The sequence below is a fragment of the Caproiciproducens sp. NJN-50 genome (genome assembly GCF_004103755.1).
Lineage (GTDB): Bacteria > Bacillota > Clostridia > Oscillospirales > Acutalibacteraceae > Caproicibacter.
Window position 1 is genome coordinate 1140471 of sequence record NZ_CP035283.1, and the last position, 57671, is coordinate 1198141.

General features: G+C 50.2%; 57 protein-coding genes and 2 tRNA genes (2 of these 59 cut by a window edge). 43 read left to right on the plus strand and 16 right to left on the minus strand.

Translation table 11 applies throughout. The features are described 5' to 3' along the window. The 4 genes from feoB to EQM14_RS05450 form a co-directional block, all read left to right on the plus strand. On the plus strand, positions 1–737 hold the 3' end of the coding sequence (feoB, locus tag EQM14_RS05435; protein WP_128742001.1) for a ferrous iron transport protein B. Its footprint begins 1396 nt before the window's first position; the window shows 737 of its 2133 coding nt (coding positions 1397–2133); its start codon lies beyond the left edge, outside the window; its stop codon occupies positions 735–737. Positions 738–777: 40 nt separating this feature from the next. Continuing rightward, positions 778–960, plus strand: coding sequence for a FeoB-associated Cys-rich membrane protein (locus EQM14_RS05440; RefSeq protein WP_128742002.1), 183 nt, complete (start codon positions 778–780; stop codon positions 958–960). A 49-nt stretch (positions 961–1009) separates the two neighbouring features. Beyond that, on the plus strand, positions 1010–1420 hold the full coding sequence (locus tag EQM14_RS05445) for a metal-dependent transcriptional regulator (RefSeq protein ID WP_128742003.1): 411 nt from the start codon (positions 1010–1012) through the stop codon (positions 1418–1420). An 89-nt stretch (positions 1421–1509) separates the two neighbouring features. After that, a complete protein-coding gene (locus EQM14_RS05450) occupies positions 1510–2439 on the plus strand; it encodes a LysR family transcriptional regulator (protein WP_128742004.1) in 930 nt (309 codons plus the stop codon). A gap of 145 nt (positions 2440–2584) precedes the next feature. Here EQM14_RS05450 and EQM14_RS05455 read toward each other — a convergent pair whose 3' ends face one another. After that, positions 2585–3481, minus strand: coding sequence for a LysR family transcriptional regulator (locus tag EQM14_RS05455; protein WP_128742005.1), 897 nt, complete (start codon positions 3479–3481; stop codon positions 2585–2587). Positions 3482–3853: 372 nt separating this feature from the next. Between EQM14_RS05455 and EQM14_RS05460 the strand changes: the two genes are divergently transcribed. Next, complete coding sequence (locus EQM14_RS05460; protein ID WP_128742006.1) at positions 3854–5395, plus strand: L-lactate permease; 1542 nt, start codon at positions 3854–3856, stop codon at positions 5393–5395. A gap of 75 nt (positions 5396–5470) precedes the next feature. On the opposite strand, the gene EQM14_RS05465 is transcribed toward EQM14_RS05460, so the two are convergent. After that, positions 5471–7144, minus strand: a complete 1674-nt coding sequence (locus EQM14_RS05465; RefSeq protein ID WP_128742007.1) for an L-lactate permease — start codon at positions 7142–7144, stop codon at positions 5471–5473. Positions 7145–9064: 1920 nt separating this feature from the next. Between EQM14_RS05465 and EQM14_RS05470 the strand changes: the two genes are divergently transcribed. Next, entirely contained in the window at positions 9065–9601 is a 537-nt protein-coding gene (locus EQM14_RS05470) for a chromate transporter (RefSeq protein WP_128742008.1), read from the plus strand. Next, positions 9598–10167, plus strand: a complete 570-nt coding sequence (locus EQM14_RS05475; RefSeq protein WP_128742009.1) for a chromate transporter — start codon at positions 9598–9600, stop codon at positions 10165–10167. The genes EQM14_RS05470 and EQM14_RS05475 overlap by 4 nt, the downstream gene beginning before the upstream one ends. A gap of 91 nt (positions 10168–10258) precedes the next feature. On the opposite strand, the gene EQM14_RS05480 is transcribed toward EQM14_RS05475, so the two are convergent. Next, positions 10259–11416, minus strand: a complete 1158-nt coding sequence (locus tag EQM14_RS05480) for an NAD(P)-dependent malic enzyme (RefSeq protein WP_128742010.1) — start codon at positions 11414–11416, stop codon at positions 10259–10261. A gap of 14 nt (positions 11417–11430) precedes the next feature. Then, the gene (gene fumC / locus EQM14_RS05485) at positions 11431–12795 is read right to left on the minus strand and encodes a class II fumarate hydratase (RefSeq protein WP_128742011.1); all 1365 of its coding nucleotides are present in this window, start codon (positions 12793–12795) and stop codon (positions 11431–11433) included. Positions 12796–13278: 483 nt separating this feature from the next. On the opposite strand from fumC, the gene EQM14_RS05490 reads away from it, so the two are divergent. The 3 genes from EQM14_RS05490 to EQM14_RS05500 all read left to right on the plus strand — a co-directional run bounded on the left by EQM14_RS05490 (position 13279) and on the right by EQM14_RS05500 (position 14469). Continuing rightward, positions 13279–13668: a NusG domain II-containing protein gene (locus EQM14_RS05490; protein ID WP_128742012.1), complete on the plus strand. Its 390-nt coding sequence runs from the start codon at positions 13279–13281 to the stop codon at positions 13666–13668. Positions 13669–13725: 57 nt separating this feature from the next. Further along, the gene (locus EQM14_RS05495; protein ID WP_128742013.1) at positions 13726–14235 is read left to right on the plus strand and encodes a Gx transporter family protein; all 510 of its coding nucleotides are present in this window, start codon (positions 13726–13728) and stop codon (positions 14233–14235) included. 147 nt (positions 14236–14382) lie between these two features. Then, a tRNA-Ser gene (locus tag EQM14_RS05500) sits at positions 14383–14469 on the plus strand. A gap of 343 nt (positions 14470–14812) precedes the next feature. On the opposite strand, the gene EQM14_RS05505 is transcribed toward EQM14_RS05500, so the two are convergent. The 5 genes from EQM14_RS05505 to EQM14_RS05525 all read right to left on the minus strand — a co-directional run bounded on the left by EQM14_RS05505 (position 14813) and on the right by EQM14_RS05525 (position 20045). After that, entirely contained in the window at positions 14813–15652 is an 840-nt protein-coding gene (locus EQM14_RS05505; RefSeq protein ID WP_128742014.1) for a hypothetical protein, read from the minus strand. Between the two features lie 227 nt (positions 15653–15879). Continuing rightward, on the minus strand, positions 15880–17157 hold the full coding sequence (locus tag EQM14_RS05510) for an aminotransferase class I/II-fold pyridoxal phosphate-dependent enzyme (protein WP_442861489.1): 1278 nt from the start codon (positions 17155–17157) through the stop codon (positions 15880–15882). Between the two features lie 141 nt (positions 17158–17298). Further along, positions 17299–17691 (minus strand): bacteriohemerythrin, encoded by a 393-nt coding sequence (locus EQM14_RS05515; protein WP_128742015.1) that lies wholly within the window; start codon positions 17689–17691, stop codon positions 17299–17301. A gap of 35 nt (positions 17692–17726) precedes the next feature. After that, positions 17727–19121: an asparagine--tRNA ligase gene (asnS, locus tag EQM14_RS05520; RefSeq protein WP_128742016.1), complete on the minus strand. Its 1395-nt coding sequence runs from the start codon at positions 19119–19121 to the stop codon at positions 17727–17729. Positions 19122–19214: 93 nt separating this feature from the next. Beyond that, positions 19215–20045, minus strand: a complete 831-nt coding sequence (locus EQM14_RS05525; RefSeq protein ID WP_164918976.1) for a C39 family peptidase — start codon at positions 20043–20045, stop codon at positions 19215–19217. A 368-nt stretch (positions 20046–20413) separates the two neighbouring features. On the opposite strand from EQM14_RS05525, the gene EQM14_RS05530 reads away from it, so the two are divergent. From EQM14_RS05530 to pfkA, 9 genes are all read left to right on the plus strand, one after another. Further along, on the plus strand, positions 20414–21829 hold the full coding sequence (locus tag EQM14_RS05530) for a preprotein translocase subunit SecD (protein WP_128742018.1): 1416 nt from the start codon (positions 20414–20416) through the stop codon (positions 21827–21829). Then, positions 21826–22944 (plus strand): protein translocase subunit SecF, encoded by a 1119-nt coding sequence (secF, locus tag EQM14_RS05535; RefSeq protein ID WP_128742019.1) that lies wholly within the window; start codon positions 21826–21828, stop codon positions 22942–22944. Before EQM14_RS05530 ends, secF begins: the two co-directional genes overlap by 4 nt. A 115-nt stretch (positions 22945–23059) precedes the next feature. Then, complete coding sequence (gene hprK, locus EQM14_RS05540) at positions 23060–24025, plus strand: HPr(Ser) kinase/phosphatase (protein ID WP_128742020.1); 966 nt, start codon at positions 23060–23062, stop codon at positions 24023–24025. A 14-nt stretch (positions 24026–24039) separates the two neighbouring features. Then, entirely contained in the window at positions 24040–24774 is a 735-nt protein-coding gene (locus EQM14_RS05545; protein WP_128742021.1) for a phosphatase, read from the plus strand. 20 nt (positions 24775–24794) lie between these two features. Further along, on the plus strand, positions 24795–25703 hold the full coding sequence (gene murB / locus EQM14_RS05550) for a UDP-N-acetylmuramate dehydrogenase (protein ID WP_128742022.1): 909 nt from the start codon (positions 24795–24797) through the stop codon (positions 25701–25703). A gap of 16 nt (positions 25704–25719) precedes the next feature. Continuing rightward, positions 25720–26580 (plus strand): RNase adapter RapZ, encoded by an 861-nt coding sequence (gene rapZ / locus EQM14_RS05555; protein ID WP_128742023.1) that lies wholly within the window; start codon positions 25720–25722, stop codon positions 26578–26580. A gap of 15 nt (positions 26581–26595) precedes the next feature. Beyond that, positions 26596–27564, plus strand: a complete 969-nt coding sequence (gene whiA, locus EQM14_RS05560; RefSeq protein ID WP_128742024.1) for a DNA-binding protein WhiA — start codon at positions 26596–26598, stop codon at positions 27562–27564. Positions 27565–27614: 50 nt separating this feature from the next. After that, on the plus strand, positions 27615–31106 hold the full coding sequence (locus EQM14_RS05565; RefSeq protein WP_128742025.1) for a DNA polymerase III subunit alpha: 3492 nt from the start codon (positions 27615–27617) through the stop codon (positions 31104–31106). Positions 31107–31226: 120 nt separating this feature from the next. Then, positions 31227–32195 (plus strand): 6-phosphofructokinase, encoded by a 969-nt coding sequence (gene pfkA, locus EQM14_RS05570; protein WP_128742026.1) that lies wholly within the window; start codon positions 31227–31229, stop codon positions 32193–32195. A 66-nt stretch (positions 32196–32261) separates the two neighbouring features. Here pfkA and EQM14_RS05575 read toward each other — a convergent pair whose 3' ends face one another. Next, entirely contained in the window at positions 32262–32648 is a 387-nt protein-coding gene (locus EQM14_RS05575) for a hypothetical protein (protein WP_128742027.1), read from the minus strand. 95 nt (positions 32649–32743) lie between these two features. Between EQM14_RS05575 and EQM14_RS05580 the strand changes: the two genes are divergently transcribed. The 9 genes from EQM14_RS05580 to EQM14_RS05620 all read left to right on the plus strand — a co-directional run bounded on the left by EQM14_RS05580 (position 32744) and on the right by EQM14_RS05620 (position 41665). Continuing rightward, positions 32744–35071 (plus strand): transglycosylase domain-containing protein, encoded by a 2328-nt coding sequence (locus tag EQM14_RS05580; RefSeq protein ID WP_128742028.1) that lies wholly within the window; start codon positions 32744–32746, stop codon positions 35069–35071. A 169-nt stretch (positions 35072–35240) separates the two neighbouring features. Continuing rightward, positions 35241–36485 carry a homoserine dehydrogenase gene (locus EQM14_RS05585; protein WP_128742029.1) on the plus strand — a complete coding sequence of 415 codons (1245 nt, stop codon included), beginning with the start codon at positions 35241–35243 and terminating at the stop codon, positions 36483–36485. A gap of 21 nt (positions 36486–36506) precedes the next feature. Beyond that, positions 36507–37403 carry a homoserine kinase gene (thrB, locus tag EQM14_RS05590; protein WP_128742030.1) on the plus strand — a complete coding sequence of 299 codons (897 nt, stop codon included), beginning with the start codon at positions 36507–36509 and terminating at the stop codon, positions 37401–37403. Positions 37404–37429: 26 nt separating this feature from the next. Continuing rightward, positions 37430–38653 carry an aspartate kinase gene (locus EQM14_RS05595; protein WP_128742031.1) on the plus strand — a complete coding sequence of 408 codons (1224 nt, stop codon included), beginning with the start codon at positions 37430–37432 and terminating at the stop codon, positions 38651–38653. Positions 38654–38783: 130 nt separating this feature from the next. Continuing rightward, a tRNA-Pro gene (locus EQM14_RS05600) sits at positions 38784–38859 on the plus strand. Positions 38860–39025: 166 nt separating this feature from the next. After that, positions 39026–39496, plus strand: coding sequence for an IS200/IS605 family transposase (gene tnpA / locus EQM14_RS05605; protein ID WP_128742032.1), 471 nt, complete (start codon positions 39026–39028; stop codon positions 39494–39496). 313 nt (positions 39497–39809) lie between these two features. Continuing rightward, positions 39810–40271 carry a DUF4417 domain-containing protein gene (locus EQM14_RS05610; RefSeq protein ID WP_164918977.1) on the plus strand — a complete coding sequence of 154 codons (462 nt, stop codon included), beginning with the start codon at positions 39810–39812 and terminating at the stop codon, positions 40269–40271. A 14-nt stretch (positions 40272–40285) separates the two neighbouring features. Beyond that, positions 40286–41212: a hypothetical protein gene (locus tag EQM14_RS05615; RefSeq protein WP_128742034.1), complete on the plus strand. Its 927-nt coding sequence runs from the start codon at positions 40286–40288 to the stop codon at positions 41210–41212. Between the two features lie 42 nt (positions 41213–41254). Next, the gene (locus tag EQM14_RS05620; protein WP_128742035.1) at positions 41255–41665 is read left to right on the plus strand and encodes a hypothetical protein; all 411 of its coding nucleotides are present in this window, start codon (positions 41255–41257) and stop codon (positions 41663–41665) included. A 329-nt stretch (positions 41666–41994) separates the two neighbouring features. Here EQM14_RS05620 and EQM14_RS16960 read toward each other — a convergent pair whose 3' ends face one another. Next, complete coding sequence (locus EQM14_RS16960; protein ID WP_128744242.1) at positions 41995–42162, minus strand: tyrosine-type recombinase/integrase; 168 nt, start codon at positions 42160–42162, stop codon at positions 41995–41997. On the opposite strand from EQM14_RS16960, the gene EQM14_RS05630 reads away from it, so the two are divergent. From EQM14_RS05630 to EQM14_RS05645, 4 genes are all read left to right on the plus strand, one after another. Continuing rightward, entirely contained in the window at positions 42155–42454 is a 300-nt protein-coding gene (locus tag EQM14_RS05630; protein ID WP_164918978.1) for a RusA family crossover junction endodeoxyribonuclease, read from the plus strand. The genes EQM14_RS16960 and EQM14_RS05630 overlap by 8 nt on opposite strands. Positions 42455–42461: 7 nt before the next feature. After that, positions 42462–42761 (plus strand): hypothetical protein, encoded by a 300-nt coding sequence (locus EQM14_RS05635; protein ID WP_128742037.1) that lies wholly within the window; start codon positions 42462–42464, stop codon positions 42759–42761. Between the two features lie 536 nt (positions 42762–43297). Further along, positions 43298–43804 carry an ASCH domain-containing protein gene (locus EQM14_RS05640; RefSeq protein WP_128742038.1) on the plus strand — a complete coding sequence of 169 codons (507 nt, stop codon included), beginning with the start codon at positions 43298–43300 and terminating at the stop codon, positions 43802–43804. Between the two features lie 270 nt (positions 43805–44074). Further along, entirely contained in the window at positions 44075–44569 is a 495-nt protein-coding gene (locus EQM14_RS05645; RefSeq protein WP_128742039.1) for a hypothetical protein, read from the plus strand. Positions 44570–45183: 614 nt separating this feature from the next. Here EQM14_RS05645 and EQM14_RS05650 read toward each other — a convergent pair. Continuing rightward, entirely contained in the window at positions 45184–45474 is a 291-nt protein-coding gene (locus EQM14_RS05650) for a hypothetical protein (RefSeq protein WP_128742040.1), read from the minus strand. Positions 45475–45962: 488 nt separating this feature from the next. Here EQM14_RS05650 and EQM14_RS05660 point away from each other — a divergent pair, with 488 nt between their 5' ends. The 5 genes from EQM14_RS05660 to EQM14_RS05675 all read left to right on the plus strand — a co-directional run bounded on the left by EQM14_RS05660 (position 45963) and on the right by EQM14_RS05675 (position 48668). Continuing rightward, positions 45963–46187 (plus strand): hypothetical protein, encoded by a 225-nt coding sequence (locus EQM14_RS05660; RefSeq protein ID WP_128742041.1) that lies wholly within the window; start codon positions 45963–45965, stop codon positions 46185–46187. A 125-nt stretch (positions 46188–46312) separates the two neighbouring features. Further along, on the plus strand, positions 46313–46588 hold the full coding sequence (locus tag EQM14_RS05665) for a hypothetical protein (protein WP_128742042.1): 276 nt from the start codon (positions 46313–46315) through the stop codon (positions 46586–46588). 102 nt (positions 46589–46690) lie between these two features. Continuing rightward, positions 46691–46867: a hypothetical protein gene (locus tag EQM14_RS16305; protein WP_164918979.1), complete on the plus strand. Its 177-nt coding sequence runs from the start codon at positions 46691–46693 to the stop codon at positions 46865–46867. A 41-nt stretch (positions 46868–46908) separates the two neighbouring features. Beyond that, on the plus strand, positions 46909–48111 hold the full coding sequence (locus EQM14_RS05670) for a hypothetical protein (protein WP_442861477.1): 1203 nt from the start codon (positions 46909–46911) through the stop codon (positions 48109–48111). Between the two features lie 2 nt (positions 48112–48113). Further along, entirely contained in the window at positions 48114–48668 is a 555-nt protein-coding gene (locus EQM14_RS05675) for a Pycsar system effector family protein (RefSeq protein ID WP_128742044.1), read from the plus strand. A gap of 565 nt (positions 48669–49233) precedes the next feature. On the opposite strand, the gene EQM14_RS05680 is transcribed toward EQM14_RS05675, so the two are convergent. Continuing rightward, complete coding sequence (locus tag EQM14_RS05680; protein ID WP_128742045.1) at positions 49234–50064, minus strand: hypothetical protein; 831 nt, start codon at positions 50062–50064, stop codon at positions 49234–49236. A 318-nt stretch (positions 50065–50382) separates the two neighbouring features. Here EQM14_RS05680 and EQM14_RS16965 point away from each other — a divergent pair, with 318 nt between their 5' ends. The 4 genes from EQM14_RS16965 (at position 50383) to EQM14_RS05695 (ending at position 53591) form a co-directional block, all read left to right on the plus strand. Next, positions 50383–50637 (plus strand): toll/interleukin-1 receptor domain-containing protein, encoded by a 255-nt coding sequence (locus EQM14_RS16965; RefSeq protein ID WP_164918980.1) that lies wholly within the window; start codon positions 50383–50385, stop codon positions 50635–50637. Beyond that, positions 50619–51347 carry a hypothetical protein gene (locus EQM14_RS05685; RefSeq protein ID WP_128742046.1) on the plus strand — a complete coding sequence of 243 codons (729 nt, stop codon included), beginning with the start codon at positions 50619–50621 and terminating at the stop codon, positions 51345–51347. The genes EQM14_RS16965 and EQM14_RS05685 overlap by 19 nt, the downstream gene beginning before the upstream one ends. A gap of 36 nt (positions 51348–51383) precedes the next feature. Beyond that, entirely contained in the window at positions 51384–51977 is a 594-nt protein-coding gene (locus EQM14_RS05690; protein ID WP_128742047.1) for a hypothetical protein, read from the plus strand. 243 nt (positions 51978–52220) lie between these two features. Next, positions 52221–53591, plus strand: a complete 1371-nt coding sequence (locus EQM14_RS05695; protein WP_128742048.1) for a DUF4417 domain-containing protein — start codon at positions 52221–52223, stop codon at positions 53589–53591. A gap of 146 nt (positions 53592–53737) precedes the next feature. On the opposite strand, the gene EQM14_RS05700 is transcribed toward EQM14_RS05695, so the two are convergent. The 3 genes from EQM14_RS05700 to EQM14_RS05710 all read right to left on the minus strand — a co-directional run bounded on the left by EQM14_RS05700 (position 53738) and on the right by EQM14_RS05710 (position 56634). Beyond that, positions 53738–54925 (minus strand): Acg family FMN-binding oxidoreductase, encoded by a 1188-nt coding sequence (locus tag EQM14_RS05700; protein ID WP_243112646.1) that lies wholly within the window; start codon positions 54923–54925, stop codon positions 53738–53740. Positions 54926–54933: 8 nt separating this feature from the next. Further along, on the minus strand, positions 54934–55599 hold the full coding sequence (locus EQM14_RS05705; protein WP_128742050.1) for a TetR/AcrR family transcriptional regulator: 666 nt from the start codon (positions 55597–55599) through the stop codon (positions 54934–54936). 291 nt (positions 55600–55890) lie between these two features. Then, entirely contained in the window at positions 55891–56634 is a 744-nt protein-coding gene (locus EQM14_RS05710) for a hypothetical protein (RefSeq protein WP_128742051.1), read from the minus strand. Between the two features lie 328 nt (positions 56635–56962). On the opposite strand from EQM14_RS05710, the gene EQM14_RS05715 reads away from it, so the two are divergent. Next, the gene (locus EQM14_RS05715; RefSeq protein WP_128742052.1) at positions 56963–57409 is read left to right on the plus strand and encodes a cell wall hydrolase; all 447 of its coding nucleotides are present in this window, start codon (positions 56963–56965) and stop codon (positions 57407–57409) included. A 15-nt stretch (positions 57410–57424) separates the two neighbouring features. Then, positions 57425–57671: the 5' portion of a hypothetical protein gene (locus EQM14_RS16520; RefSeq protein ID WP_205703206.1), read on the plus strand. Its footprint extends 305 nt past the window's final position; 247 of the gene's 552 nt are visible here — the first part of the coding sequence; its start codon is at positions 57425–57427; its stop codon lies beyond the right edge, outside the window.

Consider the following 57671-nt stretch of genomic DNA (forward strand, 5'->3'; position numbering starts at 1 on the left):
TTGTGCTCTCGGGCATCGCGCTGAAAAAGACGAGCTATTTCGGAGGGGACCCGGCTCCGTTCGTCATGGAGCTTCCCGCCTACCATATCCCGTCGTTCAAGGGCGTGCTCATTCACATGTGGGAACGTTCCCGCGCCTTCATCATTAAGGCGGGCACCATTATTTTCACCGCCTGTGTGATCATTTGGTTCCTTTCCAATTTCAGCTGGAGCATGCGGATGGTCGATATTGAGCAGAGCATTCTGGCCAACATCGGCAACGCGATCGCGTGGTTCTTCGCGCCGCTCGGCTTCGGCAGCTGGAAAGGCGCGGTGGCGACGATCAGCGCGGAGATGGCGAAGGAACAGGCGATCAGCACGCTGGCGGTCCTGAACGGGGTCGCGGACGCGGAAAACGACGCGCTGGTTTCGCAGGGGATCGCTTCCATGTTCACAACGATGGGCGCGTTCTCGTTCATGCTCCTCAATATTTTCGATCCTCCCTGCATTGTCGCGATGTCGACGACCATGCGTGAGATGGGCAGTAAAAAATGGGGCTGGATCGCCATCGGCTATCAGGCGCTGGTCGGCTATCTTCTCGCTTTCGTCAGCTACCAGCTTGGAAGCCTGTTCTTCGGCGCATCGTTTGGATTCGGCCAGATTGTCGCCGTTCTCGTCGCGGCAGCGGTGATTTACCTGATCGCCCGTCCGGCCCGCAAGGACAGCACGCAATACCTGGAGACCAAGGTGCATGCATAAGCGGATTGGAAGCAGTCATTTGTAGAAGGAGGCGGATTTTATGAGTCTCGGTACGATTTTAGTAACGGCAGTCATCGCCGTGCTGCTTGGGCTGGCAGTTCGTTATCTTGCGAGGAACGGCGCCTGCTCTGCGTGCAGTGACGCGAAAAGCTGCCGCGGGAACTCCTGCGGCGGGGAGTGCGGCGGCTGTCCGCACTGCGGAGCAGAAAGCCGTTCAAAATAAAAGCTGGGCACAGACTCCGTCTGTGCCCAATACTTAAGGAGAATCCGAAGTGGAGCTGTCGAGCACACATCTGCGGTATCTGTATACCATTTATGAAATTTCACTGGCGGCTTCAGATGTCAGGTCCGCCAGCGTTGCCGAACGGATGCAGGTAACCCGCCCCTCCGTCGCCAGAATGCTCGGTGTCCTGATTCAAAAAAAACTGGTGACAAAAGAACTGTATGGAAAAATTCATCTGACGGACAGCGGCCTTTTCATTGCCGGGAACTTTTACAGGAAGGTGCAATTCCTAAAAAGCCGTATCCCGCTGATGAGCCTTTCTTTGACGGAAGAGGAAGCATTTGAAGCGGCCTGTGCGATGGCATTCGTATTTTTGGACAAGGAGTTGGGAATAGGACCGCGCTTGCGGGGGGAAACCTTTCCTGACCCTCGGACGCCGATCAATCCGCCGCAAACCTGAAATCAGCCGTTGGAAGCTCTGGCTCCGGCTCTTTGCTATTTTTTTGAAATCATTGTATAATCATGGCATGGGTTTGGAGGCGGATGGATATGACTCTTCAACAGTTGAAATATGTCATAAAAGCTGTGGAGTACGGTTCTATTACGGAGGCGGCCAAACAGCTTTATATTACACAGCCCAGCCTCTCGAATGCGGTGAGAGAGCTTGAAAGTGAGCTTGGCTTTGAAATATTCAGCCGTTCGGCAAAAGGGATCGCTCTCACGATTGACGGCGCGGAATTTTTGTCTTATGCCCGGCAGGTTGTGGAACAAACGGAGCTTCTTGAACAGCGGTACATGGGGAAAAAACCTTCCCGCCAGCTATGTTCTGTATCAACGCAGCATTACGCGTTTTCAGTGAATGCCTTTGTGGAACTTGTTAAAGAGAGCAATGCGGATGAATATGAGTTCATCCTCCGCGAGACCCGAACTTATGATATTATCCAGGATGTTATCAACATGCGGAGCGAGATCGGGATTTTGTATCTCAGCGATTTCAATGAAAAGGTGATCTCCAAACTGCTGAAGGAAAATCGGCTTGAATTTCACCTCCTGTTCGAGGCGGCTCCCCATGTGTTTGTCAGCGCGTCAAATCCTTTGTCGGCAAGAAAGTTTGTTACTTTAGAGGACCTGGAAGATCTGCCCTGCCTCTCTTTTGAACAGGGGGAGTACAATTCCTTTTATTTTTCAGAGGAGATTTTAAGCACGATTTATCATAAGAAAAGGATCCACGTCAGCGACCGCGCGACGCTTTTCAATCTGTTGATCGGGCTCAACGGCTACACGATCTGCACGGGGGTTCTCAGCTCCGATCTGAATGGGGAGAATATCGTGTCCGTTCCGCTTGTAACAGCTTCTGAAGAAAAAATGAAAATCGGCTGGATTGTAAACTCAAAAGCGGTTTTAAGCAGTGCGGCGGAAAGTTATATCTTCCATTTAAAAAAGCTGATACGGGACTATGGATTTGAAATTCTGGAATAGCGGACGCCCGTTTCGGAATTTGACCGGAACGAGCGCTTTTAGATTGGTATAACATTGGCCCGGCAGACAAAACAAAGACGGCTTTCCCGAAGATCCGGTGAAAGCCGTCTTTGTTTTTAAAAAATTCTCATGCATCGTTACAATTTTACAAGTCCGTGGAAGAGCCGGCTCCATGAAGAGAATCATGCGCATGTTTGAGAAAGAAATCGATGAAATATTTACTGGCAATGGGAAGAATGTTCCGGTTCTTCATGACAAAACCGACTTTTCTGGTAATGGGCGGAACGGTGGGAAGGCTGACGATGTTGAAGTTCATCTTCTTGAGTGCCAGATCGGGCAGGATGCTGACGCCCACATTGGCTTCCACCATGGAGCAAACGGAAAAGTTGTCATGCATCCGCAGCTTCACATGCGGTTCCAGACCCAGTTTGTGGAAAGCCTCCAGCGGCTCGCTCAGACAGCCCATTTCCAGCAGAATAAACGGTTCCTTTGCAAGCTGCTCCAGCGTAACCTCCTTTTGAGCGGCCAGAGGGTGACTGGGGTGAACAATGGCTTTATGGCCGCCGGTGGTTATGGAAATGGTCTCTAGGTCGCTGACGGCGTCCGGATTGATAAAGCCGAAATCGATTTCCCCCGCATGCACCCACTGCGGAATCGTTGTATAGTCGCCCTGATGGAGCAGAAAACGCACATTGGGATAGAGAGTCAGAAATTGTTTGATGACGGCAGGCAGCCACTGGCTGGAATAGCTGGAAAACGTACCCATCCGAATAAGGCCGCTCTCCAGGCCTTTCATTTCTTTTGTCTTTTCTATCATAGCACAGTAATGATTCACCGCGCTTTGAATGTAGGGGTATAGTTCCTTTCCCTCCGGGGTCAGCTTGACACCGGATCGGGAGCGGTGCAGCAGCTGGAGGGAAAGCTCCGATTCCAGGGACTGAATCATTTGGCTGACTGCGGACTGTGTATACCCCAGATCGTTGGCGGCGCTGGTAAAGCTTCCGGTTTCCACAATTTTCATCAGCGCCAGATATCGTTCCATCGTTTTCCCACCCTCTCGAATAAGCATTTCTAATTCAAATATAAGAAAGATTCGTTTTAATTATTCTTAGGATTAGTATATACTTGTAATGAAAATAAATCAAGGCAATTCGTTCCTTCAGCAGCGGGGGAGAGGAGGGAAGCAGATATCCGGCACACGAAAGGAAAGAGTACCGATCGTGCCCGGCATTCCCGCGATGAATCCATATTTATTTCTTTCCATCTGGTTTAACTGTTACTGGTTAAACAGTGCCGGGTGAGGCGCAGCGCCGATTTTCCGGACCGCGGCCGGAAAATCTTTCGCTCTGTATGCCGCAAAAGCATACTTTGTCCCAGTCCGGCACTGTTTAAATCAATAAAAAGGGGAGAGAGTATGACATTCGATTTTCTGATTGCGCTTATTACCCTTGTCTGGCTTATCATAGGCTTTATCGTTCTGAAGTTACCCGGCCATATCTGTTGTCCCATCGGTCTTGCAATTTCCGCAATCCTCGCAATGGCTTGTTGGCATACGTCCCTGCTGAATACCTTTACCGCCGCGCTGGAAGGCGTGGCTATGGCCGTTTGGCCCATTGGCATTATTGTCATTGCGGCTATCTTTGTATATAACCTGTCTGTCAGGACAGGGGGCATGGAAGTCATAAAAACGACTCTGTCCTCTATTTCCGCCGACCGGCGCATCCAGGTCCTTATCGTTGCCTGGGGCTTCGGCGGCTTTCTGGAGGGCGTGGCCGGCTTCGGTACTTCCGTAGCGATCCCAGCCGCCATTCTGGTCGGATTGGGCTTCCATCCGATTGAATCCTGCCTGATCTGCCTGATCTCCAACGCGCCCGTGGCAGTGTTCGGCTGTATTGGAATCCCGGTGCTCACTGCCGCCTCCCTCACAAACGCCCCCGCTACCCAGCTTGCCGCTTACATCGCTCTGCAGCTTGCGGTGCTGACCGTTGTCTGCCCCCTCTTTATGGTGCGGGTATCCGGCAAAATCAAGGGCGTGCTTCTCATCACGCTTGTATCCGGCATCGCCTTTGCCATTCCTTCTTACATCATCGGTGCCTCCGTGGGCCCGGAACTGCCTACATTGTTTGGTGCCGTCTGCTCCTTGATCGTCACTGTTCTGATGGCCAAGTTTATGTATAAGGATACCAATCCAGAGTATTTCCTTGACGGAGTTTCAGATGCCCGGGCCAAGATGAAGGAACTTTCCAGGAAAAAGATATTTCGGGCCTGGTTCCCTTTCCTGCTGATTTTCCTGCTTCTGATTGTCACTTCTAATCTGTTTCCGCCCATTAATAAGGCAATTGCTGCCATCAAAACGCCCGTACATATTTACACCGGTCAGGCAGACAGCTTATACACCTTTACTTGGATCGGCACCCCCGGAGTCATCATCATTATCGCGGGCATCATCGGCGGATTTGTCCAAGGTGCAAAGCTTTCCGATATTGGGAGCGTGTTTGTTGCTTCCATTAAACAGATGTACAAAGCCGTTATCACCATCGTATCGATTATCGCCATTGCCAAGGTCATGGGCTACAGCGGTATGATCAGCGCGATCGCACTGGGATTGGTTGCCATCACCGGCCCCATGTACCCGTTCTTCGCACCCATCATCGGGGGAATCGGCACTTTTATTACGGGCAGTGTTACCTCCGCGTGCGTTCTGTTCAGCAGCCTTCAGGCCCAGACCGGCTCTGCCCTTGGCATCAGCCAAAGCTGGCTCATCGCGGCAAACGGAGCAGGTGCCACCGTGGGCAAGATTATTTCCCCTCAGTCCATTGCCATGGCTGCCGCAGCTACCGGCTGTGTCGGAGAGGATGCCACCATTATCCGCAAGGCCATTGTATATTGCATTATATTTTTGCTTTTCCTTTCCGTAGTCAGCTATGCCGGCGTCTACCTGTTTCACATTGTCTGAAGAAAAGAGAAAAGCCTGGCTTTCCGCTTCAGCGGAAAGCCAGGCTCCCTGAAAATTCATTTCCGTCCTGCGGGGTTATTTTGCCGCAGCGAGCGGATAAGGATTGAATCCGGAGGCAATCATGGCACCGACAATGATAACGACGATGGCGCAGTAAATCAGGCAGGGCCAGATATTGGTGCGGATGATTCTTCCTTCGTTGCCGTTGGTTCCGGTGGTGGCGCAGGCAGCGACCACGTTATTCACGCAGATCATGTTGCCGATGGCGCCGCCCATGTTCTGCAGGGCCACAATCAGCACTTCGGGCATCAGCAGAATGGAGGCCGTCTCAAACTGCAGACCAGCAAACAGGGTGTTGGAAACGGTATTGGAACCGGACATGAACGCACCGAGAACGCCGATCAGAGGAGAAACAACCACAAACGCTTTGCCGGCGATGTCCGCAAGACCCTTCGCCATGAGGAAGAGCATGGAATCCAAACCGCTTGCGTTGACGTTGGAATAGCGGAACACATAGACCATCGCTACGCCGAAGAAGAGGGCGATCGCCGCGCCTTTGCACTGGGTGAAGGATTCAGACCAGGCTTTCTTGACCTCGTCGCCCTTCATGCCGTGGAGAGCAATGGTGAGCAGTGCCACGATAATAAAGGGGGCGATGCCCGGGTTGTATAAATATTTGAAATCCCAGTTGAGGTCTTTGACGCCGAGGATGTTCTTGATGGAAAGAATAAATGGCGCGTTGTTCAGGACGGCCTTCAGGCCGATTGCGGGGATGCGGGTGAGCACCAGCCAGAGGGCGATGATAAGGTAAGGGGTCCAGGCTTTGAGCAGCGGCATGTCGCTGACTTTCGTCTCAGGAATCTCGACGGTGGAGAGCCAGCTCTTATCCCATTCGCTCTGGTCGGCGAACCTCCAGACTTTTTTCGGCTGCAGGAAGCCCTTTCTGGTGATGGCCAGAATTGTAAACAGGGTGATGATAGCAGCCACGAGGGAAGTCAGCTCCGGGCCGATAAAGGTGGCAATGATCACATAGATGATACAGAACTCAGCCCCGGTGAAGAGGCAGAACGGGAGAACCGGCAAAGCTTCCTTGAAGGATTTGTTCTTGCCAAACAGCTTTACCAGAATACACACGCCGATGAAGATGATGAACATACCGCCGATGGCGTGAGGAATCGCGGTCCATTTGGAAAGAGCCATCTTCCAGGCCTCCGGGTCCCCGCCCCTTGAAGCGACAACGTCTTTCACACAGCTGAAAGCAGTGTTTGTCGGGGTTCCAACAGCGCCGTAGCTGACAGGCGTGCTGTTATAGATCAGGGCCGTAATGGCGGCCGCCAGCGGGGGGAAGCCGACGCTGATCAGCAGCGGGCCGGCCAGGGCGGCCGGGGTGCCGAATCCGGCGGCGCCCTCGATGAACGCGCCGAAGACGAAGCCGATGATGACGGCCTGAACGCGGGCGTCGGGAGTCAGCCCGTTGAACATGCGGTTGATGGCCGACATGGCTCCGGAGTGCTTCAGGGTGTTCATGATCAGAATGGCGCCGAAGATGATGAACAGGACTTCAAGAGCGCTCAGGAAGCCGGCAACCGTATAGGCGGCGACACCCTGAAAGCTCATCTTCCAGATGGCCAGGGCAAAGATGCAGGCCAGAATCCACGCGAGAGGAAGCGCGCGCTTTGCGGGCCAGTTCATTGCCACCATGAGAATAATCACTACCACGATAGGAATACACGCTATCAGTGCATACATAGACATTCTCCTCCCAATACTTTTTTCATTTTTATCAGTGCGAACCTTGATTCACGATGACCGCAATGCCGCTGGGATGACCGTTTTGGACGCGACGATGCCCTTGTCCCTTGCGATTCTTCGCCATTGCAATTGTTTGGGAAGCGCGTATTTCATCTTTCTGTTTTCCGCAGTCCGCTTTTTTCAGAGTGCGCAATCAGACGGCACATCAGATTTCAAGATGTGCGCCGGATTCCAAGAACCAGCCCCCTGAATGGGTTTGTCCCCGAGCGTACGCGTAAAACTCGCTGAAAAGCGCCTTGGACACTTTCGCAGCCTTTTTGAATGATGGTTGCTAGAGAATGAATTATAATGTATCAGAGAAAAAAGAAGGTCGTCTCAGCCGGTCCATTTCAGTGTTCTACCTCGTGAATCTGACGTGCCAGAATTTCCACGGCATTCCCATCGCCGTCATGTTTTTGACACGCTGATGCGGGTCTCAACCGAACGGTACGCCGATATAAAAACACAATGAATATCAGTGCGAACCGGTTCAGCCATGCAGAACCCAACATAAAGTTGCAGCCGGCGCGGTGCGCGGTCTTAAAAATTGCATTCGTTAAGACGGCCACCGACATTTGGTTTTCATTAATGAATCGCATTCGCTATGTAAGCGGCGCAGACGATATGCAAGGAAACACTTGCGCCCGTCCAGGAATTCTGCCTCAGACCCTAAGCATCGTTGGCGGTGTGTTCCGGCTTGGGCACAGATCTGAATATGGTCGACTGTAATAGCCGCGTTTTTGCCGTCAGCCAGTTTATAATCGTCCTGCCGAGGGGATCAGCTGCCGCGTATTGCGCTGTTTTTCCCCTTTGGAACAATTTTCAGCCAGCCGGCGTGGTTAAAATGATGGAATCTCTGCCTCAACCTTTCACTGCCCTTTACCGTTTAAGGAAAATGCGCTAAATCTCCTTTCCAAGTGTGTATCAGGTAATAAACAGCAGAGATTTGCCATGAATGTTGCGGATGTTTCGTCCGGCATGATTCTTTCACTGCTTTTGCCGCCTGCCGGGCTGCTTCCGCCTCCGCGCATCACAACGGGGATGATGCGCCGTTGCACATCCTGTAACAGCGGACGATTCCTTGAAGAAAGGAATGTGTGACCATGAATTGAATCATTTTTACGTCTTGGGATTTATGATTCTCGTCCTCGGTGATGTTTTCTCTTTCTTGCACGGATCCGGGATTCACAGCATTTTTTGAGACCAGGTATGTCTTCAATTTTCTTACTTGGCATTCCACTCCCCCTCTTTTAGTGTAGGTATGAATTTCTCCCGTCCAGAAATCCAAATCTATTATATGGCGAAAGTGTCCAAAGGTCAAACAATTTTTTTCAAAACAATATGGATTTTTTATAAAAACTGGTTTTGTTTGTTTTTTATTAAACGGAAAGGTTACTTTATTCCGTGGTTTTTTCATCCCATACGGTTTTCTATCCGCCTGGGTCTGTTTTGAGATTCGCTTTTTTCAATAAGTAAATTATTATTTGCTGTGATTGTGAAAGATAATTTATCAAAAATTCAAAAACGGTAAAATATGACAAGGATCGGAGATCATAGGGCAGTCTCTCCCCTTGTATTTTTAAACTTTTTTCATGTATTAAGGCTTTTGAGTGAGGATATTTTTCGATATCCTCATTTTTTGTCCAATGCGGTTGCCTTTCGTCGCTGCGCGGTGAATTTAAGAATTCTCCCCCGATGATAATCTCTGGAAAAATTGCCAGACGTAGATATTGCCACACTTCTATGATATAATGATGAAAAATATGGAAAAAATACGATACCGCCATATTGTCATTAAAAAGAGACTGAAAAATGCCGGTTTCTCGGAGACTTGGGATGAAATTCCAGCAGTCTCATGTCATGGAAAGGATTTTGCCGATGACTGAATTTATTGACCTTTTCTTTACTTTTTCTAAAGTTGGAGCTCTCACGTTCGGAGGCGGATATGCGATGCTTCCAATCCTGCAGAGGGAAATTGTGGAGAATAAAAAGTGGGCTGAGGACAACGAGCTGGCGGACTACTACGCAATCGGGCAGTGCACGCCGGGGATTATTGCAATCAATACTGCTACCTTTATCGGCTACAAAAGGAAAGGGGTGGCCGGCGGTATTGTCGCAACGCTGGGGTTCGTTTTTCCGGCTCTGATCATTATTACAGTGATCGCGGCTTTTCTGCAGAATTTCGCGGATCTGCAGGTGGTGAATGATGCTTTTGCCGCCGTGCGTGTCTGCGTTTGTGTCCTGATCCTGAATGCTGTGATCAAGCTGGGCAAGAGCTCTATAAAGGATAAATTTACCTTCGGCATCTTTTTCTGCATTGCCCTGCTCGCCTTTTTTACAGACCTTTCGCCGGTTCTGTGGGTGGTGCTTGCCGCAGCGGCGGGTATTCTGATGAAAGGCGGAAGGCGCGCATGATTTACCTCAGATTATTTTTTGAATTCGCAAAGGTCGGCCTTTTTGCCATCGGAGGCGGCCTTGCGACGCTGCCGTTTCTGACGGATCTCGGCAACGCTACGGGGTGGTTTACCCAGGCTGACCTTGCCAACATGCTTGCAATTTCGGAATCCACCCCAGGAGCGATCGGCATCAACATGGCGACCTATGTGGGTTTCCGAGTCGCTTCGATTCCCGGGGCGGTTCTCGCAACGCTGGGATTGATCACGCCGTCTATCGTCATCATCATTATCATTGCGCGTATGTTAAAACGCTTTCAGCAGAATCATTACGTTCAGGATGCCTTTTACGGGCTGCGTCCGGCATCCACCGGTCTGATCGCCGCGGCTGGCATGGGTGTTGTCGTCATTGCCATTCTGACGGTGGATCGGTTTTCGCAGACCGGGAATCCGCTTTATCTGGTAAATTGGAGGGCTCTTGCACTTGCTGTCGCTCTGTTCTTTGCAATGAAGAAAATCAAATGGCATCCGGTGGTATTTATCGGCATTTCCGCCGTCATCGGGGTGCTGTTTCATTTCGGGAGCTGAGTGTTTCTTCCTTCCGATGAAAAGCCCTGCCGCAGATTATCCGCGACGGGGCTTTTGGATGATTCGGGCCCAAGCGGCAATTCATCTTTTTTTACCGCCGGGCTGACCACTCCCGCACGACGGCATCCGCAACGGCATCCGCGACGGTTTTGTCAAAGGCGGAAGGGATAATGTATTCCGGACCGAGCTTGTCCTCGGGGATCAGGCCCGCAATCGCCTTCGCGGCGCAGTGTTTCATGGACTCCGTGATTTCCGCCGCGCGGGCTTCCAGCGCGCCCTTGAAGATGCCGGGGAAAACGAGGACGTTGTTGATCTGATTCGGGAAGTCGGAACGGCCGGTGCCGATGACGAGGGCACCGCCCTTTTTGGCTTCGTCCGGCATGATCTCCGGCGTGGGGTTCGCCAGGGCGAAGACGATCGGTTTGTTCATGGTTGAAACCATCTCCGCCGTGACCAGATCGGGGCGGGAGACCCCGATGAAGACGTCCGCGCCGCGCAGAACGTCGGAAAGTGACCCGTGCTCTTTGCCGACGTTGCTTCTCAGGGAAATTCTCTCCTGCGCGGGGGTCAGTTCTCCGTCCCCTTTGCAGATGGCCCCGTGAAGGTCGCACAGAATGACATTGCCGAATCCCATGTCCAGCAGAAGGCTGCCGATCGCGATGCCGGCGGCACCGGCGCCGTTGATGACGATCTTTGCTTCACCCATTTTCTTGCCGGTCACCTTGAAGGCGTTGATCAGGGCGGCGGCGACGACAATGGCGGTGCCGTGCTGGTCGTCGTGGAAGACCGGAATATCGCAGAGCTGTTTCAGCCTTTTTTCCACCTCAAAGCACCGGGGAGCGGCGATATCCTCCAGATTGATCCCGCCGAAGCTCTTGGAGATCAGGTGAATGGTATCGACCAGCTTGTCCGTGTCCTGCGTGTCGACGCAGATCGGGAAGGCGTCCACGTCCCCGAACTCCTTGAACAGGGCGCATTTTCCCTCCATGACCGGCATCGCCGCGGCTGGGCCGATGTTTCCCAGCCCGAGCACCGCCGAGCCGTCCGTAACGACGGCGATCAGGTTTCCCCTGCGCGTCAGATCCCACGATCTGCCGTAGTCCTTCGCAATTTCCCGGCACGGCTCCGCCACTCCCGGCGTATAGGCGAGGGAGAGGTCCTCCCGCGTCCGGATCGGGCAGCGGGACATCACCTCGATCTTTCCATTCCATTTTTCGTGCGCTTTTAAGGATTCGTCGTATATGTTCATTGTTTTAATTCCTTTCAGGTCATATCTTCGGGATGAAAGACTTCGTCAAACTTTTCTGCGGTGATGAATCCCAGCGAGACGGCCGCTTCCTTTAGCGACAGATTTTCCTGGAATGCTTTCTTCACCGTTTTCGCCGCGTTGTCGTAGCCGATATAGGGGTTCAGCGCGGTCGCCAGCATGAGAGAATGAGTGAGATTGTACCTCATTTTTTCTTTGTTCGCAGCGATGCCGCAGACGCAGTTTTTGCGGAAGGAGCGGATGCAGTCGCCGAGCAGGCGCACCGACTGCAGAAAATTGTAGATGCACACCGGCATGAACACGTTGAGCTGGAAATTGCCCTGGGAGGCTGCCATGGCGACCGCCGCGTCGTTGGCCATGACCTGGACCGCGACCATCGTCACCGCCTCGCACTGCGTCGGGTTGACCTTGCCGGGCATGATGGAGCTTCCCGGCTCATTCGCGGGAATCGAGATTTCGCCGAGCCCGCAGCGGGGCCCGCTCGCCAGCCAGCGCACGTCATTGGCGATTTTCATCAGGTCGGCCGCGAGCGCCTTCAATGCCCCGTGAGCAAAGACGAGCTCGTCTTTGGCCGTCAGCGAGTGGAACTTGTTTTCCGCCGTGACGAATTCTTTTCCGGTCAGGCCGCTGACCTGCCGGGCAACCTCTTCGGCGAAGCCCTCGGGCGCGTTCAGGCCGGTCCCGACCGCCGTGCCGCCCAGGGCCAGCTCCTTCACCTGCGGGAGGGCGGCTTCGATCATCGAGAGAGATTTTTCCATCATGCCGCGCCATCCGCTGATTTCCTGCGAGAACCGGATCGGCGTCGCGTCCTGCAGGTGGGTTCTCCCCGTCGTGGCGACCCCCTCGTTTTCCCGCTCCAGCCGCCGGAATTCCGCGGTCAGCGCATGGATCTCCGGAATCAGCCGGTCCTCTATGGCGAGCGCCGCCGCGATGTGCATGGCGGTCGGGAAGGTGTCGTTGGAGCTCTGCGACATGTTTACATGGTCGTTGGGGTGAAGCAGCCTTTTGCCCGCCATTTGATTTCCGCAGTTTGCAATGACTTCGTTGACATTCATGTTCGACTGCGTGCCGCTGCCGGTCTGCCAGACGACCAGCGGGAATTCTTCGCTCAGCTCTCCCGCGGCGATCCGGTCGCAGACCCGGCAGATCAAATCGCACCGCTCGCCGTCCAGCTTGCCAAGCTGGCGGTTGGCAAGCGCCGCCGCTTTTTTCAGGATCCCGAACGCGCGGATGATCTCGTCCGGCATCCGCTCCGTCCCGATCCGGAAGTTCTGGAAGCTCCGCTGCGTCTGGGCTCCCCACAGACGGTCCGCGGGAACCTGTATTTCTCCCATCGAATCGTGTTCCGTCCTGTATTCCATAACCAAAGTCTCTCCTTTTCACATTGAACCCGGCGGCTGTCCGGCCTCTGGCAGTGCGTGCTCTAACGATGGCGCATCGTCCTGCTTCATTCAGCCGCCGGATTTTTCCTGCCGCTTTTTCCAAATGATCCGCTGCAGGGTCAAAAATTTTCGCAGACTGCTTCTATTCTACCATTTCACGGCAAAAAAGCCAGCGTTTCACGGACATTTATTGCGATATTTCCACCGGATTTCACGTCCGGCGCATATACATTCGCAATGCGCCCTTTCTTGAAAAGCGCATTGACCATCCTTGACTTTTGTTTTCACAAATCCTATAATAATTATCTGTTTGGTGAATATGGTATGGGCATTTCTTGACTGTTGTCATATATTTGCCGTACTCTTACCGGGAGCCTTTCAGGCCGACGATTGAGAATTCCTGTGTGGCGGCCTTTGAAAACGCATCGGGGAAGGGCTTTCTGTAATCTGTGTGGAGACATTATGAAGTTTATAAAAAAGACGGACTTTATCATTCTTTTGGTTCTATTGGTCGTCTGTTCGTCGGGATGGCTGTTTTACCAGAAAGAGTATGGCTCGAAGGCTGCGGTTGCCGAGATTTATTATGAATCGGAGCTGGTTGAAACCGTTGACCTGACAAAGGGGATTGACCGGAGATTTTCGATTCCACAAAACAAGCATGTGATATTCCACCAGTATGGCGACGGGAGCATTTGCTTTGAGGAATCCAACTGTCCGGATAAAATCTGCATTAAATCCGGCAGGCTGAAAACTGTCGGTCAGAGCGCAGCCTGCCTGCCGAACCGGATCGTGCTGAAGATCGTGGCGAGGGACGGCGGAAAGACGGATGGCCCGGATATGGTCATCGGTTAGGGTGTGGATATGCTGCATCAGGGAAAACGGCGGACCAGCCCCCGAAAAGATCGCTGGATGAGTTCTGTTGAAATCAGAAGAATGGTTATTACGGCACTGCTGTTCGCGGCGGCGCTGGTTTTGACCGTAGTCGAGTACCAGGTCCCGATTCCCATGCCGGCTCCCGGGATCAAGTTCGGACTTTCAAATATCGTTGTGATGTACTCTCTCTTTTTTCTGAAGAAAAAAGACGCTTTCACTTTGGCAATTTTGAAATCCCTGTTTGTTTTTTTGACCCGGGGAGCGGTTGCCGCGTTTTTAAGTTTGTGCGGCGGGGTTCTGTCCATTGCTGCGATGATTCTATGCATGCTGATTTTCAGGGAAAAGATTTCTTATCTGATGGTCAGCATTGTCGGGGCAGTTTTCCATAACACCGGACAGATTGCCGCGATATCCCTGTTATACACCAATCTTCTGCTCTGGACGTATTTCCCCGTTCTGCTTTTTTCGGCTGTAATCGCCGGATCGGCAACGTCCGCGCTTTTAAAAATCACGCTGCCCGCCCTGAAACATCTGGATTTGCAGTGAGAAAGGTGTTTTCGGCAAAGATACGGCGGATGTCTTTGGAGTCGGTGACAAAAATCCGAATTTTATATGGAAAAGGCTTGATTTTTCAGATAAGGTCCGATATAATAGTTAAGTCGGTCGGGAATGGATCCGTCCGATGCGCCAGTTGGAGAGGTATTCTAATTGGTAAGGAGCCACATTGGAAATGTGGTGCACCGCAAGGTGTTGCGTGTTCGAGTCACGTCCTCTCCGCCATCAAAAAAGGCACCCTCGCGAGAGGGTGCCTTTTTTGATGGCGGGACGCGGCCCAGTGCCGCACGGTCCAAGTTGCGACCTCTTCGCGGAAGAAGCTGAGGAATAATAAAATCCCGAAAGTCAGCAGTAATGCGGCTTCCGGGATTTTTATTTTATCGGGAATTCGTATTTGGGTTCTTATGCCCGCTTTCCGGCGCCGACGCGCCGGCAACCGGCAAAAATACGCGGGATATGGATTATTCCGGGCTGAAACGGTAATTGCGTGTTCAACGTACTGTCAGCCCTGCTGATGGTGAGCCGCTTTTCCCGGATACCCAGCCGGGGAGGGGCGGGTATTTTATTTTCAGCTTAGACTAATTTCTGCATTTTGGATTTTAATATACTGCCCGTTTTCCACCGAGATATATTTATCTCCTGAAAAATTATCGTTGGAAATTATGGATGTTAACAAATGAGAACTATCGCTTGAAACTTCAACATAAGCGGAGCTGTCAGTCGCATGGACTTTATATTCGCCCGCTTTCAGGTCTTTCCCAACTTTATACATTCCGGAAGATATTTTTCCCGCCGTTTGACTGATTGCCGGTGCATCATTGATCGCGTATATGTCTGCATATTGTACTGTAATGTATTCTCCATCGCTGACAGTTATAATACTCCGATTTTCAAAATTGTCATTTGCAACGATAGAGTCCAATGTTCCTGACGAATCCTTCGCAACTTGGAAATATCCAAAATCAATAGATTTACTATTTGAAATCATAACATATTCACCGGCAGGAATGTCGGATCCTACTTTGTACATCCCTTCTGGATATTTTTTTACAACAGTAATAACAAAATGTCGTGTTGCAGACTGCCCCGGCAGCGTTGTGTAAATTGCGGATGTAGTTCCAACATTGCCGATCGCTTTTACTTTGAAATAGTAAACATCGTTTCCGTTGGAATCTTTCGATTTAACTGTGTTCAGCGTTTGCAGGACGGTTCCGTCCCCGGCCACAATATTCGGGTTTGCGTGGGTGCCGTGAACGGTAAACTTCACCTGATAGGTTTCTCCCTGCGTGCGGGTAAAAGACGTTGTAGTATCACTTTCTACGTAGGGAGCAGAAGCGGCAAACACCGGAACCCCTGTAAAAGCGACTGCCAAAGTGATCGCTAATGACAGAATTCTCATTTTTCTCATTTTTCTTCCTCCATTTTGTTGACATATTGGCCTGATATGCTACAATGCTTTTGGAGGATTCCTACCGGGAATTTTCGCTTTTCCCGCTCTTTCCTACGGCGGGTAGGGGAGAGCGGCTTTTTATTCGCCATGCCCGCGCTATTGGAGTATGTGAAAAGCCCTGTTTGCCGCCCTATCCTGCCGCTATTCCATTCCGGCGGAATGATTCGGCTCCATGGGACAGGTTTTCAGGTTTTGAGCAGCTTTTCCGCCGCGGCCAACTGAACGCAGATGCAGAATAGATCGATCGCCTGTCTCAGCTCCTCAACGGGGGGAAAGGTGGGCGCGACGCGGATATTGCTGTCCCTTGGATCCCTGCCGTACGGATAGGTTGCCCCCGCGCCGGTCAGCTTTACTCCGGCCTCGGCGCAGAGCGCAACGACCCGCTTTGCGCAGCCTTCCAGAACGTCCACACTGATGAAATATCCGCCGTTTGGCTCCGTCCAGGACGCCACGCCTTTTCCTGCGAGCTCTGTTTCCAGCTTATTCAGCACCGTCTTGAACTTGGGCGCCAGCAGTGCGCGGTGGCGGGCCATATGGGCGCGGACCCCGTCAAGGTCTTTCAAAAACCGTGCGTGGCGGAGCTGGTTCAATTTATCCGCGCTGATCGTCTGGTAGGAATAGCGCTTTTTCAACGCTTCAAAATCGGAACTGCCGGCCGCCATGGCGGCAATGCCGGCGCCGGGATAAGTGATTTTGCTCGTGGAAGAGAAGAAGAACGCGAGGTTGGGATTTCCGCGCCGTTCGCATTCCTTCCAGAGATTCAGCAGGCTGTCTGGCGTTTCCGTCAGGTCGTGGACGCAGTAGGCGTTATCCCAGAAAATCCGGAAGTCCTTTGCCGCCGGCTTCAGCCCCGCGAAACGGCGCACGGTTTCGTCCGAAAAAGTGATGCCGGTCGGATTCTGGTACTTCGGCACGCACCAGATCCCTTTCACGGAAGGGTCCTGGACCAGTTTTTCCACGGCATCCATATCGGGGCCATCCGGCGTCATCGGAACGATGATAAGATCAAAGCCAAAGTATTCCGTTATCGCGAAGTGTCTGTCGTACCCGGGCGACGGACACAGGAATTTCACATTCTTCTGACGGCCCCAAGGCGCACAGCCGGAAAAACCGTGCGTCATTCCGCAGGCGACCGCATCAAACATCATGTTGAGGCTGGAATTCCCGCCGATGATGACATGATCCGCCGGCACTTCCATCAGATCGGCCATCAGACGGCGCATTTCGGTCAGGCCGAGCGGAACGCCGTAGTTTCGGCAGTCTTCCCCGCTTTCAGAGTACAATGCCGAGGAAGAACTGACAAGATCGAGCATTTCCGAGGACAATTCCAACTGGTCCCCGCTGGGTTTGCCGCGGGCCATATTCAGATTGAGCTTTTGTTCCTGAAAGCGTCGGTAGCGTTCCAACAGTTCCGCGTAAGTGTGTTCCAACTCCTGTTTCGGCATTGACAAAAAGTCCAAAATGCGCATCTCCTTCAATAAAATGCAGAATATCGATTCGAAACATCCTTTATTTTAGTATGTGACAGTAAATATTGCAAGTAAAATTATCGCTCCTGCATTTTGCCGGAGCGGTTTTTCCATCCGAACCGGAGTCTTTCTATATTATTGCTTTATGTATTGGGCCAGCTCAGAATCCACTTTTTGAATGTGGTTCAGCAGCCAGTCCATTAAAAAGTAGTTGGTTTTGGAGATCGTGGCGATATTGGCGCCGTTATTCTGCACATCGTTTTTCAGTTCCGCAATTTTGCCGGTAAAGAACTCATGCAGCTTTTTGTGCTCCGCCACCTTGGGATATGCGCTGGCACGCTGAAGCTTTTCTTCGTCGCTGAAATGCTTGATGGTATAGCTTTCAAGAAATTCAATCGTGCCGACCAGCTCATCCTTGCCGCGCCCCTGGCTGCAGGCGGCCAGAAGCCTGTCGATCCGGTCACAGAGCTCTTTGTGCTCGCTGTCGATCAGAGAAACGCCGATTTTCAGATTATCATTCCACATCATGGTGGCATACCTCCTAAAAAGTTGATCCGTTTTCCTTAAAATTCAGCCGAGCCCGTTGTGCGCGGGAACGGAATCACGTCGCGGATATTGGAAATGCCGGTCAGATACATAACGAGGCGCTCAAAGCCGAGGCCGTAGCCGGCATGCTTTGCGCCGCCGTAGCGCCGGAGGTCGAGGTACCAGCGATAGGCGTCTTCGTTCATGCCGGTTTCCTTCATCCGCTGCTCCAGAAGGTCCAGCCGCTCTTCGCGCTGGCTTCCGCCGATGATTTCGCCGATGCCGGGCACGAGAAGATCAACGGCAGCCACGGTTTTTCCGTCGTCGTTCCGGCGCATGTAGAACGCCTTGATTTCTTTTGGGTAATCCGTTACAAACAGCGGCTTTTGAAAGACCTGCTCGGTCAGGAAGCGCTCGTGCTCCGTCTGAAGGTCAGTCCCCCATTCCACAGGGTATTCAAAGCGGCTGTTTTCCTTTTTCAGGATTTCGACCGCATCGGTGTAGGTGACGCGCGCAAAATCGGAATTCGCCACGTGATTCAGCCGGTCGATCAGGCCCTTGTCGATGAACTGCCCGCAGAAGGCGAGATCATCGGGGCAGCGCTCCATGACGGAGCGGATCACATCGCGGATCATGTCCTGCGCCAGCTCCATGTCGTCGTCCAGGTCGGCGAAAGCAATCTCCGGCTCGATCATCCAGAATTCTGCCGCATGACGCTGCGTGTTGGACCGCTCCGCGCGGAACGTCGGGCCGAACGTGTAGACCTTGCCGAAGGCCATTGCCATGCATTCCGCCTCCAACTGGCCGGAGACCGTCAGGGACGTGTGACCGCCGAAAAAGTCCTGGGAAAAATCCACTTTTCCCGCTTCGCTCAACGGCAGACGGTCCAGGTCAAAGGACGTTACGGTGAACATTTCGCCGGCGCCTTCCGCGTCGCTGCCGGTGATCAGCGGCGTATTCACATACAGAAAGCCGCGCTCCTGAAAAAAGCGGTGGATCGCGTAAGCCGCCGCCGAGCGGATCCGGAACGCGGCGCTGAACGTGTTGGTGCGCGGGCGGAGATGGGCCACGGTGCGAAGGTACTCGAGGGAGTGCCTCTTTTTCTGAAGCGGATAGTCGGGGGTGGAAGCGCCCTCCACCCTCACTTCCGCCGCGTGGATTTCCAAGGGCTGTTTCGCCTGGGGAGTAAGTGCCACGGTTCCCGTTACGGAAATCGCGGTTCCTACGTTCAGCTTGGCGACGTCTTTGTAATTATTAACTTTTCCGTCTTCAAAGACGATTTGAATGCCTTTGAATCCGCTGCCGTCGTTCAGGTCGATAAATCCGAGAGTCTTGGAATCGCGGATCGTGCGGACCCAGCCCCGCACCGTTACGGATTTCCCTTTCAGCGTCTCCGCCTTTTGATATATTTCGGCAATATCTGTCTTGTTCAAATTTTCTGATCCTCCCTAAAACCGATAACTGTCCTTATTTTATATCAATATTTTCCAAACCGCAAGGCTAATAAGCGTGAAAAATTCCGAAACTCAGGTTGAGGTGCGGGAAACGGAACGGACCGTGACCGCCTGTTTTCCCAGAGCGCGGTATCGGTCTTCCACCAAAGACTTGCGATAGCTCACCGCGCCGCCGGAATCAAGGGGGTCGTTGAAATAGTATTTTTCCGAGTCGAAGCCGACCATTAAAAGGCAGTGTTCCCCCGCGATCCATTGAAAATTCCCGCCGGTATCCGCAAGGGTCCAGCTTTTTCCAATGCCGGGCTCTCCCATATCCACGGTAGCCCAGATCAGGACGGGCGATCCCTTTGCAATATAATCCCGCGCCAGTGCGTCCAGATCCGTTCCGGTCAAATTGGCGGCTTCTTTTTTTCCGCCTTCCCAAAAATAGGAGTCGACGACGGCTGTGAGAACCGGAGCGTAACAGCCTAAGCCGTCCCCGGACCGCGGATCGCCGATAAACGCCTGGTTCGGGCTCATGCCGTATACGGCGTTGCCGTCGCTGAGAAGGGAGGATTTCGGCGTGCGCTTTATGATTTCGTCCGCCGTGGTACTGCATCCATAGTAATTCAGAAGCATCATGGCGCTGACCAGTTCGCACCCGGTGGGCAGGACTCCTTCCTGACTGAGATGAGGCACGCTGATAAGGGTCCGGCCGGGATTCGCGGGTTTTTGGCTTTCGCTTGCCGATGCCGGTTTGGACGCCGTAACCGCGGCACTTTTTTCACGGGGAACGTTCGCTGTTTTCGTATGAATACGGCAGAAAGTAAAATAGCTGGTACAGCCGGCGGCCAGAGCAAAAGCCAAAATGATGAATCGAGGCCATTTTTTCCGTCCGTGCCCGCGCTGATGATGTTCCTTCAAAAAGATCGCTCCGTTCCTTCAGCCTATGATTAGCCTATGATTGTGGGACATATCAGGAGTATACCGAATTTCGGACAGCTTGTAAATAAGCAAAATTCAGCCGCCCGGTCGCGGGCGGCTGAAGACGTCCGCGCCCCGTTTGTTCCGCCGGATTTGAAGACCGTGTATTCCGGGTACAGCACTTTCGGAAACGTCCCGGAAGGAAATGCCTTCCTTCCGTACTCCGGAGTCGGCAGCGACGGCTTTTTTATGCGGGACGGCATTCGAATATGGCGCGAAACCAATTGACATTTTAGAGTTACAACAATATAATTAGGGTTGTACGTCTGCGAAATTCGCGGAAAACCAACATATTGGAGGATTCACGCATGAAGCGAGTACCAAAACCGGTGTTTTTCATCGTCGCCCTCCTCATCCTGCTTTTAACCTACACTTCCATTTTTGGCATCAAGGGAAAAAACGGGGATAACACGACCACCTATATTAAAGGGGTCGGAGATATCAGATGGGGAATCGATATTAACGGCGGTGTGGAGGCGACATTCTCGCCGGCCACAAAGACAAAAGCAACAAAAGAACAAATGGATTCGGCGGAATCGATCATTAAGCTCAGGCTGGTGAACAACAATATCACCGACTATGAGGTTTACACCGATTATAACCATGACCGGATCATCGTTCGTTTTCCGTGGAAAAGCGACGAAAAGACTTTTGACCCGCAGAGTGCCATCGACGAGCTTTCCGCCACCGCGCTTGTAACCTTCCGCGAAGGAGGGGAATATACCACCGAGACAACCGGCTCGGATGGACAACCTGTCTATAAAACGCCGAAGGGCACGACCGCTTCCAGCATCATCCTGCAGGGCAGCGATGTGGTGAGCGCCAAGCCGGAGCTGACCCAGAACAGCACGACCGGGCAGTCCACCTATCAGATCGCACTGAAGCTGAGCGACAGCGGGACCGAGAAATTTGCCGAGGCGACCAAACGCCTGAAAGGCCAGACGATTTCGATCTGGATGGACGATGTGAGAATCTCCGCGCCTACGGTTGACGAAGAGATCCCGGACGGCAACTGCGTCATCAATTCGCCCAACGGCTTTACCGCGGCGGAGGCCTCCTCTCTGGCCAACAAGATCAACGCGGGCGCGCTTCCGTTCAAGCTGACAACAACCGGCCTGAATACCATCAACCCGACTCTTGGCAAGTCCTCCCTGAATGCCATGGAGCTTGCGCTGGTGATTGCTTTCGCGCTGATCGCCCTGTTCATGGTTTTCGTTTTCCGCCTGCAGGGATTTGTCGCGGTGATCTCCCTGCTCGGGCAGGTTGCGCTGATGTTTGCTGCGGTTTCCGGATATTTTCCGTTTATCAACAGCTTCACCATGACCCTGCCGGGCATCGCCGGCATCATCCTTTCCATCGGCATGGGCGTCGACGCGAACATCATTACGGCGACGCGCATCAAGGAAGAGCTTTGGGCCGGCAAGACGCTGGGGATGGCGATTGCGAGCGGCGATAAAAACAGCTTCTCCGCGATCTTCGACGGAAACATCACCACGGCGATCGTGGCGGTCATTCTGATGCTGGTCTTTGGCCCGACCAACATCCTTTCCATGATTTTCGGCGTGTCGACCACAGGCACGATCTACTCTTTCGGCTACACGCTGCTGATCGGCATCATTGCCAACTTTGTGTTCGGCGTGTTTACGACGAGAATGATGTCGAAATCCCTTTCCGGATTTGGTTTTGCCCGGAGTAAATGGTTGTATGGAGGGCCGAAGGAATGAGAACTTTTCAAATTAAATTTTATGAAAATCGAAAGATTTTCTTTGCGATTTCCCTTGGCATTATGGCAATCGGCCTCCTCTTCAACATTATTTTCGGCGTCAAGCTGGACATCAATTTTAAGGGCGGCGCCATGATCAAGTACTCCTATTCCGGAAGTATCGACGCGTCGACGGTCACGGGCGTCGTTGAAAAAACGGTGAACCGCAGCGTTTCCACGGGGATCAGTCAGGATATTAAGTCCGCTTCCGGCGACCAGACGCTGAATAATGTGACCCTTACGTTTGCTGGCACGGATTCTCTGACGGTCGACAATCAAAAGGCAATTCAGACAGCCCTGAACAAGGAATATCCGAACGCGAACTTCCAGATTGTCGAATCGAACTCGGTGAACCCAACCATGGGCCGGAGCTTCTTCCTGAAATGCCTGGTCGCGGTTTTGCTCGCGTTCCTTCTGCTGGATTTTTATATTGCGGTCCGTTTCCGCAAAATCGGCGGGACGGCGGCTGCGGTTTTCGCCATTGTGGCTTTGCTGCACGACGTGGCGATGGTCTATTTCACATTTGTCATTTTCAGGATTGCCCTGGATGCCAACTTTATCGCTGTGGTCCTGACCATCTTGGGCTATTCGCTGAACGATACGATTGTCGTGTATGACCGAATCCGTGAAAACCGCAGGCTGCTCGGCCTGAAGGCGGGCTACGGCACGCTGGTTGACACCAGCATCAACCAGACCTTTACCCGCTCGGTTTACACGGCGGCCACCACGTTTATGTCCGTCGCGGTGGTGTTTGTAGTCGCCAGTTTCTATCATCTGACCAGCGTCACCACGTTTGCCCTGCCGATGATGATCGGCGTGGTGAGCGGGGCCTATTCCTCCATCTGCATCGCCGGGCCGCTTTATGTCATGTGGGAACAGCGCAAAGTGAGATCAAAAGCTGCCAGACTGGCGGCAGGGCCGGCGGGGCCGAAGGCTTCCGAGCCGGTGCCCGCGGCACAGGTCCCCAATGAAAATCCGGAAGGAAAGTCCGGAGCTTCCGCGCAGCCGGGCAAACCCAAACAGTCTCCCAAAACCAAGCAGAACCCTAAACCCAGAGGAAAGAAAAGAAAACGTTAGAAGTCGGATAAGCCGGCGCGCTGAAAGCGCGCCGGCTGTTTTTTCGCGAATTGCTTTAAAGTTTTCCGCTTTTGAGCTATAATAATCCTAAACAAACTGGAAAGCAGGTAGTAGCATGTCTGCAAAATACACCGTGCCGCTCTCAAGAGTTATGAAAGAGCTGTCCCTGAATGTCATCAGCATGCCATGCGAACCGGACGAGATCCAGATTTCCTCCATGGATGTCAACAGGCCCGGTTTGGAACTGAACGGCTTTTATGATTATTACGACACCAGCCGGATCGTGATTTTCGGCAATGCGGAGTCGGCCTTCCTGGATTCAATCTCCGCGCAAAAAAGAGAAATCGTGCTTGGGGCGATGTTTTCTCAAAAACCGCCGGCGGCGATCATCGCCCGAAACCTGAAGCCGGTGCCGGAGCTTTTGGAGGCTACCAAAGAAAACGGCGTGCCTCTGCTCAGCACGCCGGAGACAACCTCGAGCCTGGTGGCCGCGCTCGTTTCCTTCATGAATGTGGAACTGGCGCCGCGCATCACCCGGCATGGAGTTCTGGTTGAGGTTTACGGCGAAGGGATCCTGCTCGTCGGCGACAGCGGGGTGGGCAAAAGCGAGACCGCGATCGAGCTGATCAAGCGCGGACACCGGCTGATTGCCGACGACGCCGTGACGATCAAGCGTGTTTCCGCAAAATCGCTGGTCGGCGAAGCGCCGGACAACATCAAGCATTTTATCGAGCTCAGGGGCATAGGTATTATCAACGCGAGAAGGATTTTCGGCATGGGGGCCGTCAAGGTGTCGGAAAAAATCGACATGGTCATCAACCTTGAGCTTTGGGACAATCAGAAGATCTACGACCGGATGGGAATTGACAGCGAATATACCGAGATCCTGGGAATCAAGGTGCCTGTCCTGACGATCCCCGTCAAGCCGGGCAGAAACCTGGCGATCATCATCGAGGTCGCGGCCATGAACAACCGCCAGAAAAAGATGGGTTACAACGCTGCGGAAGAGCTGCTCTCCAATTTGGGGATGGACCTTTCGGCCATGCAGGAAACGGAAAAAAAGCTGGATCTCGATTTGTAGAAAGGCAAAATACCATGAACCTGATTGCGGATACCCACACCCATACCATCGCTTCCACACATGCTTACTGCACGCTGACGGAAATGGTTCACGCGGCGGCCGGCCGGGGGCTGTTTGCAATTGCGGTCACCGATCACGGACCGGATATGCCCGGTGCGCCGGGACGGTGGTATTTTCATAATCTGAAAGCGGTTCCCAGGAGGCTGGAGAATGTTCTTGTCCTCCGGGGAGAAGAGACGAATGTGATCGATTTTGAGGGCCGGACGGACCTCACCCGGGAGGACGCGTCCTGCCTGGACTGGGTCGTTGCCTCCATTCATGAGGTGACGATGCGGGACAAGGCCCCGACCGAGGAGAAAGTGACGAAAGCCTGGCTGGCAATTGCGGAGAATCCTCTGGTCCGAGTCATCGGCCACAGCGGCTCTGAACTGTACCGCTACGACTATGAAAGAGTTCTTCCGGTATTCGCGCAAAACGGGAAGCTGGTGGAGCTGAACGAGGCCTCCTTCACAGGCAGAACCGAGTCGATTCCAAACTGTACGCGGATTATGAGGCTCTGCAAAAAACACGGCGTGCCGATCATTGTCAATTCCGACGCGCATTTTTCATCCCAGGTCGGATGTTTCGAACGGTCTTTGCAATTGTTGGAGGAGATCGATTTTCCGGAGGAACTGGTTGTAAATTCAAGCGTACAGCGCTTTTCCGCCTATTTAAAGCAATACACCGGCGCGTTTTCAAATTCCGATTGAAAGGGACGGAGGGCAAGCCATTGAATCTTTTGGAAGAACTGGAACAGTCGGCGAGAAAACTGGAATGCGAAACCTATCGGGACGAGCCGATGAGCCGTCATACGACCTTCCGGATCGGCGGCCCGGCGGACCTGTTCCTTGTCGTGAACGACAGGCAGGCGCTTCGTGAAGTCTGCCGGAAGGCGCGGGAACTGGAGATAGGCCTCTTTCCGCTCGGAAACGGCTCCAATCTGCTTGTCAGCGACGCCGGAATCCGGGGAGCCGTCGTTTCCCTCGGAAGTGGATTCCAGAAGATTGAACCGTGCGAGGGACATGAACTGGAGTGCGGGGCCGGGGTCTCGCTGGGCGGGCTGTGCAAATTTGCGCAGCGCCATTCCCTGAGCGGGATGGAGTTTGCCTGGGGAATCCCGGGCTCTGTGGGCGGAGCCGCCTTTATGAACGCCGGTGCCTATGAGCATTCCGTGTCGGAGGCGATCAGCGCGTGCAGCCATGTTTCCCCGCAGGGAACGGCGGGAATTTTAAAGGGAGAAGACCTTTGCTTTGGCTATCGCCAAAGCGCCTATACGGGCAATGGCTGTATCATCACGTCCGTCCGCCTGAGGCTGAGGCCGGGTGATCCGGAGCGGATTTCCTCCGAGATGCAGGAGCTGTACCAGCGGAGAAAATCCAAACAGCCGCTTGAAATGCCCAGCGCCGGCAGCATATTCAAGCGGCCGCCCGGACACTATGCGGGCACCCTGATCGAGCAGTGCGGCCTGAAAGGCCGGCGCGTCGGAGGGGCGATGGTCAGCGAAAAGCACGCCGGCTTCATCGTCAACGCGGGGGGCGCCACCTGCGGCGACGTGCTGCGGCTGATTGGGATCATTCAGGAAACCGTATTTCGGGAAACCGGAGTCCGGCTGGAATGCGAAGTGAAACAGATTGGATGACATCCCGGAGGATTCTATGGAATTTTTGATCGTGACCGGACTGTCCGGGGCTGGGAAATCCCGCGCGATGGACGCGCTGGAGGACATCGGTTTCTACTGCGCGGACAATATTCCCCCAAAGCTGATCCCGACCTTTTACGAGCTTTCCCGGCAGGCGAAAGGATCCCTGTCGCACGTGGCGGTCGTGACGGATATCCGGGGCGGAGACATGTTCTCCAGCCTGCTGGAAACGCTGGATCAGATGAAATCGGACAGCAAGGAATATAAGCTGCTGTTCTTGGATGCGAACGATTACGTTCTGGTCAATCGCTTTAAAGAGACGAGGCGCAAGCACCCGCTGGCGGACAACTGCCTCGGTTCGCTGGAGCAGGCGGTCCGGCTGGAACGCGACGTGCTTCGCCCCGTGAAAGAGCGCGCCGATTATGTCATCGATACCTCGCTGCTTTCCCCGGCGCAGCTGAAAAAGCGGATTTCCGGGCTGTTCCTGGGGGACGCTTCCGATGCCCTGATGATCCATTGTATCTCGTTCGGATTCAAATACGGCGTTCCGGCGGAGGCGGACCTTGTTTTCGACGTGCGGTGCCTTCCCAACCCGTATTATGTGGAGGAACTGAAAAATCTGACGGGTCTGGACGAGCCGGTGCGCAGTTACGTGATGAAATGGGACCAGACCAAAGGCTTTGTCCGCCGGTTTCTGGACCTGATCGACTACATGATCCCGCTCTACTGCGGCGAGGGCAAAAGCCAGCTTGTCATCGCCGTCGGCTGCACCGGCGGGCATCACCGCTCCGTCACGCTCACGGAGCTTCTGTACAATCACCTGCTGCAGCAGAATCTGCGGACAAGCGTCAACCACAGGGATATTCAGAAACAGTGAGGTTTGAAGAAAGCCATGTCTTTTTCTTCGGAGACAAAAAGAGAGCTTTGCCGCATTGAGGCGGCGGATTGCTGCCAAAAGGCGGAAAGCTACGGGATCCTGCTGTTCGGCAGAAGCTTTTCTCCGCTTTCCGTCTCGCTGACGACGGAAAGCAGGGAAACGGCCGAACGGGCGGCGGAACTTGTCGCCCGCACAGCCGGCGTCTGTGCGGACATATCCGTTTCTTCCCCGCGGCGCGGGGACAGGCGGAGCTCCTATACGGTTTCGGTGCCGGGGGAAAATCAGATTGAGCAGGTGCTTCATCAATTCGGCCACACGGGCCGCGAAATCAATCTTCGGATCAACCTTGCCAATCTGGAAAACGACTGCTGCCGCTCCGCTTTTCTCCGCGGGGTGTTCCTCTCCTGCGGCACGGTGACCGACCCTTCCAGGGACTACCGGCTGGAATTTGTGGTGCCCTATCGGAATCTTGCCCGGGACCTCACGGCGTTTTTAAAGGATATTTTCGAACTGGACGCGACCCCCGGCGTGATTAGCCGGAAGGGCTCGCTTGTCGTTTATCTGAAGGGCGGCGAACATGTCGCCGACCTGCTGACCTTTCTCGGAGCCGGAGGGGCCGCGATGGAGCTGATCCAGGTCCGCATGCTGAAGGAAGTCCGCAACGACGTGAACCGAAAGACGAATTTCGAGGCCGCGAATCTTTCGAAAACCGCGTCTGCCGCCGCCAGCCAGATGATGGCTTTGGAGAAGATCTTCGCCTGCGGCGGCATGTCGGCGCTGCCGGAAGAGCTGCGGGACCTGGCCCTTCTGCGCTACCGGAATCCGGACCTGTCCCTGCGGGAGCTTGGGCGGAGCCTGAATCCGCCGCTCAGCCGGTCCGGAGTCAACCACAGGCTGCGCCGCATTCTGGAGCTTGCGGACCGCCTGCCCCAAAAAGCGGGCGGAGCGACGGCGGAGGAGAATCACCCGGCCGGGGGCGCCTGATTTGGGACCATGTAGGTCAAAGCTCATCAAAGGGAAGGGAGGGCTGCGTTTTGTTTGTCCATCTTCATGTTCACAGTGAATACAGCCTGCTGGACGGGGCCTGCCGCATCGAAAAGCTGGTGGAAACAGCGGCGGAGCGGGGAGCTCCGGCGGTGGCGGTGACGGACCACGGCGTGATGTACGGCGCGGTCGATTTTTATAAGGCGGCGAAAAAACGGGGGATCAAACCGATCATCGGCTGCGAGGTCTATGTCGCTCAGCGCACGCGGTTTGACCGGGTTCACGGTCTGGACTCCGAGCACAGGCATCTCGTTCTGCTCTGCGAAAACAATATAGGATACCAGAACCTGATCGCGCTGGTGTCCCGCTCCTGGACGGAGGGCTTCTACTCCAAGCCCCGCGTCGATCTTGATTTGCTCCGGCAGTATCACGAGGGATTGATTGCCCTTTCCGCCTGTCTCGCGGGTGAAATTCCGCGCGATCTGACGGCGGGGGATTACGACGCGGCGAAGGCCGCCGCCCTGCGCTACGAAGAGATTTTCGGGCATGGGAATTTTTATCTGGAGCTGCAGGATCACGGCCTTCGCGAGCAGAAGCTCATCAACCCGTCAATCCGGCAGATTTCCAGGGAAACGGGAATTCCGCTGATCCTGACCAACGACTGCCATTACATCCGCCCTCAGGACAGTGAGATGCACCGCATCCTGCTCTGCATCCAGACCAATCACACCGTCGAGGACAAGGACGGCATGGAGTTCGGCAGCGACCAGTTCTATTTCAAGACGGAAGAGGAAATGCGCTCGCTGTTTCCCGACTGCCCCGAGGCGGCGGACAACACTGTCAAAATCGCGGAGCGCTGCAATGTGGAATTCGAGTTCGGCAAAACAAAGCTGCCGCGGTTCGAAACGCCGGACGGGCAGGACAATGTGGTCTATTTCCGGGAAAAATGCCGGGAGGGGCTTCACAGGCATTATGGGGAGCATCCGGAAAAGAGCGTCTCCGACCGTCTGGAGTACGAGCTTGAGACCATCGAGAAGATGGGTTATGTCAACTACTATCTGATCGTTCACGATTTCGTCCGCCACGCGAAGGAGACCGGGATTCCCGTCGGCCCGGGCAGAGGCTCGGGCGCGGGAAGCCTGGCGGCCTACTGCATCGGCATCACCGGCATCGACCCGATCAAATACGATCTGCTGTTTGAGCGGTTTCTGAACCCGGAACGGGTTTCCATGCCGGACTTCGACATCGATTTTTCGGACGAGCGCCGCTCGGAGATGATCGACTATGTCGTAAACAAATACGGCGCCGACCACGTCGCCCAGATCGTCACGTTCGGCACCATGGCGGCGAGGGGCTCCATCCGCGATGTGGGGCGCGCGATGGCGATTCCCTACGCGCAGGTGGACGCCGTTGCCAAGCTGGTCCCGTCGGAGCTGAATATCACGCTGGACAAGGCGCTTCAGGTTTCTTCGGAATTCCGGCAGAAGTACGACACGGACCCACAGGTCCGCGCGCTGATCGACATGGCGCGCCAGCTGGAAGGAATGCCGCGCAACGCCTCAACGCACGCCGCGGGCGTGGTCATCACGGACAAGCCGGTGGCGGAGTATGTGCCGCTCGCGAAAAACGGGGACGCCGTCGTCACGCAGTACACCATGACGACTCTGGAGGAGCTCGGCCTTCTGAAGATGGACTTTCTCGGTCTGCGCAATCTGTCGGTGATCCGCGACGCGGAGGAAATGATCGCGGAAAAGCAGCCGGGGTTCAAAATCGAGGACATTCCGATCGACGACCCGGCGGTTTACCGGATGCTGTCCGAGGGGAAGACGGACGGCGTGTTCCAGTTCGAATCCGGCGGAATGCGCAATGTGATCGCACAGCTTGGACCGGAAAAGATCGAGGATCTGATCGCGGTGATCTCTCTTTATCGCCCCGGCCCGATGGAGTCGATCCCCCGGTATATTGAAAACAGGCACAATCCCGCGAAGGTGACCTACCGCCACCCGCTTTTAAAGGGGATCCTCGACGTCACCTACGGCTGTATCGTCTATCAGGAACAGGTGATGCAGGTTTTCCGCACGCTGGCAGGGTATTCGCTCGGCCGGGCGGACATCGTGCGCCGCGCGATGAGCAAGAAGAAAAAGGACGTCATGGAGCGCGAACGCGAAATCTTCCTGCACGGCCTTACGGACGAAAACGGCAACGTCGAGGTGGAAGGGTGCGCGCGCCGCGGCGTGGATGAGCAGACGGCGGCGGCAATCTTCGGGGAGATGGAGAGCTTCGCTTCCTACGCGTTCAACAAATCCCACGCGGCCGCTTACGCGCTGCTGAGTTACCAGACCGCGTGGCTCAAGTGCCACTACCCGAAGCAGTACATGGCGGCGCTGATGACCAGCGTGCTGGACAACAACAATAAGCTGTCCGCCTATATTGCGGAATGTCTGCGGCTGAAGATCCGCGTGCTGCCGCCGCACGTCAACGAGAGCGCCGCGGGTTTTACCGTTTCCGGTCCGGATATCCGTTTCGGGTTGGTCGCGGTGCGCAATCTGGGGCGCGGGTTCATCGACGGCCTGGTGAAAGAACGGGAACAAAACGGGAAATACCGTTCCTTCTTTGACTTTGTGCGCCGCGTGTACGACGGGATCAACCGCAGGACTCTGGAAAGCCTGATCAAATGCGGTGCGCTGGACGGCCTCGGCGCCAACCGGCGCCAGATGCTCTCCGGCTCGGACGCCGCGCTCGATTTTCTTGACGCCGACAAAAAACGCAATGTGGAGGGGCAGATCGGATTCTTTGATTCCGCCGAACAATCCGGAACGGAGGAATTCCGGCTTGAAGATCTGCCGGATCTCCCTCCTTCCGACAAGCTGGCAATGGAGAAGGAAGTCACAGGGCTGTATCTTTCCGGGCATCCGATGGCGGAGTACGCCGACGCTTATGAAACCCTGCATGCCGTAAGGCTCAGTGAAGTGCGGGAGAGCGCGCAGGACGGGGGAGGCGCCGTCAAGGACGGGGACAGGGTCACGGTGCTCGGCATCCTGACAAAAGTCCGGATGAAGGTGACGAAAAGCAACAGCACCATGGCTTTTGCCATGGTGGAGGATATGTTCGGTTCCATGGAGATGCTGGTTTTTCCAAGGACGCTTTCCGAATATGCGGAATGGATCGCGGAGGGAAAAATTTTGCTGATCGAGGCGACCGTCAGCGTCCGCGAGGACGAAGAGACAAAGCTGATCTGCGAGTCCGTCAGACCCGCGCCGCCGGCTTCCGGCGAACCGACGCGGCAGTCCGGCGGGAAACAATGCCCTCCCGGCCTTTATCTGAAGGTGTCGTCGGAAACCAGCCCGCAGTATGAGAAGGCGAAAAAATATCTGGCCGTATTTGACGGTTCCACGCCGCTTTATGTCTTTTTTGCGGATTCCCGCCGGCTGTATCACGCGCCGATTGCGATGCGGGTTGCCCTGAATGACGTTCTGATCCGGGAGCTGCGGAAGCTGCTGGGCGGGAAGAATGTTGCCATTGTGGGCGATTGGGAACAATAATCCATATAACGGAAACTTCTGTCCATAACTTTCGGTTGATAACGGCGGAGCCTTTCGATTATAATATTGATAGGGAAGGCAACAGTGTTGCAGCTTAAGTTTATTTGGAGGGATTAGAATATGTCTTCGAAGGCGATTGCCGTTTTGACCAGCGGTGGCGACGCACCCGGCATGAACGCCGCCGTGCGTGCGGTGGTCCGCACCGGATTGTTCTACGGTGTGAGGGTCATGGGGATTCAGCGCGGGTTCAACGGTCTGCTCAGCGGAGAAGTCGTTGAAATGAATCTGAGAAGCGTGTCGGACATCATTCACCGAGGCGGTACGATTTTATATACGGCGCGCAGCCCGGAGTTCAATACGCCCGCGGGCGTTCAGCAGGCGGCTTCCACCTGCCGCAGCCTGGGGATCGACGGCGTGGTGGTGATCGGCGGCGACGGTTCCTTCCGGGGTGCGAGGGACCTGACGGAATCAGGAATCCGCTGTATCGGCATTCCGGGAACCATCGACAATGACATCGCGTCCAGTGAGTACACCATCGGGTTCGACACAGCCATGAATACCGCGGTTCAAATGGTGGACCGGCTCAGGGATACAATGGAATCCCACGATCGCTGCAGCGTTGTGCAGGTGATGGGCCGCCGCTGCGGAGATATCGCGCTGCAGACGGGCATTGCGGTCGGCGCCACCAGCATTCTGGTCCCGGAAGTCCCGTACGATTTTCAGAAGGACATTATCGACCGCATGCGCTTTACCCAGAAAACCGGGAAGAAGCATTTCATTATTATCGTCGCGGAAGGCGTCGGCGGCGTGGAAAAGCTGGCGCGGGACATTCAGGAGGCGACCGGCATTGAATCCAGGGCAACCATCCTGGGCCACGTTCAGCGCGGCGGCTCCCCGACTCTGCGCGACCGCGTGGTCGGCAGCGCGATGGGTTCCCTTGCTGCCACCCTGCTGTACAAGGGCAAGGGCAACCGCGTGATTGTAATGCGGGGCGGCCAGATCGTCGACCTGGATATCACGGAGGCGCTGGCAATGAAGCGCGAGTTCGATATGAATCTGTACGAAGTCGCACACCGGGTTTCCATCTGACAAACGGAAGAAAAAACGGGTTCCGCCGCAAGAAGGCGGAACCCGTTTTTTCTTTTTCTTTCTCCCTCAGCCCTCGTAATCCTCAATCACGCGGGTCAATTCCGCAGTGCCTCTGGCTTGAATTCCGTCACGCAGAAGCTTTTGGTCTTCCTCGGGGAAGATACTGACGTCGATGTCGATTTCTTCAAAAGGAAGCTTGTCCCCGTCACGAAATACACCGATGTGTCCATTATATTCTTTCACAATATATAAGCTGTCGTTCTGCTTGCTGGCCGCGGCATGAATGGCGCTGCTTTCTTGACTTGACGGCGCAATTGAGGTAAAATTACTTGACACAATTTTGTCCGAAGTGGAACTTGTCCCGGCTTGCCGGTTGCTGTGCGGAAGTCCCAAAACAACCAGGACGGCCAGCAGGGCAATCACACAGAGCAGGAGCATGGATGTCTTTTTCAAATAAATCACCTCTGTGAATATTATTTGAAAATTTTGGAAACTTATTCATTCTGTTGAAAAATCAGCCAATATTATATCCGAGGGAGGTGGTATGGATGAGAAAAACCGACATCAGTCAGTATGCCGGCGGTCAGAGCGTTGGCAAGAAGGACGTTTCAACCGCTAAATCTGTTTTTAAAATGATTCTTCGGGGGATTGCGACAGTGCTTGCAGTACTTGCCGTCTCTGGGACGATTGTCTCGGTTTCCCTGTTTTCTTACATTTACGGTTTAAAAAATGAATCGGTGGATTATGATCTGCACAAGCTGCAGCTCAACTATACCAGTTTTATCTATGTGAACGGATCGGGAGACGACGCGTCCAACCCGGTGAAATACCAGAGTCTGTACAGCAGCGAGAACCGCATTTGGGTTGATTACGACAAGATTCCGAAGGCCATGAAGGATGCGATCGTCGCGATTGAGGACAAGCGCTATTGGGAACATAAGGGGGTCGACTGGAAAAGAACCTTCAGCGCGGTGGTCAATCTTTTCAATTTTTTTCAATCGGACGGCAGCAGCTACGGCGGTTCGACGATCACGCAGCAGCTGATTAAGAATGTTACAGGTGAAAATGAAGTCAGCCTGACGCGTAAAGTGAAGGAAATTTTCCGTGCAATGAACCTTGAGAAAAAATATTCCAAAGAAGAAATCCTCGGGGCTTATTTAAATGTCGTTCCTTTCGGCAGCGGGTGCAACGGAGTCCAAACAGCGGCCAACCTTTATTTCGGCAAAAATATTCAGGACTGCGACATCGCCCAATGCGCGGCAATTGCGGGTATCACTCAAAATCCCACGGCCTATTCGCCGCTGACTCACCCTGATAAGAACAGGGAGCGCCAGCAGACGGTTCTCACGGCCATGCACGACCAGAAGAAGATCACGGATGACGAGTACCAGGCGGCCATGAAGGAATCCGAAAACATGAAATTCGTCGGGAAAAAGACCGAGGACGTCGTTGACGAGAACTCGGTCTGGAACTGGTATACGGAAGCGATGTTTGAGGATGTCAAGACCAGCCTGATGGAGACCTACAGCTGTTCTTCGGACAAAGCGGTCGATATGATCTACCACGGCGGGCTTAAAATTTATTCCGCGATGGATTCGGATCTTCAAAGCATTGCGGAAGGGGTATTCAATGGCTCGAAGGCTTTTCCCGCCGCTTATCCGAATCTTCAGGGCGGCTATGTGGCGATGGACTACAGCGGCCGCGTTCTCTCGGTTGTGGGTGCCAGGGGGAAAAAGGAAAGCAACCGCCTGTTCAATATGGCAACCGATGCCAAGCGCCAGCCGGGATCCTCGATTAAGCCGCTGGCCGTTTACGGCCCTGCGATCAACGCGGGTCTCATCAATTATTCTTCCCTGGTCAACGACGAGCCGGTCCCGAACTGGAAAGACGGGAAGTCGGGGCCTGCCAACTGGGACAACAAGTATCACGGAATCATTACGGTGGAAAAAGCGCTGGAACAATCTTATAATGCCGCGTCCGTCCAGGTCGACAAGCTCTTGACCCCAAATATCAGTTTTAATTTCCTCAGGGAAAAGCTGGGGTTCACGTCGCTGGAGCCTGCGGACAATACGCTTGCGGCCATGGCCGTCGGCGGGATGACGCAGGGCATTACGGTCGAGGAGATGACCGCCGGCTTTCAGATGTTTGGAAACGGAGGGAAATATTACAAGCCTTATACGTTTTATTATATTGAGGACCATGACGGCAACGTGATCGTTGATAACCGGGACGAAGTGCCGACGCAGGCAATCTCCTCCGTGGCTTCGACGATCGTTCACAAGCTGCTGAATAACGTGATGCAGCATGGGACGGGCATTACCGCCAATATCAGCGGATGGGATGTTTTCGGCAAAACGGGAACAACCAATGATAACAAAGACAGCTGGTTTGTCGGCGGAACCTCCTATGCGGTTGCCGGAGTGTGGACGGGATACAGAACGCCGAAAGTGCTGAACAGCAAGTATGAAACGCCGGTGGCGAAAGCCGTCTGGAAAGCGATTATGACGCAGTACCTCAAAGACAGGGAGAAGAAGAGCTTCGACCTGGATCAAAATGTGATTCCCTATAAATTCTGCGTGGAAAGCGGGCTTTTGGCAAATCCGGGAGTTTGTACCGAGACGAAAACAGGCTGGTATGATAAAAACAATCTCCCTGCAATATGCAGCCTGGATCACGGAACAGCCGGTTCGGAACCGGAGAGTTCCTCTTCGGGGACGGCGTCGCCGGGGTCTTCGGGAGGAAATTCACAGTGGGAATCATCCGCCCCGGAGAGCGGAGACGTTTCTTCAAAAGCTTCGGAGTCGCATCCGCGGAAGAATACTTCGAAGCCGGAAAATCAACAATGGCGTCAGGACAGCATTACGCCCGGAGGATGAATTTTTATAACAGTCCGGTTGAAACACAGGCCGTTTCATGTTAAACTAGACAGTAAGTTTTATGCATCCGCGCGGTGAAGGGAATTCATTTTTCGAGCCGCAAACAGAAGCGGATGAGAATTTCCTTGCGGCTAATATAGGTAAACAGAGAATTGAAGGGGTGCTGGAAATGGTGGAAATAGCGGTTATGGGTTATGGCACCGTAGGTTCCGGCGTTGTAGAGGTGCTGGATAAACACGCGGAAAGCATCGCCGGGCGCGCCAAGGAACAGATCCATGTAAAATATATTCTTGATTTGAGGGATTTTCCGGGAAGTCCCTATGAGCAGAAATTTGTGAAATCATTTGATCAAATTTTAAATGATTCCAATGTCAAAATTGTAGTAGAGGTCCTGGGCGGGTTGCATCCGGCCTTTGATTATGTGAAGGCCTGCCTTGAAAATGGAAAGAGCGTTGTGACTTCCAATAAGGAACTGGTTGCCGCAAAGGGAGCGGAGCTGCTGAAAATCGCGCAGAAAAACAATCTGAACTTTTTGTTTGAGGCCAGCGTCGGCGGCGGTATCCCGATCATCCGCCCGATCAGCCAATGCCTTGCGGCGAACGAGGTGGTCGAGATTGCGGGAATTCTGAACGGGACCACCAATTTTATTCTGACCAAAATGATCCGGGAAAAAACCACTTTGGCCGACACGCTCGCACTTGCGCAGAGACTGGGTTATGCGGAGCGCAATCCCGCCGCCGACATCGAGGGGCTGGACGCCTGCAGAAAAATATGCATTCTGGCATCTCTTGCCTATGGGAAACATGTTTATCCGGAACAGGTACATACGGAGGGAATTTCAGGAATCCGTCTCGAGGATATTGAGTACGCCGCCGCCTGGGGCGGCGTCATCAAGCTGATCGGGCAGGTCAGAATGATGGAAAACGGGAAAATACAGATTATTGTCTGCCCGATGTTTCTGTCGAGGGACAGTCAGCTTGCCAACGTGGACGATGTTTTCAACGGCATCCTGGTGCGCGGCGATTCCACCGGGGATGTGGTCTTCTATGGGAAAGGCGCCGGCAAGTTCCCAACCGCCAGCGCGGTTGTCGCCGATGTGATCGATTGCGTCAAGCATTTTAAGGCACGGAAATATCTTTTCTGGGACGACGGTTCTCCGGATTATGTGGAGAGCTATCTCGACAACCGCGTGTCTCTGTTTGTGCGTGCTTCGACGGACCACGAAACACTGGCGTTTCAGAATGTTGAAAACAAACTTGGTCCGGTAACCCGCTTGTTCCGCGGAGCGCGGGAACCGGGAGAAATTGCTTTTGTGACAAGAAAGGCTCCGGAAAGAGAAATACGGCAGGGTCTCCGGGACCTGTCCGGATTGGGAGTCCAGATACAAAATGTGGTCCGGATCGGCGAACTGTAAAAAATGTGAGGTTGTTATGATATGATACGCATACAGGTTCCGGCGACAAGCGCCAACCTTGGCTCCGGCTTTGATTCCCTTGGCATTGCTTTGACGATGTATAATCAGGTCTGGATGGAAGAATCGGATGCGATTGATATTTCATGCAAGGATGACGTTGTTGTTCCGACTGACGAGACGAACCTGATTTACTGGGCTGCGAAACGCCTGTACGATCTGTGCGGCCACAAGCTGCCCGGAATGAGAATTATCCAGTTGAATAATATCCCGATGGCGCGCGGGCTCGGCAGCAGTTCCGCCTGTATTGTGGCGGGAATCCTGGGGGCAAACCGCATGCTCGGCAGCCCGCTGGGCCGTCAGGACCTGATTAATCTGGCCGCTCAGATTGAAGGCCATCCCGACAATACCACGCCGGCGATCGAGGGCGGGCTGGCGGCCTCGGCGATTGAGGCCGGACGCGTTTACAGCGTGAGCGTTCCGGTTTCCGAAAAGATCCGCTTTGCGCTGTTTATACCGCCGTTTGAACTCAAGACGGAAATGGCGCGTTCCGTACTGCCGGCGGAATATTCCAGAAGCGACGCGGTATACAACCTGTCCCGTTCCGCGCTGATGGCGGCGTCCCTGTTCTCCGGCCGTCTGGAGAATCTGCGCGTCGCCGTCCAGGACAAAATCCACCAGCCCTACCGCTCCGGCCTGATCGAACATCTCGACGACGTGTTCCGCCTGAGCTATGAGCTCGGTTCTCTCGGGACCTATATCAGCGGCGCGGGCCCCACCATTATCTCGATGATTCCGGCGGACGGGGCCGACGCCTTTTCCAAATATGCCCTTGCGCGGCTTCAGGAAAAAGAGATTGACGGCTGGCAGGTTCAGATCCTGACGACTGACCCGCAGGGCGCGATGATTTCAATCGAATAACATGCTTATTAGGAGGACGGAGCCTTATGAGTCTGATTGTCCAGAAATTCGGCGGCAGCTCAGTTGCAAACGCGGAGCGGGTTTTCAATGTGGCTGACATTGTGACCAAAACCTATGCGAAAGGGAACGATGTGATCGTTGTGGTTTCCGCTCAGGGGGACACCACGGATGATTTGATCGGAAAAGCGCATGAAATCAATCCGAATGCCTCACGGCGCGAGATGGATGTGCTGTTGACGACCGGCGAGCAGATGTCGGCGTCGCTGATGGCGATGGCGATTGAAAAACTTGGTTATCCGGTGGTTTCCCTCTTGGGGTGGCAGGCCGGATTCCGCACCAGCGCCGCTTATGGAAGCGCGAGGATTAAGAGGATTATTCCCGTAAGAATCCAGAAGGAGCTGGATAAAAAAAATATCGTCGTTGTGACCGGCTTTCAGGGAATCAATCGCTACAACGATATGACGACGCTGGGCCGCGGCGGTTCAGACACAAGCGCGGTCGCCATCGCGGCGGCGATGAACGCGGACCTGTGCCAGATTTATACGGATGTTGAAGGTGTGTTTACCGCGGATCCCCGCAAGGTGAAAAACGCGAGAAAACTCGACGTGATTTCCTACGACGAAATGCTGGAGCTCGCGTCGCTTGGCGCGCAGGTGCTGAACAACCGCTCCGTTGAAATGGCAAAGCGCTACGGGATTGAACTTGAAGTGCTTTCCAGTATGACAAGAAAGCCCGGTACAATTGTTAAGGAGGCTACGAAAGTGGAGAAAATGTTGATTACCGGTGTCGCGAAGGACGAGGATGTCGCCCGCGTGTCTATTATAGGAGTACCGGACAGACCTGGTCTCGCCTTTAAAATCTTTTCTAAGATTGCTGCGAAAAACATCAATATCGATATTATTCTCCAGTCGGTTGGCCGGAACGGGACCAAGGATATCACTTTTACGGTCCACCGCGCGGACTTAAAGGAAACCGTTGCGATTCTAAACGCTTATGTGGAACTGATCGGAGCGACGTCGGTTGTCTATGATGAGGATGTTGCCAAGGTTTCTATCGTCGGAGCCGGGATGGAGACGCACTCCGGTACGGCCGCCAGCATGTTTGAGGCGCTGTATGCGGCGGATATCAACATCCATATGATTTCCACCAGTGAAATCAAGATCTCCGTCCTGATCGACCGGGCGGATGCGGATAAGGCGGTAGCGGCGATCCATGACCGCTTTTTCAGCGAGGGAGAGGACAATGATTAGATCTGTTTGAAAGTAAAAAAGAAGACCGTCCGCCGGTTTTTCAGGGCGGACGGTGTTGTGCCGAACACTGGAGGTGCATTTTTCCCCTTGCATTTCCAGGACGGATGTGCTAAAATAAATACTGTTGTTTCCGGGTGTGGCGCAGTTGGTAGCGCGCTAGACTGGGGGTCTAGAGGCCGCAAGTTCAAGTCTTGTCACTCGGACCACTATCAGAGTCGTCGAATTTGACGGCTCTATTTTCTTTTGCAGCTTCAGCGCAAAGAACCACCAGCTTTGCTGGTGGGATAAGAATCTTTAGATACAAGAAAATCTCCTTTTGTTAGAATAGATGCAGGTTTGCCAACCGCATTACCAACAAAAGGAGATTTTGTCATGAAAGACATACAAAGTTTATCACATTCAAAGTGGAGATGCCAGTATCATATTGTATTTGCTCCAAAATATCGCAGAAGAGAAATATATGGGCAGATAAAAGCAGATATAGGCAAGATTTTAAGGAAGCTGTGTGAGCAGAAGGGAGTGGAAATCATCGAAGCTGAGGCGTGTCCAGACCACATTCACATGCTGGTAAGCATTCCGCCGAATCTCAGTGTGGCACAATTCATGGGCTATCTCAAAGGGAAGAGCAGCCTGATGATATTCGATAGGCATGCAAATTTGAAGTATAAGTATGGAACGCGACATTTTTGGTGCCGTGGCTATTTTGTAGACACAGTGGGTCGTAACAAGAAAGCAATTGAAGAATATATCAAAAATCAATTGCAGGAAGATATTGCCTCAGATCAAATAAGTTTCAAAGAGTATATTGACCCGTTTACGGGTAGCAAGGAATCAAAGGCATAAAAGAAGGCCGCTTTAGCGGCGGCCTGTAAAAGTAATGCGGTTGGTAACCTATTTCAGTGCGTCTTGAGACGCGCGCCAGTACTATGCCCTTTCAGGGCTTGTGCATACCACGCGTTCAACGCGTGGTTTTGATTTCTCGGATTTTCTTCGGCTTACTCGCTAAAGCTGCCTTATTTGATAAATAAATGCTGTAAGAACACTCGAAGCCATTTACATAAAAATATTTTAAAACTTTGTGAATAGTTGCATTAAATAGGGAAATATCTGACTGAATACCGCCTATAAGTAGAAGATGTTTTTAGGAGGTAGTTCAATGACGGAAGAAAATTATAAGTATCGAACAAGTCCTCTTTTCCTTCGCGATCAGTTCAAAGGGAAAGGGAAACTGCAAATTCCGGTTATTCCTAAATTTCAAATTCGATCAGACGATGTCAACGATTTGCTTCTTATTGGATTTGATAAAATCAGCACAAATTATACAAAGCATTTCAGCCGAATGGTTCATTTCTTCCTGTATGATTATAAATTTGAGCGTGTCTGGAAAAATCCCGATACCGATCTGGAAAAGCTAAAACACTATCGTGCGGTGCTCTCTCCTGATTTCAGTATGTATGTCGAAATGGCACCCGTTTTGCAGCTTTACAATATGTTCCGGAATCGCTGGTGTGGCGCTTACTTTGCGTCAAAGGGAATCCGCGTCGTTCCAACCGTTAGCTGGGGAGACGAGAATACGTTTGAGTTCTGCTTCGACGGAATCGAAAAAGCTCAACGGTAGCGGTGTCCACTTATATGGTGTCGGAACACGACAACCGCCAGGACCAGAAAGAGTTTTTCCTAAAGGGCTATAACGAGATGCTCCGCCGGATCGAACTGGAAAAAATAATCTGCTACAATACGCCATTCCCCGAGATGCAGGGCGATATTGTGTTTGTCGACTATGAACTAAGCTCGTGGAGATATATGGGCGACGACCCGTACACGCCGTCCATATATGCGAAATACATCTGCGGGGAGGCACCCCTTCCTGCAGGAAGCAATCTCATTATTAAAAGCGGATATGTTGTAAGTGAGAATGATGAGTACTATAATAACATTATTCAGACTGGAATGGGCAGCGCCTACGGTGGAAAATGGTTTCCGAAAAAAGAAGAAGATAAAAGACTATGGGGAAAGCCTGGAGAAATTAAGCGGGTAACTATTTATGGATACCGTGTAGATGTTAAAATAGGCGAGGATGGAAGAGCAGTGAAAGAGAGACATTATACTGATCACGACCAATCGTGGGCGCATACCAATCCCCACGATCATATTATTCGGTGGGATGGTAAGCGCGGCTCTCCAATTTTTGTAAAACCTGCTATTAATTATAAACCGGAAGATTTCCCTAATGGTGCTCCGGAATTTAAAGAATTTGTGAGAGGATATGTTATGACAGAGACATATGATACTTTAAAAAGCTCTCCTGAAGAATATAAGTTTCATACCATCAGTGAATTCAAATGGTGTCTGCAAGATGGCGGGGAGGTAGAGTTTTCCTTCCACAGCAAAATATATACCATTACCCAACCGAAAAACGGAATTAGTATTTCCGAAGCCAACAAGCAAGAAACTGAAAAAATATGTTCTGATGCAGATGAGGTTATGGAATATTTGGTTGATGGAATTCGTCTGAGGGATATTATTACACAAATTAATGTTTTAGCCCGAACAATTTAGGCGGAGCATCTTTGGGCTCATACGGACCCTCATGATAAAATTATGAAATGGGATTCAAACAATGGAAGACCGGATTTCTCAAATGATGATATTAACTATCCGCCGAAAAAATATCCGAACGGAGCGCCTGAATTTAAATTTTATAAATATAAAGGAGAGATGCCTATGAAGTTGACGGTTAACGGAGATGCCTATCAGTTCAAAACTCTGAGTGAATTTAAAAGCAGTATGTCAAGAGGCGGAGACGTGAAGTTTGAGTGGAAAGGAACTGACTACACCATCAGTTCCGTCTGGCCGAACGGAAAAATGAAATTTTCGGCTGGTCCGTGTACCCGCGTAGAAAAAGACTGTACAGTTTACGATACCATCGATGAACTTTTGGAATATAAAGTGGGCGGCGACCGTTTGCGGGATATTATTACGCAGGCAGAAATTATTGACAGGACATTATGACAGTTTCCTATCTGGAAAAGATGAACCATTGTCGCGCCGCTATTCCGAATTTCAGTATATATGTAGAAATGACCTTCGCGCAGCTTTATGTGTGCTTTTTGGTGTAAATACTCCTTGCAGATTGCCCGCAAACCGTTGATATTACTGGATTTCTCCAAGTCCTATAATTTCACTCCGACCAGTAAAAAACCGCATGAGATAGCCAAAAATCGGTTATCGAGTGCGGCTTTTCTTTTTGCCTTGATTTTCTGTTAAGTACATTAAAGTACATATAAACACAGAAAAGTGTCGTAAAAACGTCGTACGACTATCGCAAAAAATAAAGGCTGTCACCAGTCCATCTTCATCGATTTTTTGATTGTCTCGGTATCATTTTCCACATAAATCTTTGTTGTAATTAAGACATTGGCATGACCCATCAATTTTGAAATAGTATAGATGTCCGTCCCGGCCTTGTAAAGCAATGTTCCGTAGGTGTGCCGCAGCCTCGTGCGGATCCGCTATAAGGCCGCGGCGCAGGGATTCCGATTTCCGGATGATGCGCAGGTGGTCGTCCAAATTACGGCCCGATTCCCGATTCCGGCCAGCAAGAGCAAAAAGGTGCGGTTCGCAATGCTGGCAGGACAGATCAAGCCGGCGAAGAAGCCGGACTGCGACAACATCGTGAAAATCGTCTGCGACGCGCTGAACGGATTCGCCTACAAGGACGATGCCCAGGTTGTCCTGGCGCAGGTGGCGAAGGAATATACCGACGAGCCGCGGACGGATGTCAGCCTGTGGGAGGTGTGATAGCACCATGAAAGCCCATATCCCGGCTGCAGCATACCTGACACGCCGCCAGAAACAAATCGTCCGTGAGTACGATTCAAACACCCAGAACGAGAATTTTACCCGCTACATAAAGCTTTCCGCCGTAGTGCTGCATACAAAATTTGGCTTTGGGCATGACCGGGTAGCCGATTTTCTCGGAGCAATTTCGGCGGCGGCCGAGGCGGCGGAAAAAGACGAAATCTTCTGGAAGCACATTGACGACGCTGTGATCGACGAAATGAAAATGCCGTTTGACCGCGAGAATTACGAGAAGGTGGACAAATAATTTCTATTTTGAAAAATAATTAACTGAATAGCCTGCTGCTATTTAATTATAAACCAGTTTGAAATAATTAAATAGACGCGAAAAAACCAGTACTGATGCGGATCTATGGCGTTCTCCAAATAAAATGAAAGCCGCTTGAAATTAATTCAAACGGTTTTGATGCGAAAACAAATTTACTTTTATCTCATTATGTACTTCAGGCCCTCAACATCAATGTGTTTTTTTTATTTTCAATATCATGCTTATCTGTTTTTTCTTTCTTTGAACAACGCTTCAAAATTAAAAGAATAATTTGGACGGTTAAGCTTGGAATTGTATTATTCAAAAGCAAATCGGAATTTCTCTGAAAATATTCAATTACATTATGTAATATCCCCATCAGCAATCACCCTAAAATAGCCTTCTCGGAAAATTGCAATTTATGTAAAGGGGCGTGAAACTATGTACGTAAATCCGTTCTGGATGGGAGTTCTGGTGACGGTCGTAGTCGAACTTGTCGCAATGATCGTGTTCGCGGCGGTGAGAGGAGCAAGGAAATGAAAGCTATTACAATCTGGCAGCCGTGGGCCTCATTGTTGGCCTGCGGCGCAAAGCAGTTTGAAACCCGAGGCTGGGCAACGTCATACCGTGGACCAATCGCAATTCACGCGGCAGAAATCAGTATTCCGCACGTCCTCAAGCAGCTTTTTCCCCTTGGAGAGTGGGATTATTCGCCTGACCATGAAGCAAAAACAAGATTTTTGAATGCGGTCGGAAACACCCTCCTGATGCCTATGGATGCACTTCCACTGGGCGCAGTCATAGCAACGGGCGAATTGGTAGCATGCCATAGGATTGTATGTCATGGAGGGCGCGGAATATCAGAGGATGACCCAGGATGGCTCGAAACGGATCGCGGCATTTATGAACCGATAGATCAGGAACTGCTTTTCGGCGACTGGACTCCGGGACGGTATGCTTGGGAGATTGCAAACGTACACATGCTTCCAAAACCGATCCCCGCAAAAGGAAAGCAAAGGCTCTGGAACTGTGATGTCGCTTAATGAAAAAGCGGAAAGCAGAATGCACTTTCCGCTTCTCGCTTTAACGCTTCGTATTAGGGCCAAGGGAGACTTTTCTGACGTTGTGACTGTCGTTTTGATTTCTCACATGAGATGATTGCTGCTTTGGGTTCTCGGTGCCTTCGGCGTTGCTCTTTGGATCAACCTTTTTCTTTTCGTTTTTCATTGCATTTCACCTCAGATTGTATCAATATCTGTTACCGGGATAGTATGACCCGGAATGATCGATTTACACGAAAGGATGATGGTACCATGACGGCCAACGAAGTGAAGAATCTGCTGAAGATCTACTACGACATCCCGGCTATGATTTCCGCCGAGTTCGCCACCATCCGCAACTGTGAAACGGAAAAAAATGGAATCTCGCTGCCGTCCGTCAATCTCTCGGGGCTGCCGGGCGGCAAAGGCTTGACCGGAGACCGCACGGCCTCCATGGCGCTGGCGAACCAAGAACGCTATTATGATGAAGAGATCAAAGCCTGCTCCCGCCGCATCGCGGAGCTGAGAGATGCAAGAAATTGGCTCGGCGTCGCCCTGGGGAAGCTGGACCAGACAGACCGATACATATTGGAACTGCGGTACATGGGCGATCCGAAGAACCGGAAATATCGCCGCCGGCCGGAATGGAAAGAAATTGCGGATAAAGTAGAACTCAGTGAAAGCCAGACGCGGGAGCGCGTGCGGATTGCCCTTCTGAAACTGATGATACAGGCCGATCAAATCGTTCTTCCAGGCATGATACGCTGAAAAACCGGCGCTTTCCGGCGGTTTCCAGCGGAAACCAGCGTTTCCCATCGCTTTTATTGTGCTAAGATATAATCAGCGAAATTGAGTATAAGAGGAATCCATATTTCACTTCCCTCTCAAAGCGTCGCCTATGCCAACGGGCGGCGCAGATATGCGCCACACTTTGATGTGACTTGGGGAACATTACACCAGCAGCGTCGGAATACTGACGAAAGGCTGGTGTGTGGCGCGGTTCAAATCCGCGGTGGCGCACTACATGCTCTCCGGACGGCTTGTCAGGCTGTATCGATCCACCCGAGGCGCACGGTTCCGGCGGGCGCGCTTGAATATTTCAGCGTTTCGCTTCGGCGGTGCGCTTTTTAGTTGCCTTATTTGACAGATACGCCGGAATGTGTTATTATTACCAAGTTGGAAGTATCCAACAAGCCTATCTTTTCATGCTAAGCCGAAGGCGTTTATTCGGTGTTAAGACCATTCTGAGCTGTTTCTATTGGTCGGAACAAAAGCAGGTATAGCAGTCGATTACCCGGGCGTTACGCGGGACAAAATATTATTGGGCATCCGCATTTAAGCGGGTGCCTTTTCTGTTGGGACGACCTTCGGGCCGTCCATTTTCATGCCTTTACCCCGTACATTTCGAACGTCCCTAGGTTTGTATTGACGGTTCCTTTCAAGGCGTTTCCCTCTATGGCTCCTTTGGCTGTGTACTGGACGTTGAAGAACCCTGCATTGAAGACTCCCGAGAATTTAAAGGCATCTCCATCTGCTTTTCCATTTCTGAAATTGCTTGTATCTCCCATTGCATGTATAGACCCGTTTAAGACTCCGTTGCGATCCGTAAAAACCACGGTTCCCTTTTTGGGTCCAAACGGAGTAACCAAAGTGACGTTATAAGTTCCGTTCATTATTCTCACCGCTTTCATAAGGCTAATTTACTATATGCCAATTAAGAATGGATGGTTGCAATTTATTGTAAATCATCCTTTTTCATGCCTAAAAGCGGGGAGATACCCATGAAATATCATTACCGGCCGGCTTTCAATGCCCGCGTCTACGGGCCGGCTGAGGCAAGAGCGGATCGATATTGGGAAAATAGATTGCGAGGTGGTGGGCGATGTGGCGAAAGGAAAGTATCAGAAGTGGCTGACGCCGGATGGCCTTACACTTCTAAAAGCATGGGTCCGTGATGGTCTTACCGATGAGCAGATCGCTCACAATATCGGTGTTTCTCGCAAAACTCTTTCAGCGTGGAAAGTAAGCCTAAGCAGCGCGGCATGCCGATCCGGCACTTCACCGGACAATGCGCGGAGGTGGAGTAAAATGCCTGAGTATAAGCCGCTCCATATTTGCAAATGGGACTTGCTGCAGCACGCCGTATCTGTCGGAGGAACTGTTGCAGCGGGCGTTTGTCGAGGCGTTCAACCGGGTTATTGAAAACAAAGACCAGATCGTCGAGGATTTTGATTCGATTATTGCAGTTCTGGTGGATACCACCGCGCTCGATAAGGAAAGCGTGAGATTGCGGGATGAATGCGCGGTCGTCATGGAACTAATCCGCAAATGTGTGGAAGAAAACGCCCATTCCGCAATGGATCAGGATGAATACCAAGAACGGTAGACGGTGGAAGATATCTGACAACTACTCCGACTTGGGATCATATTGCGCTTGATAGTTATCATCACAATCATTTAGCGTTCAAGTATTTTATTGAAGGATCCATATCTTATCTTCTACACTTATATTTGCTAGATGACGAAAGCGAAGAAGCTTGTTCTGCTCGAAGAAAGTTTTTAGAAGTCGTGCTCATCTTTCATTCAGAGAAGGAGAAAGAAGACTTCCGTTACTATGTTGACAATAATAAGCCATCATTTTTGTCCCGTGTCGCAGATAATCAAAAAGAATGTGCATGGCATGTGAGAGGCGAAAAAGAGCCTGCTCAAAGTGCATTAGTAAAGGAAATTGCGACAGGGGTTACCTTAAATCAAATGCTACAAGAGTTTCGTGAAAGTGTATTTTAAGTTATACAGATAAAGGATCAAAGATGTCGTTTCTCGCCTCGATTACTAAATAGTGGCCATAAAATCAGAATGATATGTCTATTACGTAAAGGGAGGATATCAATGGATGGAAAATATTTGCCTAAATCCGAATTTGATTCTGCAAATCATGCACTTGAGAGTATATTAAATGAACCTGTAGAAGATATAGATTTAACAGATATGATCCCCCTGCCTCTGATGTATCCGACTCAAATAAAGTGTTTAAAGGGAAGTTATCTATCCTTTTTGTTGATATGAGAAAATCCACGGATTTAACCGATGAATTGAAAGCAAAACGGATGGTCAAGGTTTATCGTGCTTTTATTCGCATGGCTATTCAAGCAATCCGTTATTCCGGTGGGTTTACGCGACAGTTTGCGGGCGATGGGATCATGGGCGTTTTTCAAGATAGTATAGATGAAAAATCACTTTTGAATTCGTCTCAAAAAGCTGTTAATGCAGCGAGATACATACAAACATTAATTGATTATTGCTTGAATCCTGCACTAAAACGGAAATTTGGTGATATTTGTATTGGTTGCGGAATAGGCATATGCACCGGGAATATCATGATTACCAAAGTTGGTATGCGTGGAAAAGAATCAAATGATACAGAAGAGAATGAGACAGGGATTGTCTGGGTTGGGTCAACTACCAATTACGCAAGTCGTTACTGTAGCCTAGCTAAACCTCGTGAAATTTTTATAGATGAAAAAACATACAACGGTATCGAAAAAAAAGAGATTTGGAACAAGATTTGCCGTGCAAAGGGGAATAAAGCTTTTACTGGATACGCCGTAACCGAATATTATTTGGAATTATCAGAAGATATTGCGCAAGAAGCTGTAAAGTCAGAAGAACAGCTGGATCCTGAAAGTACGTTTATACAGAATATTTTTGATGAGACGCAAGAAAAGGCTTTATTACTAGTAGACGAAATCAGTAAAAAGTCCGCAGAACTGTCAGTAGCATTGGAGAATCTGAAAAAGCGTGAGAGTCAAGTTTCAAGTAGTGAAAAAATTCTATCTCAAGAGCGTGATCGTCTACAACAGTGGCAGCAACGTTTGGATGCTAAGCAAGTCGCCGTGGACGAAAAGGAAACTGACAACAAGCAAAATGAATACAAAATATTTTACAATTTATTTGCGAAAACTTATTGTAAGGATGGAATAATCAAAGCGGTCGGAAAAGACTATTGGACTGAACTTATTGAAAAAATGTATGCATTGGGAAGTAATATAGGTAAATCGCAGCTTCAAGTAAAAATTGATTTGTACTGTTATTTAGTTGACATATATATGTGCTTTGACATGTACGAAGAAGCGTATGAAGCCCTTTGCATTCAAGCAGAATATTCAAGTTGGTTAAACTCATCTGTTGTTGAAAATGTTGTACGCAAATCAGAACACTGGGCGAAATTGAAGGAAATCTTTGAAAAACGTGTTTATGAAAGAAAAGATTATCAAGAAGCTTTACAGAAACTTAAATCAATGGGGTATTAAGGATGGAAAACAAACGAAGTCGAGAAGAACTGAATGAGGTACTTGATCGCAACACTGCATGGATTGAAAATTGCGATTCAAAAACTTCCATCATTTTAGGTGGGATAGGTGTCATTGTCGGAATCTTGCTGGCATCCGATTATATAGGCAAATTTAAAGAGATAAATAAATATATGGTTGACAATACAGGATTTTGGACCGTGCTTTACCTTATAGTTTGGCTTTTCTCTATATTCGGTATTTTGGTAGGATGTGTGTTTCTGATTTATGTTTTGATTTCCAAAATTAACCCGAATGAGTTTTCGAATAAGGGAATAAAAGCGGATTCTCTTATTTATTTTTCAACAATCGCCCAGTTTAAATCCTATAACGACTATAGGCAGAAGCTCAACAAATATGATACTACGGAATTGAATGATGATATAACCTCTCAAATATATATCTGTTCCTTGATTTGCAAAAGAAAATTCATGTTTTATAAGGCGGGTTTAACTACATCATTATCGAGTTTCACTTTGTTCGTATTGATGACTATTATTGGACTTTTTATAGTTTAGAACATTTACACTAAGACAGTCTATATCAGGCCATTTAATTAAAAGTGTGCACCCCTTTGGCAATTGCACCCATTGAAATCAAAGAGGCACCCATTCGCTGTTGATTAGAAACGAATGTGAAATTGCCTCGATATTACCGTTATTAGACATCGAAAGACCGACGATTTTGAATCGTCGGTCTTTCGTTTTGTCTGTATTCATGCGGGATTGAGGGCTTTGCGCACGTCTAAAGTCCTATAATTACACTCGAAAGCAAAATTGAGTGACAGGACTATGCTAGATGATATAATTAACGATGCGTGAAATGTAAAATTCTAATACATAGTTATTAGTTCTAGCCCCATATTGGTTGGGGAGTACTTTAATGCAACTAATACTTTACGCATTTTGCCTTCCAATGTTTTTAATTCCAGAGAGATATTGAATTTGGGAACATTATATTCCTCTAAATACTCTAGGTTGTAAAAATAGCTCTTTCGGATGCAATTCTTTATCAAATGTGCCAATTCTTCTGTGGAATAATCTTGAAGGCCCAATTTCTCCATAATAGCTGCTTTCTTTTCTTTTAAATATAGCAACTTCTTCTCAAGGCTGATACAGGCAGCTCAAAGGCCGAAGTTATATTAGAATATATAGCATTCATTGAATATTTCAAATCCTCCGGGTCTGCGAAGAGCGCTTCAATTTTATACGATAGAAAGAGCCCGAAATACATATCATTTATACTTTTTACGGAGAATCCAAAGTCTTCAAAATCGTAACCGCAATTATTTACGTTTTCTGCATCGTCTCTATCAGCTTCATGTTGAAGTATCATTGTATCTTTATACTTAATTCCTAGATTAACCAAAGAGTATGCCAAAATTGTTTTCAATCTGCTAGAAAAGGTCATATTAACATATCCCACAAAAAAAGCTAAATTACTCAACGCATCAATAATGGCTTCGAATTGTGCATTTGACAAGTTATTGATGTAAATTACATAGTATTGAGTAGGATGCTTAAAAATAGTGGAATGGAATTGTACTAAGTTTTCAAAGACAATTTCTTCACTGATTCCTAATGGAATTGTGTCTGCTATAATATCTCCACAAAGAACACTATATGTACTTTCCTTGTTTAATGCTGGCAATATACTTTGAAAGGCCACATTCCCATACCAATTGCTTTGAATTAAAGTACTGTCGAAAATGAAAGCCACTTCTTTTTTATCCTTATGCACGGGAGTTAACGCTAATTTTAATTTCGAATATTCTATTCCTTTGGCCTGCAACTTCTTCTTCAGTTCTACAAATTCGCTAAGAATGACCTTGGCACATTGATCATTAGTTAGATTAAAAGTATTAACTATGACAGGAAGTAGAACATTTCCTCTTGCATCAAGTGTAAAAATCATATGTCTTCTCCTTACATCTAGGGGTCCTAGATTCAGTTTATTCTATTATATCACAACCTGAATAAAGAAAATAAGTTAATAAATTCTATATTTTTGTAAGTACCGCTTGTCGACTGCCTGCAAACCATTGGTATTGCTGGACTTATCCAAGTCCTATAATTACACTCGGAAGTAAAATTGAGTGACAGGATTTATTAACAATGGTATAATTATTATAAAAAGAATTAATTACAGGTTGTATGATTAATGAAATGCTTGTTCTGTAAGTGATGTTTATTGCTTACTAAAAATTTTAAGATATTAGGAAGTGGCAGTGCGATGGAAAAACGTATTTTCCTTTCTTACAACTGGAATGACACTAAGGACGTAAATCGTCTTGATAATTTATTTTCCCGATTCCAGATCCATCTGACGCGAGACATCCGTGATTTAAAATACAATGCTAATATCCATAATTTTATGGATGGCATAAGAAAGCACGATAAACTAATATTATACGTAAGTGATTCCTATTTGCGATCAGTTAACTGTATGTATGAAGCCTCACAAGGGACATGCAAGGAAAAGTTCTAATTATTCTCAAAAATGGCACACGATTATTCAGCATCAATGATAAAAAGGAGCTGATCGATTATTGGCAAAAAAAGTACCAAGAAATTCTACAAATGGATTCATGCCTCTTTCAACAGGAGATTATTGACACTGGAATAGCCTGTAATTTCATTGGTGCGTTTATTGATTTCATAAAACGAGATAACCGTATGAATGAAGAAGGGCTAGACTTTGACACCCTATTAGATAGCTTGGGTGTGGAAAAATCTTTTCCGACTATTGTAACTAAAACAGTATTTGACTGGATAGCACAATATCCTGAAGCAAAACTGTTTGATGTTTTGGAGTTAATCAACGACCTGTACAACTCGGCAGACATCTGTTTTTCCGAATTTCCTAACATACCAGATGATGAAACCCATTATATATTCCGAGAAGTCCAGTTTGAACGCGACATTAATGGCATAAACCTGCTTTTATTTATTACTGACAAAAAATCTGGCGAGGACAAATCTATTATCTATCCACATTTGGTTGCTATTGAAGAAAATAGTATTCGGAGTGATCGACATGCCAAATATTATCTTGAATGCGAGAACCCATCCCAAAAACAACGATATCGTGAAATATCTAGTTCATGTGGGGTTGTAGATAGCAAGTCCTATAAGGACACTCCTGCTATTGTCTTCACATCTTTTTATAGACTTTCTTTTGTTGTCCTGTTACAATAAAAGTATATTTTCTAATCTGTATGAAAGGTGGATGTCATGTTTCAAACTGCTCCTGGAGTGACAATTCCATTCTCCAATAAGATTTTGGAAGAATATCAGATATTTGAAGGAGAATCCATTTGCGCTAATGTTAGCTATGAAAAACTATCAGCTTTAGTCACCAATTTTTATCAAGCACTTCCTGAGCCATTGTTTTTGGTGATGCAATTGCCGCTGTCAATTGATGAAGAAAACAAAATGGGATTTGAGGAAATCCTTCACCAAGAAGTACTGTATCTTGACGGGCAAACACAAAGTCAAATCGATACAATAATGACTTCATACGGTCAGCTATTATTAAGTGACGGATTATCTCAATTTGCTATTGCATCTCATCAAAGCCACGAAGAGATTTTTATTCAGAAATACAAAGTGGTCTCTATTTATTCGGAGACGCCAGAAAGGTATGCCGTCCTGCTAACAAAATATGGTTTACACAAAACTGACCATTTGATAACTGCCTGGGATACTTTTTCAAAAGATTATCCTGGTGAATGTCGCAGAATCTGTATTGAGGGCCTTGACGCCTATAATGTGGCAGATATATTAAAAAAGCAAGGTATGTATCGTGCAAAAATAATTGAAGACTAATATCTATAAAATATATTTATATGAAAAAATATAAATACTGTTTGCCAACCGTCTGCAAAGTCCTATAATTTCACTCCGACCAGAAATTTATCAAGAGCTGTCATATCTTTTGATGCGGCAGTTTTTGATTTTTTTATAATATTTTGAATTTTGCAAAAGTTGCCCTCTGGAAGGCAATTCCTGTAACAAAAGCCTCGTTCAGTGAAAGGATGACAATCCTTATCATAGAAAGGGACATGTAAAATGACGGAAGAAAATTACCAATATCGCACCAGTCTGTTCCTGCTGCGGAATCAATTTATGGGGAAAAACAAGCTCCAAATTCCCGTTATTCCAAAATTTCAGGCTCAGAAAGACGACTTTGATAATTTGAGGCTGATCGGCTTCGATAAAACAAAACTGGAGAACACCAGTCACCTTGACCGCATGGTTCATTTTTTTCTATATGACTATAAATTTGAGCGTGTCTGGAAGAATCCCGATACCGATTTGGAAAAGCTGAAACGCTATCGCGCAGTGCTTTCCCCCGATTTCAGCATGTACGTCGAAATGGCGCCTGTTTTGCAGCTTTATAATACCTTTCGGAACCGCTGGTGCGGCGCCTATTTTGCGTCAAAGGGAATTCGCGTCGTGCCGACCGTCAACTGGGGAAGTGAGAACACGTTTGAGTTCTGCTTTGACGGGATCGAAAAAGGTTCCGTAGTTGCGGTGTCAACCTATATGGTGTCGGCGCATGACAACCGGCAAGATCAGAAAGAGTTCTTCCTCAAGGGTTATAACGAGATGCTCCGCCGGATCGAACCGGAGAAAATCATCTGTTATAACGAACCGTTCCCTGAAATGCAGGGCAATATTGTGTTTGTCGACTATGAGCTGAGCTCGTGGAAATACATGAACGACGATCCGTATGTACCGTCCAAATACGCGGAATACATCTGCGGGGAGGAACTGCTTCTGGCAGGGAGCAATCTCATTATCAAAAGCGGATATGTTGTAAGTAAGAATGATGAGCACTATAATAGTATTATTCAGACTGGAATGGGCAGCGCCTACGGGGGAAAATGGAGACCGGACCCAAACAAGCCGGGCAATCAACGCCTTGTCGGCAATCCGGGTGACAAAAATAAAGATGGATACAGGGAGACACATATAGGTGATAATGGGTTAGGCGACAGAGAACGCCATAATACAGATCACGGCAACCCCAAAGCCCATACGAATCCTCACGATCATATCATAACGTGGGAAAACAATCATCCGAATTTCAGTGCCCAGATCAATTACCCGGACGGCGCTCCGGAATTCAAAAAATACGGAGGTTATTTTTATATGGGCGGAAAGATCATTCAGGGGAGCACACCGGAACAGAATCGCTTTGTCAGTATCAGTGATTTCAAGTGGTGTATGAGTTGCGGCGGCGAAGTGGAATTTGATTGGGCTGGTCAAAAATACGGTGTTTCTCATATGAAAGGAAAGATCATCATCTATCTTTACAACCAGCCTGATACGACGAGATATTTTAGCACCGCAGATGATGCCCTGGAATACATGGTCGGTAAAAACAGGCTGCGGGATGTGATTACGCAAGTGATGGTAATTGACAGAACAATATAGCCGAGGTGTAAGTGTAAATGCTACTTGCAGAATGCCTGTAAACCATTGGTGTTACTGAACTTTTCCAAGTCCTATAATTTCACTCCGACCATATAGCGAGAAGCCGATTTCTGTAAAAAGAAGTCGGCTTCTCGCTATTATATGGTTTAATCATTCATCAGCAGATCTTTTACATCCCGCCGCATGCTCAGCGGCGTGCTTTTTGGGGGCTTGCCCACGCGGAAAAGCATCTGGACGGTACCATTGTCCGGCGCATAAGCTTGTTTGAGGCCGTTGTAGGGGCCTTCCATCTCCGGATATTCCTCCAGAGCCTGGCTGAGCGGCTGCATGGCGAGCCCGAGCGTGTGTCCCTTCAGCACAAGCCCGCTGTACAGCATCCCGCTCTTTACCTGTGTGATCCGGCTATTGTCGGCCGTTATGATCATTGCATAAGCGGGAGTGTGATCGACCGAAGTGCGGGTATAGTTAATGAAATTCTGTGATGCGTCCTTTCCGGTATTCAGCAAAGGAAAGAAAGTGACCAGTCCCTGCGTGATATTTTTCATAAAGCCCGTTACGCCCTGTCCTTCCACCGAGTAACCGTAACGGTATTTATTCTTTTCGTACTCGTTGGGCCTGAAGATAGCGTTTGATTCATCCATCACACGGGTGACGCCCGCTTCAATCGTCGCGCTCCGGACGGCGAATCCTCCGATTTTGGAAAGATCGGACTCGTCCTGATAGATCTTTATCGACAATCCGCTTTGCGTCGGAAGAGACGTAAGGGCGTTCACCTGTGCGGCAGTGAGTTTTTCCGGCCCATAGGCTTCCCGGCTGGTATCGGGCAGATACATCTCCTCGTAGAGCGGATCATTTTGAGGCTGCGCTTTTGTGAGAGTGATCCTGGCAACCGGCTTTGTGTCCATGCTGTGGACAAGATTTTCCTCATCATAGTTACCGTCCGGGAAAAGTTCCATGTCGGTGTGCCAACCGCCCTTGTCGCCGGCTACCCGGACGTATTCCAAAAAGGTGCCTTGTGAGATCATAAGCTGCCGGGAATATGGGTCAACCTGATCGGTCCTTCGCGCGCTGTCGGCGTAGAGATAGAACACCATTGGATTTGTTTTGTCGAGCCTGATCGTCCAGGGCTGCATGTTATGGTTGCTCGCCGCAAGCAGCCCATCGGCCGTGAGACGCACCCGCGGGTCGGAAAACTGCGAGGCGTAGTTCCTGGCCCACGGTTCCATATACTTTTTCGGCATGAAAAAACCGCTGGCGATAAAAAGCATCGCAATGACGACAAGACATAAGCCGGCGATACCCGCGATGACAAAGCCCATTCTTTTCAACACCACTTTTCCGTTCATCCCAATGTCGCACCTGCCCCACGTATCGAGCCTATGATCAACTCGAAGGCATCAGAAAGAAAATCGTCCGATTTCGTCTTATGATAATCCATCAGATATCGGCTTTTCTTTTCCCCTGTTATAAAGGTGCCGACCGTGCAGGCCCACAGGATTAAAGCGGTTTTTTCAATCCCGAGTCCGACGCGCAGGCTGCCCTCCGTTACACCACGTTGCAGAGCATGGACGAGGATGCCGAAAATCTGCTCGCCGAGTCGATAGCACTCGTCCTTCGCTTCATTTTCTATACCTGCCTCTTCATCAGGTTCCTTGGTCTCGTACTCCATAATGGCTTTAAAATAATCTTTGTGCTCGACGCTAAACTGAAAAAAAGTGAGAAAGATTAAACGCAATTCTTCAACGGCATCTTGCGGCGCTTTCTCTTGCAGAGTCTTCTTCATCATTTCAATCAGCAGACGATAACCTCTGATCATAATTTCAAAATAAATTTGCTCCTTGCTGTTGAAATAAATGTAAACGGTCCGTTTGCTGTATTCCGCTTCTTTGGCCACTTCGTCCATCGAAGCGTTCTCATAACCTTTTGAAAAGAAAACCTTTTCGGCTGCGTCGATAATATCCTTTTTTTTAATTTTCTTCTCCAGGCGCTTGCGTTCCTCAGAACCCATGCAGGTACCCCCTCCTTCAAATATTCACTGGAGTAAAATGAAGTAAACTAATGGTTTACTTCATTTTATCAGTATTTTGCGGTACTGTCAAGATCCAGCTTTCTGCATCTTTTATGAACTGATTTTTCTAAAAGCAACAGCCCGGTCAGAAGACCGGGCTGTTGCTTTTAACATGTGGCAGCGTAAACCTGCCGGCGTAACCCGGAGAATCTTGATCTATTCGGCCCGCCGGTCCCGCTGATGGCGACCGCTCTTCGTAGTTGAAGCCGGGAGGAGAGAATCTTTTTCATTTTACTTTATTTTTGCAAATGCTTCTTCATATTTTTTTGCGTTTTCAAGTGTGACTGCATTGTCTATGCGAAGCAAATAATTGCCGTTTACATAATAATATTGCGCAAATATAGGAATTGATTTTGAAATTGCTTCACAGTACTCTTTGCGGACCTCGAGGTCGGAGGAGTTATTGAATGTTTCAATGCTGCCGCCGACAGGATCATTGCTGTCGCTTTGATCCACCGTATTATCCGCAAATCTGACTCTGCTGATATACTGATTTGGTCTTCCAAGCAGCTGATTGTCGTCTGTTTCCGCAGTGTAAACGATAATATTGCCGATGGGAAGTCCGCCTTCTTTTAAATTATCAGCAATCTCTTGCGCAGTCAAAGGCTTACTCACGGTAATGACGAAATGCCTCACGGCGGACTGGCCGGGTAAAGTCGTGTAAATCGCCGAAGATGTTCCGGGCGCTCCGGTTGCTTTTACTTTAAAATAGTACACATCGTTTCCACTGGAATCTTTGGTCTTGGCAACGTTCAGCGTTTGCAATACGCTCCCGTCTCCCGCTGCTATTTTGGGATCGGCATGTGTGCCCCGGACCGTAAATTTTACCTGATAGGTTTCGCCCTGCATGCGCGTGAATGGCACTGTGGTGTCACTTTGCACGTAAGGCGAGGATGTGGCGGAAACGGGCGCTCCCAAACACGCGATCGAAAGGGAAAGAGCGAATGCCAGAGAAAGAATTTTTGCTTTTTTCATTTTTTGCCCTCCAATAATTGACATATTTCTCCAGGATGCTAAAATTGGTATTAGAAGATTCCTCCCGGGAATTTTCTGAGCAATACCGCCCTTTTCTGTGCAGGTAGGAGAGGGCGGCTGTTTATATCTAAATGATAGAATTGAATTCGCTGAATGATCCGGATAAATCCATTTTATTATATTTGCTGCCCGGAATAAATTCAAGGGCCGTTTTTTTTTACGTTTGTGGAACGGAGCGAGCCGGTGTTGTACGAATTATTTGTGTCCGGAGAAATCTTATCTCATATTATGATAATAAATCAATGCGAAAAAAGAAATGGGGATTATTATGCCATATAATGATAAAGAATTGCTTGCAAGACTGATCCAATGCGAAGCCGGCGGTGAGGGAGACAATGGAATGTACGGCATGGCTTCCATCCTTGTGAACCGCAGAAACGTCCCGTACGGAGAGTTTTTCCGTATCAGCAATGGGGGAGACATCCGGGCGATTATGGAACAGCCCGGTCAGTTTACCTGCATGAAGACGAGCGTTGGCGGAGCCTATAACACTCAAAACGTTTATAATATGGATCCGGAAGAAATTCATTATGAAATAGCGGACTGGGCGCTTGCCAACAATACGTTCAACGGCGTCGGAAATTCTCTTTTTTATTATAATCCGTACAATCCTACGTGTGCCAGCTATTTTCCGCCTGGCGGAGTCGGCATTATTTACACGAGGATCAACCATCATTGCTTTTACGCACCGACTCAAAAGTACGCAAAAACATAAAAGAGGTGAAAACAAATGAATCAACAGATTCCTGGTTTTAGCGCAAACTATTCGATGCCCGGCCCCTGCGTACCCTGTCAGCAGGCGGGCATGTACAATAATGCAATGACCTTACAGATGCCCGGATATACAAAGTCGGATTCCTCGTCCATGGGGAGCGCCCAGCAAAGTGGGAGCCTTTCGGGAGGCATGCCGATGAACGTCATCCCGTCGGCGGTGCAGCAGCCCGGAATTCAGAGCATGGCGCTCGGCACCGACATGT

What these genes read in the sequence shown, in the direction of transcription:
- EQM14_RS05470 (WP_128742008.1), top strand. Translation starts at nt 9,065, where the DNA reads ATGACTGAATTTATTGACCTTTTCTTTACTTTTTCTAAAGTTGGAGCT.
- EQM14_RS16305 (WP_164918979.1), top strand. Translation starts at nt 46,691, where the DNA reads ATGGATGGAAAATATTTGCCTAAATCCGAATTTGATTCTGCAAATCAT.
- EQM14_RS05650 (WP_128742040.1), bottom strand. Translation starts at nt 45,474, where the DNA reads ATGAACGGAACTTATAACGTCACTTTGGTTACTCCGTTTGGACCCAAA.
- pfkA (WP_128742026.1), top strand. Translation starts at nt 31,227, where the DNA reads ATGTCTTCGAAGGCGATTGCCGTTTTGACCAGCGGTGGCGACGCACCC.
- EQM14_RS05495 (WP_128742013.1), top strand. Translation starts at nt 13,726, where the DNA reads ATGAGTTCTGTTGAAATCAGAAGAATGGTTATTACGGCACTGCTGTTC.
- EQM14_RS05440 (WP_128742002.1), top strand. Translation starts at nt 778, where the DNA reads ATGAGTCTCGGTACGATTTTAGTAACGGCAGTCATCGCCGTGCTGCTT.
- EQM14_RS05460 (WP_128742006.1), top strand. Translation starts at nt 3,854, where the DNA reads ATGACATTCGATTTTCTGATTGCGCTTATTACCCTTGTCTGGCTTATC.
- fumC (WP_128742011.1), bottom strand. Translation starts at nt 12,795, where the DNA reads ATGGAATACAGGACGGAACACGATTCGATGGGAGAAATACAGGTTCCC.
- EQM14_RS05685 (WP_128742046.1), top strand. Translation starts at nt 50,619, where the DNA reads ATGCAAGGAAAAGTTCTAATTATTCTCAAAAATGGCACACGATTATTC.
- EQM14_RS16965 (WP_164918980.1), top strand. Translation starts at nt 50,383, where the DNA reads ATGGAAAAACGTATTTTCCTTTCTTACAACTGGAATGACACTAAGGAC.
- EQM14_RS05695 (WP_128742048.1), top strand. Translation starts at nt 52,221, where the DNA reads ATGACGGAAGAAAATTACCAATATCGCACCAGTCTGTTCCTGCTGCGG.
- EQM14_RS05675 (WP_128742044.1), top strand. Translation starts at nt 48,114, where the DNA reads ATGGAAAACAAACGAAGTCGAGAAGAACTGAATGAGGTACTTGATCGC.
- EQM14_RS05530 (WP_128742018.1), top strand. Translation starts at nt 20,414, where the DNA reads ATGAAGCGAGTACCAAAACCGGTGTTTTTCATCGTCGCCCTCCTCATC.
- EQM14_RS05615 (WP_128742034.1), top strand. Translation starts at nt 40,286, where the DNA reads ATGGTGTCGGAACACGACAACCGCCAGGACCAGAAAGAGTTTTTCCTA.
- EQM14_RS05475 (WP_128742009.1), top strand. Translation starts at nt 9,598, where the DNA reads ATGATTTACCTCAGATTATTTTTTGAATTCGCAAAGGTCGGCCTTTTT.
- EQM14_RS05635 (WP_128742037.1), top strand. Translation starts at nt 42,462, where the DNA reads ATGAAAGCCCATATCCCGGCTGCAGCATACCTGACACGCCGCCAGAAA.
- EQM14_RS05715 (WP_128742052.1), top strand. Translation starts at nt 56,963, where the DNA reads ATGCCATATAATGATAAAGAATTGCTTGCAAGACTGATCCAATGCGAA.
- EQM14_RS05610 (WP_164918977.1), top strand. Translation starts at nt 39,810, where the DNA reads ATGACGGAAGAAAATTATAAGTATCGAACAAGTCCTCTTTTCCTTCGC.
- EQM14_RS05545 (WP_128742021.1), top strand. Translation starts at nt 24,040, where the DNA reads ATGAACCTGATTGCGGATACCCACACCCATACCATCGCTTCCACACAT.
- EQM14_RS05690 (WP_128742047.1), top strand. Translation starts at nt 51,384, where the DNA reads ATGTTTCAAACTGCTCCTGGAGTGACAATTCCATTCTCCAATAAGATT.
- EQM14_RS05515 (WP_128742015.1), bottom strand. Translation starts at nt 17,691, where the DNA reads ATGATGTGGAATGATAATCTGAAAATCGGCGTTTCTCTGATCGACAGC.
- EQM14_RS05620 (WP_128742035.1), top strand. Translation starts at nt 41,255, where the DNA reads ATGAAATGGGATTCAAACAATGGAAGACCGGATTTCTCAAATGATGAT.
- hprK (WP_128742020.1), top strand. Translation starts at nt 23,060, where the DNA reads ATGTCTGCAAAATACACCGTGCCGCTCTCAAGAGTTATGAAAGAGCTG.
- EQM14_RS05505 (WP_128742014.1), bottom strand. Translation starts at nt 15,652, where the DNA reads ATGAGAAAAATGAGAATTCTGTCATTAGCGATCACTTTGGCAGTCGCT.
- tnpA (WP_128742032.1), top strand. Translation starts at nt 39,026, where the DNA reads ATGAAAGACATACAAAGTTTATCACATTCAAAGTGGAGATGCCAGTAT.
- EQM14_RS05710 (WP_128742051.1), bottom strand. Translation starts at nt 56,634, where the DNA reads ATGAAAAAAGCAAAAATTCTTTCTCTGGCATTCGCTCTTTCCCTTTCG.
- EQM14_RS05490 (WP_128742012.1), top strand. Translation starts at nt 13,279, where the DNA reads ATGAAGTTTATAAAAAAGACGGACTTTATCATTCTTTTGGTTCTATTG.
- whiA (WP_128742024.1), top strand. Translation starts at nt 26,596, where the DNA reads ATGTCTTTTTCTTCGGAGACAAAAAGAGAGCTTTGCCGCATTGAGGCG.
- rapZ (WP_128742023.1), top strand. Translation starts at nt 25,720, where the DNA reads ATGGAATTTTTGATCGTGACCGGACTGTCCGGGGCTGGGAAATCCCGC.
- EQM14_RS05580 (WP_128742028.1), top strand. Translation starts at nt 32,744, where the DNA reads ATGAGAAAAACCGACATCAGTCAGTATGCCGGCGGTCAGAGCGTTGGC.
- secF (WP_128742019.1), top strand. Translation starts at nt 21,826, where the DNA reads ATGAGAACTTTTCAAATTAAATTTTATGAAAATCGAAAGATTTTCTTT.
- EQM14_RS05455 (WP_128742005.1), bottom strand. Translation starts at nt 3,481, where the DNA reads ATGGAACGATATCTGGCGCTGATGAAAATTGTGGAAACCGGAAGCTTT.
- EQM14_RS05480 (WP_128742010.1), bottom strand. Translation starts at nt 11,416, where the DNA reads ATGAACATATACGACGAATCCTTAAAAGCGCACGAAAAATGGAATGGA.
- EQM14_RS05680 (WP_128742045.1), bottom strand. Translation starts at nt 50,064, where the DNA reads ATGATTTTTACACTTGATGCAAGAGGAAATGTTCTACTTCCTGTCATA.
- EQM14_RS05585 (WP_128742029.1), top strand. Translation starts at nt 35,241, where the DNA reads ATGGTGGAAATAGCGGTTATGGGTTATGGCACCGTAGGTTCCGGCGTT.
- EQM14_RS05645 (WP_128742039.1), top strand. Translation starts at nt 44,075, where the DNA reads ATGACGGCCAACGAAGTGAAGAATCTGCTGAAGATCTACTACGACATC.
- EQM14_RS05705 (WP_128742050.1), bottom strand. Translation starts at nt 55,599, where the DNA reads ATGGGTTCTGAGGAACGCAAGCGCCTGGAGAAGAAAATTAAAAAAAAG.
- EQM14_RS05450 (WP_128742004.1), top strand. Translation starts at nt 1,510, where the DNA reads ATGACTCTTCAACAGTTGAAATATGTCATAAAAGCTGTGGAGTACGGT.
- EQM14_RS05670 (WP_442861477.1), top strand. Translation starts at nt 46,909, where the DNA reads ATGGTCAAGGTTTATCGTGCTTTTATTCGCATGGCTATTCAAGCAATC.
- EQM14_RS05640 (WP_128742038.1), top strand. Translation starts at nt 43,298, where the DNA reads ATGAAAGCTATTACAATCTGGCAGCCGTGGGCCTCATTGTTGGCCTGC.
- EQM14_RS05595 (WP_128742031.1), top strand. Translation starts at nt 37,430, where the DNA reads ATGAGTCTGATTGTCCAGAAATTCGGCGGCAGCTCAGTTGCAAACGCG.
- EQM14_RS05465 (WP_128742007.1), bottom strand. Translation starts at nt 7,144, where the DNA reads ATGTATGCACTGATAGCGTGTATTCCTATCGTGGTAGTGATTATTCTC.
- thrB (WP_128742030.1), top strand. Translation starts at nt 36,507, where the DNA reads ATGATACGCATACAGGTTCCGGCGACAAGCGCCAACCTTGGCTCCGGC.